Raw genomic sequence first — 57671 nt, forward strand, 5'->3', positions numbered from 1 at the left:
AGATCTACCTGGAATCCATAGCCCACAGATTCCACTTGGTCCAGGTTGAGCTGTTCAAGCGTGCCGCGTCGGAACGCGCGGTAGCCACCCGTGACATCCTTGATCCGCAGGCCCAGCATCAACCGGGCGTAGGTACTGCCAACCCGGGAAATGGCCTGGCGGTAGAGCGGCCAGTTCACGACCTTCCCACCCGGGACCCAACGGGATCCCATGGCAAGGTCTGCACCGTTGTCGATTGCTTCCAGAAGGGACGGAAGCTGTTCAGGCTGATGTGATCCATCAGCGTCCATTTCCACTAGGACGTCGTAGCCGGCATCCAGACCCCACCGGAACCCGGCAATATACGCTGCCCCAAGCCCTGCCTTGCCCTGCCTGTGCAGCACATGGACCTGTGCGTCCTCTGCTGCAATGCTGTCGGCCAGGGACCCTGTTCCGTCGGGACTATTGTCATCAACAACCAGGACATCCGACTCGGGCACGGCTGCACGGAGGCGTCCCAGGGTGATGGGAAGTGATTCCAGCTCGTTGTACGTCGGAATGATGGTGAGGACGCGCACTGAAGGCCTTTCCTGGGGGAATGTGAACACGGCACCGAACAGCTCTTGGGAGCAAGAGAATCAGGCGCAAGTTCCAATGATAGCGGCCGAACAGTGGACTTTGCTGTCAACCCGACCGGTGGTGGGCAACCAATGAAGCTACTCAGCAGCAGCTCGGAGTTGTGGCTGGGCGAAGAGTTCGACGCCGTCGCGCACGGTCTGGAGGCAGATGGGGTCGGCACCGGTATCCAAAGCGGGCAGCAGCGGCGTGCGGGCGCGCGGATCAGTGCTCCATGACTGCACTCTGCCATCGGAGACCTGCACCATGAGTTCCTCGACTTCCCAGACCGCGAAACTTGCTGGGGCACCCGGCACAAGCTGCCCAGCCATGGGATCGCTGTAGCGCGCTGCGCGCCAGCCAGCCCGGGTGTGTCCAAGGAACGCCGCCCGTGCCGAGATCTGTTCGTTGGGGGTCCGGTGCTCTATGCAGGCCCGCACACTTGACCAGGGACGCAGCGCCGTCACGGGACTGTCACTACCAAAGGCAATGGGTACGCCGGCTGCATAGAACGAGGCGAACGGGTTGGTCCCGGAGTGCCGTTCTCCGAGTCGCTGGTAATACATTCCCTCGGGTCCGGCCCAGGCTGCATCAAAACCAGGCTGGGCACTGACAGTGACGGCGTAGTGCGCAAGCTGCGCCACGGCTGCAGCGTCAGCCATTTCGACATGCTCAAACCGGTGACCGGCGGCACGGAGACGGTTCTCTCCAACCTCCGTGGCGGCAAGGCTGAGTGCCGAGAGGGCAACGTCCAGTCCGGCGTCCCCGATGATGTGGAATCCGCCCTGGATGCCCAGCAGTGAGCAGGCAACCAGATGCGCGGCGACTTCATCAACTCCAAGGTAAAGCGAACCCCGCTCCCCTGGTGCGTCTGCGTAATCTGCCCGGAGGGCAGCTGTCCGGGAACCTAGTGACCCATCGATATTGAGGTCTCCAGCAAGGCCCCGCACATCAACTCCCAGATCCGACAGGATCGAGGCCGCATGTTCCTTGTCGCGTGCCAGCGCACCCCAGTAGGGCAGTACTTCCGGCAGCGGCAACACCCCGGCAGCCCAACTGGCTGCCACCCGCAGGTCCGCAACTCCACCAATGTGTGGGGCACCCATTTCTGCGACCGCAACGTAGCCATTCGCCGCAGCGTGCTGCAGTGCCGTCCGCTGAAATCCAGCGATAGCTTCCTCCGGGAGCTTGCGTGCCGTGGTGCGCGCCTGCTCGTGGGCGGCCCTGCGGACTACCGCATGCTCACCGTCGACAGCCAACCCCGCGGCAGAGCGCAAGGCCGGAGAAATCAGGGCCGAGTGAACGTCAACCCGGGAGAGATATACCGGACGGCCTCCTGCTGCCCGGTGCAGCTCGTCGCTTGTGGGAAGGCTGGATTCCGCCCATGCTGACTCGTCCCACCCATGCCCCAGGAGGGTTCCGCTACCCTTCCGTGCCGCCATTGAAACAGCATCAAGCAGCTCCGTTGCCGACCGGACGGCATCGAGCTGCAGCGACTCCAGGGCAATACCCGTCTCACTCAGATGAACGTGCGAATCAACAAAACCGGGTGCCACCAGTGCTCCCTGGAGGTCAATTACTTCCATGGAGCTGTCGGTGATGGAAGTAGCTGCCTGCTCGGAACCCACCCACGCCACGACGCCACAGTCCACAAGCATGGCGGAGGCGAAGGGATCAGCTGCCGAATAGACAGATCCATTGCGGTACATCACCACCCCACGGTTCTGCTGGGACGCAGCTGGCTCGGTTGGAAACTGCGGTATTGCTGTGGTCAAAGCGTGACTCCTGAATCGATCAACAGATGACCATCATCCGTTGGAGAGTGGTACGGGCACGGGCATGAAACAGGCCCTGGAACATGGTGGTATCGGGCGTCAGGCCACGGATGAGTAGGCCACGACACCCCGACGGATGCTCCCAATGGCTTCCCGGAAGATCCGGGCCACTCGTGGATCGAGGCCAGGAATTTTCGCCAGCTGATCAAGCAGGTCTATAACTTGCTTGACCCACCGGACAAAATCGCCAGCTGCCAGGTCCGTTCCCTGGAGGACCTCCTGAAGGTGCCGTCCCTTCGCCCACTTGTACAGTGGCCAGACAAGGCCAACGTCGGGTTCCCCCGTGAGCGGGAGCTTATGAGCCTCTTCTGCGTCTTCGAGCGCAGACCATTCCTGGACAAGAGTGTCAACCGAGGATTCAAGGGAAATGCTGGGCATCTTGGGGCGCAGCCCCCGTTCTTCGCGTTTTGCCTGGTAGACCAGGGTCGAGGCGAAAGCGGCTACCTCGACCGCGTCGAGGTCATCAAAGGAACCCAGCCGGAGCACCTGGGAAATCAGCAGGTCCTTCTCACCGTAGATTCTGCGAAGCCTGTGCCCGTCTCGGCTCATGGAAAGCCCACCGTTGGGAACTTTCTCCAGATATCCGTAGCTGGTGAGAAGCTCACAGACCCTGTCGAACGTTTTGGCAATAGTATTCGTCCGGCCCTGGATCTGGCGGACCAGTCCGTCAGTGTCCCGGCGTAACTTCCACCAGCGTTCGGCCCAACGGGCGTGGTCCTCACGTTCGCTGCAGCCGTGGCAGGGATGGGACCGCAGCGCACGCCGCAGCTCAGTGATGCGTCGTTCCTGGTCCGGAGCGGCAGTACTCAGCCCAAAGTCGTCGTTACGCCTGTTGATATTCGCCGGGAGCGGGCGCTCTTCGCGCAGCGCATTCCGAGCTGCCGAGGCGAGGTCGCGCCGGGACTTGGGCACCTTGGAGTTGAAAGCCTTTGGAATCCGGATTCTGGCGACGGGTTCCAGTGGCCCGGCAAGGTCCTCTGCACCAATTCTGCGCAGCTGGTTGTCTAGGGTCAATACGGCGGGCCTGGGCTCGCGTCCGTGGTGGTCAGCATTCAGGACCACTGCCGGTCCTGGAGCACGTCCGCCGGGGACCTGGACTACATCTCCTGGCATAAGCCGGGCAAGGGAGTCATCCACCAGCGACTTACGTGCCCTGGAGGTTGTTCGGGATGCTGCCTTTTCGGCGTCGGAGAGTTCGCGCCGGAGCCGGGAGTATTCGGTGAAGTCGCCCAGATGGCACGTCATGGACTCGGCATAGCCAGCCAGCGCCTCCTCCCGGCTCTTGACCTGCCGTGCCAGCCCAACCACAGAACGGTCTGCTTGAAACTGTGCAAACGAGGATTCAAGGATCTGCCGGGCCCGGGGCCTGCCGAACTGGGCCAAGAGGTTAATGCTCATGTTGTAGGTGGGGCGGAAGCTGGAATTCAGGGGATATGTGCGGCGCGAAGCAAGGCCGGCGACTGCTGCCGGATCGGTCCCGGGTTGCCAGAGGACCAGGGCATGACCTTCGACGTCGATTCCCCGCCGCCCGGCCCTCCCCGTAAGTTGGGTGTATTCCCCCGCTGTAATGTCCACGTGGGCTTCCCCATTGAACTTGTCCAGCTTTTCCAGCACCACGGATCGGGCCGGCATATTGACGCCCAGCGCCAACGTCTCCGTGGCAAAAACCGCACGGACCAGGCCATCTACAAAGAGCTTCTCAACCACTTCCTTGAACGTGGGAAGCATCCCGGCGTGGTGGGCCGCAAAGCCGCGCATCAGGCCGTCGCGCCACGTCCAGAATCCCAGGACCTCAAGATCATCAGGTGGGATGTCTTGGCCAGCTTCGTCCACCCGCTGCGCAATGATGCGCTGTTCGTTCTCAGTGGTCAGCCATAGTCCGGAGGAGACGCACTGCGCCACGGCCGCATCGCAGCCCGCACGGGAAAAGATGAAGGTAATGGCTGGTAGCAGGTCTTGTTGGTCCAGGCTGGCAATGACCTGGGGACGAGAGGCCTTCCGGACGGGGGCACGCTGCTGCGATGTCGCTGGCTTGTCATCGCGCTGACGCTGGTGACGACGCTCGCTCCTACCGCTTTGGCCAAAACGGGTCCGGCTCTTGAGTTGGCTTTCCGAGCGGGCCATGGTCAACAGCTCAGGGTTCACGTCAAAGCCCCGGCGTTCAACAACGGCGGCGGGAGTGTCGCCGTCGCCCGTTGGAGCAATCTCATCAAAGGTGACGTCCCCCGCAAAGAGGTCCACTATCTGCCGTCCCACCATGACGTGCTGCCACAGGGGTACCGGCCGGTGTTCTGAAACGATGACTGCAGTGTCACCGCGGACAGTGTCCAACCAGGCGCCGAATTCCTCAGCGTTGGACACTGTCGCGCTCAGCGATACCACCTGGACCTCGCTGGGGAGGTGAATGATGACTTCCTCCCACACTGCACCGCGGAATCTGTCCGCGAGGTAGTGGACCTCATCCATGACCACAAATCCGAGTTCACTGAGGGTCTCAGAGTCGGCATACAGCATGTTGCGCAGGACCTCGGTGGTCATTACCACCACTGGCGCACCCGAGTTGATGTTGGTGTCCCCCGTGAGAAGCCCGACATTCTCCGGACCATACTTCTGTGCCAATTCAGAATATTTCTGGTTACTCAACGCCTTGATGGGGGTTGTGTAAAAAGCCTTCATTCCACGTTGGAGGGCAACGTAGATGGCGAACTCGCCGACGATTGTCTTTCCAGCACCCGTGGGAGCCGCCACAAGCACTCCCCTGCCGGACTGGAGGGCACGGCAGGACCTCAGCTGGAAATCATCGAGCTCAAAATCCAGGGTCCGCATGAATCCACCCAAGTCGCTGGCAGCATCTGCCCTCCGTTCCGCGTCTGCGCTGTAGCGTTCGGCGGGCGAGAGGGAGTCGGCGGACCAGGGTCCGGAAGTAGTGGACATGGTTCAAGCCTAATGCGCTGCGGCTAGAGTTTTTTCAGGTCAGAACTTGGCGTGGCGATATTCGCTGAGGCCTCGGTCTCCACCGCTTGCTTGGCGGCCCGGCGGTCCCGACGCTTGTCATTGATGATGCACAACCAGATGGCCGAGAAAAACAGGATCAGCAGCGGCGCCGCCAGCAGGAACATGGACAGGGCGTCGGTCCCTGGCGCAGCCAGCGCAGCCAGGACAAACACTAGGAAAATGATGATTCGCCAGGCCTTGAGGAACGTCCGCCCCCGGACGATCCCCGCCATGTTGATGCCCACCAGCAGGACCGGAACCAGGAAAGAGATGCCCAGGATCAGGAACATCTGCGTCACGAACGTCAGGTAGTCCGTGGCATTGATGTTGTTGGCGCCGGTACTGGGAGTGAACTGCAACAGAGCCCGTACGACAGTCGGGAAGACCAGCCACCCGACGTAGATTCCGGCAAGGAAGAGCGGAACTCCAGCACCCATGTAGCCCAGCGTGTACTTGCGTTCCTTCCCCGTGAGTCCGGGGGTGATAAAAGCCCACACCTGGTAGATCCAGACGGGACTGGAGATTACGAGGCCAATTTGAATGGCGATCTGGATCTTGAAGGCGAAGGGGTCCGCAATTGTGGCAAAGTTCAGGACCGCCGTGCGCCCGGTCTCCTCCGCAATGGTGATCAGCGGCTGGGAGAGGTTGTACACCACGGGATCGTAGAGGAACCAGCCCGCGATTCCGGCCAGCACCACGGCAATCGCCGATTTGATCAGTCGGTTCCTGAGCTCCTTGAAATGATCCCACAGCGCCATTCGCCCTTCCGGGTTGGCTTTGCGGCCCTTCGCCTGTGCCACGCTCGGTTACGCGCGGGTGGAGGGGGGAACGTCCGTGCCGTCGGCACCACCGTTGGACGGAGTACGGGGATGGTTGACAACCTTTCCCTCCACCGGACCTTCCGGACCAGCGGCGGCCGCGTCGTCGCGGTCGTCTTTTCCGTCGTTCTTCATTTCCTTGACCTCGGATTTGATGATCCGCATGGACTGACCCAGGCTGCGCGCCATGGCGGGAAGTTTGGGGGCAGCAAAGAGCAGCAGTGCAACCACAATGATAATGACGATGGGCCAGGGGCCATCAAACAGTCGTCCCACGGGGAGTCCTTCCTTCAATTACTTTGACGTTGTTCTACAAACCTATATCGCTCAGGGACTGGAGTTGGTTCCTGTCCCTCCTGCGTGCAACGCGTCGGTCTCGACGTGCTGCCTGTCGTTCAGCCTTAGCGGACTGGTAGTCCTGAAGGCTTTGCACCCGGGAAGCAAAAATCGCTTCCCCAGGCACGGGTTCGCCCGCCTGACGCCGGGTCACGGCTGTGCCCTCCAGGCCCTGTTCATCCGAGAATGTCCCCAGGCGTTCACCGGCTTCCGCCAAATCCTTCATGGTGGCCATGAACTGTCGAAACAGCCGGATACCAAGAAGGGCATAGAAAGAGAGGGAAAGCGCTATCAGCGCAATCCAGATCAGAATCCAGGACCACCACGGCATGTTCGAAAGTCTATCCCGCGTAAAGGTCGATGGCCGCCTCGAGCCAGGCAAGGGACTGCTCGCGAATATCCTCCGGCTCCAGAATCCGAGCGAGTCCGCCATGCTGGGCAACAAACATGGCAGGCCACCCGGCATAGCCAAAGTGGATCTCTGCGAGCACGCCGCCGCCGTCGAGTTCAGTGCGATTCTGCGCGTAGTAGTCCTCAGCCAGCGCCCTACCCCGCTCCGTGAGTTCTACCAGGACCACATCATCGGTGGCGCTGGGCGTAAAGAGCTGGAGGGGTACCCCAGGGTCCTCAGCGACATGTGTTGCAGCCTTCCCGGTCCTTCGCAGTTCGGTCATCCTGTCTAGCCGAAAATTGCGGCGTCCTTCAGCGGAGTGGCACCAGGCCTCCACATACCAGGTGCTGTCTTGCGAAAATAGCCTGAGCGGATCGATGAACCGTTCCGTGCTGGCATCTCGGTGCGCAGAAAAGTATGAGATGCGGACCTGTTCACCATCAGCCAGGGCGGCCTGGAGGGTGTTCAGGGCAGCCATCTCCACGGGCGCTACCGCGGGCGCGGACAGGGTTCCATCCCGGAGTCCAGCATCGCCGGCTGCGGCAGTGAGCTTCAGCAGGAGCGCGTCGAGTGTTTGTTGTTCTGCAACAGCAGGCATTCCGTCCAGGATCCGTACCCCAGCCAGCAACGCCGTTGCTTCCTCGGCCGTGAAGCGAATGGGCCTGGTGAGATCCAGGTCTTGGGTAATGAAAACGTGGTCATCTTCCCACTGAATGTCGAAGAGGTCATCAGGATAGCCTTCCGGCAGGCCCGTACAGATGAGGATGCGGAGGTCAGTTTCGAGTTGCACGCGACTGACACCGAAACGCTGGGCCACCTCCGTAATGTGCAGGCCCTGGTTATGGACCAGGAACGGCACCAACTCCAACATGCGTCGAAGTTGATCCTCTGCGCCATGTGCCTGGCCAGCTGAGGAGCCAGCGGAGGTTATCGCTTGTGACGGTCCCGGAGCTGCGGAAAATTCCGCCGCCCTGCGAAGCCGTTGGAGGACTGCGTCGCGGAGTTCCCGAGGCGCCTCCACGCGAACCTGTGGGCCATAGGAAGCCAGCTCTTCAGCCAGGACGTCTATGTCGCTGAAGGGCACGGCTACCCTGTCAGAGAGCAACCCAGCCTGGCCGACGTCGTCGATCTCCTTTGCATCGGGTTGCGGGTCTTTCGCATCACGCGCGCGCCTGCGGAGTTGCTGCAGGGTGCCGGGCCGCATCCCAAGGATTGCTTCCTGCTGGGGCAACTCGGGGAAGGCTGCCAGGGCAACGCTGATGTTGAAGTCCGACGGCGGGTCGAAGGTTCCCGTTGCCAAGAGATTGACTCCGGTGGTCAGCCGGGACAACCTGAAGAAACGCAGATCCTGGCGGTCACGGTCAAACCCCGCAAGGTACCAGTGGCCAAATCTGCTGCCCACACCCCACGGCTCAACGGTCCTGGTTTTTTCGTGTCCGGAACCTTGCGCTGCGTAGCCAAAGCTGACTGGCCGTCGCAGGTGCATGGCCCTGACAAGTTCGTCGAAAGACTGGCCGGCAGGTTTGATTCTTGGTTGCAGCAGCGCGCCGGAAGCCTGTTCGGTCATTGCTGCGGATGCTTGGACCTTGCGGACAGCTCCAGCCGCTGCGGGTCCGAGCGAAGCACGTTCCCATACCTGGGCCGAAAGCCGCAGCACGGCCCACTCTTCTGGTGTCAGGTGCAGATCAGGAAGTGTGTTGGAATTCTTTCCGATCCGGTACCTGGTGGTGGCCGGATCATCGTGGTGCCACCCACGGTCGGTGACTGTCTCGACATCGAAGCCAAAATGGCGCAGCTCATTTTTGTCCCGCTCGAACATCCGGCCAAAGGTGGCCTCATTGGCCGAGCTCTGCCGGTAAACACTGTGACGAAGCTCGTTCCGGCGCAGCCCGGTCTGGGTGTTCAGAAGCGCCATGAGCAGGTTCAGGAGGCGTTCGGTTCTGGAGGCAGACACGTTGATACGTTACTCAAATCCTGGGTAAAAGCAGAAAGCGCGGCCCCAAGCAGGTAAATTACTGCTCCGGACCGCGCCATGAGGATACTGCCTAGGCGGAACGCAGTCCCACCAGGTCAACAACAAAAATCAATGATTCGTTGGGGCCAATGGCCCCACCGGCACCGCGAGAGCCGTAGGCCATCTCCGACGGGATTTCTAGGCGGCGACGACCGCCCACCTTCATGCCCAGGAGGCCCTGGTCCCATCCCTGGATAACCTGGCCCACTCCGGCCCGGAAATCAAGGGGTGCGCCGCGGCCCCACGACGCATCAAATTCCTCGCCAGTTGACCAGGCCACACCAACGTAGTGCGCCGAGACAGTATCGCCTGCCTTGACCTCTGCGCCTTCGCCCTCGACGATATCGATGATGGCGAGTTCGGTGGGTACCGGGCCTTCAGGGAAATCGATTTCCGGCTTCTGGCGGTCAAAATCTCGCTGACCAAATGACATGGATACTCCTAAAGGTAGATCTGCTGGGAGAGGGTGAGGGTGGATCAGAATTACTTGGCACCCAGGATATCGACGACAAACACAAGGTCGCCCTTGGCATCACCCTGACCAGCTTCACCGTATGCCAGGTCCTGGGGAATCACCAAGAGGACACGGGAGCCCACGGTCTTCCCCACGAGGCCCTGTCCCCAGCCCTTGATGACCTGGTCCAGACCGAAAGTGGCAACTTTTCCGCGGTCATAACTTGAATCGAACTTGGTTCCACCCGCCAGGGTCACCCCTACGTAGTTCACGGTGAGCGTATTGGACGCTTCGACAACTGCGCCCTTGCCCGTAATGAGGTCCTGGGAGATGAGCTCTGTAGGAGCGGCGACGCCATCGACGTTGATTTCGGGGACGCCGTCAGCGTTTTCGGTGACGGTAGGGAGACCGGCAGGGGGCGTCACAACATCACCCTCAGGCTTTTCCAAAGCAGGCGTGGCATCTGCGGTGCCAAGAAGCTTGATGACCAGAAGCTGTGTCGGCGAGGCGGTGCCGCCCTCGGTGGTTGCGGGCTGGCCGGGGACGGCAAACGCGAAGTAGGAACCGACCTTGGAACCGACCAGGGCGTTGTAGATGGCTGGATTCCCGGTCTTCAGATCCTCGTCAAGCTCCAGGGCCTCTGAACCCTTGGGGAAGGTGTCTTCAAGGGTGCTGCCGTCCGTACCGTTGACGGCAAGGATGGAAATCTGGGTGACCTGCGTTTCCTTAACGACATCGCCGTCACCTTCCTGAACCATCTTGATGGTTGGCTCAGTGACATCGAGGGGCTTGTCGAACTCAAGCCCAGGTGCCGTGGAATCCCCGTTATCGGTGAGTTTCAGCGAATCCAGCTTCGAAGTATCACCAGCTGACACGCTGCTGGGCTCGGGATTGGATCCACCGTTCCCCCCACAGGCAGTGAGGAGGAGAAGTGCGGGTAGGAGAATGGCAAGAAGTCGGCGCACGTAAAAATACTTTCGTCGGGGCTCGGGGAGACCGAGGCGGGGCCCATTGGGCACATGTTGCTGCCAACAGTCCCCTCCATCTTAACCCTGCAAGCTGGGAGTCAGCCCATAGAAGCCAGTAGCGCGTCCACCCGTTCATCATGGTTTTCAAATGGGTCCTTGCACAGAATGGTCTGGTGTGCCCTGTCATTGAGTTTCAGATGAACCCAGTCAACTGTGTAGTCCCTGCCGAGTTCCTGGGCGCGACGGACGAAGTCACCGCGAAGTTTTGCCCTGGTGGTCTGCGGAGGTGAATCCACTGCGGCCTTGATGTCTGTCTCTTCGACCAGTTGACGGACTGCCCCGCGGGCCTGCAGGAGATAGAAGATCCCACGACTGCGGGAAATATCATGGTAGGTCAGGTCAATCTGGGCTATGCGCGGCGCGTCGAGGCCCAGCCCGTGCCGTGACATGTAACTGTCCATGACCTTCTTCTTGATGGCCCAGTCAACTTCTGTATCAATGCTGCCGGTATCCCCTGATTCGATGGCGTCCAGGGTCCTCTCCCACAGATCCAGGATGAGCGGAACGTGGGGCGTGTGGGCGCCGTTTTCTGCGACAAAGGCAGTGACCTTGGCAAGGTACTCCCGCTGGATCTCAAGGGCTGTGAGCTGCCGACCATTTGCCAGGCGCACTAGAGCCTTGCCGCTGAGGTCGTGGGAGATCTCCCGGATGCTGCGGATCGGATTTTCCATCCGCATGTCCCGCATGATGACCCCTGCTTCAATCATGCGCAAAATGAGGTCAACTGTCCCAGTCTTGAGAAGCGACGTTGTCTCGGACATGTTGGAGTCTCCCACGATAACGTGGAGACGTCGGTAGAACTCTGCGTCCGCGTGTGGCTCATCGCGGGTGTTGATGATAGGCCGCGAACGCGTCGTGGCAGAAGATACACCCTCCCAGATGTGGTCCGCCCGCTGGGAAAATGCAAAGGTGGCTCCCTGCGGTGTCTTGAGGATCTTTCCCGCACCGCAGATCAGTTGCCGGGTCACCAGGAATGGGATAAGGATTTCTGCCAAACGGGAGAACTCGCCCCGCCGGGGAATCAGATAGTTTTCGTGGCTGCCATAGGAGTTGCCGGCCGAATCCGTATTGTTCTTGAAGAGGTAGACATTGCCGTTAAATCCCTCGGCTGCAAGTCGTGACTGAGCCTCCTGGACGAGGTCTCCCAGAATCAACTCTCCCGCCTTGTCATGGGCAATGAGCTGGTGCAGGTCATCACATTCGGCTGTTGCATATTCCGGGTGGGAACCGACGTCGAGATACAGGCGTGAACCATTGGTGAGGAAGACATTCGAGGACCGCCCCCAGCTCACCACTTTGCGGAACAGGTAGCGAGCTACCTCCTCAGGTGCGAGCGGCCGTCCCTCGTGGCTTGAGTACGAGATTCCAAACTCTGTCTCAATGCCAAAAATCCTCTTGTCCATCAGACCTCCCCGGTCAGTAGTGCCACGAGTTCTCCATCGTCCAGACGGCGGAAAGCGCGACGCGTGCCAGCGTCGCGATGCACGGATCTTTGCAGAACGGCGGCTTCGAGTGCCTCGGCGGGAAGAGCCGGAGCGCCCGCAGGCGTCAGCCCCGCGGCAGCGAGGCGGACGGCCGCGGACATGGTCATGCCGGCGTTCCACCCATCGGTCATTACGGCAGCAACATTTTCCGCGAGCCCGCCCATGACAATGAAGTGGTGCTCATCTGCAATGGACCCATCAAAGGTAAGCCTGTACAGGTGGTCCTGGGCCTGGGTAGTTCCCACCTCAACAACCGCCAATTCAACTTCAAACGGTTTCTGTTCGGCGGTAAAGACCACGCCGAGGCTCTGTGCGTAAACACTCGCCAGTCCCCTGGCTGTCACGTCTTCGCGATCGTAGGAGTAGCCACGGACATCGGCGTACCGGATGCCTGCCTGCCGGAGGCTCTCGAATTCGTTGTATTTCCCGACTGCAGCGAAGGCTATGCGATCGTAGATCTCGCCGATCTTGTGCAGTGACGGCGATGGATTTTCGGCCACCAGGGCTATGCCATCGGCACAGCTGATCACCACAACCGATCGACCGCGGGCAATACCCTTCCGGGCAAAGTCTGCGCGGTCCTTCATCAGCTGCTCGGGCGAAACATAAAACTGCTGGGTCATCTCATGCCTCCCTGCTGGCGATACTGCGGGATGCAATCAGGGCGGATGCCACTGGCCCGAGCTCAGCCTCGGAAATACGACGTACACCGTCGTGGGTAACGGAGTAGACAACGGGCCAGATCTGGCGAACGGCGTCAGGACCGCCAGTGGCGGAGTCGTCGTCCGCCGCATCGTAGAGCGCTTCAATGGAAACGGCGACGGCCTCGGCCTCGGAAAGTCCGGGACGCCAGATCTTTTTGAGTGCTCCGCGGGCAAACACCGAGCCGGAACCGACAGTATGGTGCTCCTGCTCCTCGTAGCGCCCGCCTGTGACGTCATAGGAGAAAAGCCTGCCAGCTCCAAGTACCGTATCGAAGCCTGCGAACAGCGGAACCACAGCAAGTCCTTGGAGCGCCATCGGTAAGTTGCCCCGGATCATCGCGCCCAGGCGGTTCGCTTTGCCGTCCAGGCTGAGGCGGGTGCCCTCGATCTTTTCGTAGTGCTCCAACTCAACCTGGAACAGACGCGTCAGGTCCAGGGCAATGCCGGCCGTTCCTGCGATTCCGAGGACGGAGTAGTGGTCTGCTGGGAAGACCTTTTCGATATGCCTGCTGGCAATGACGTTGCCCATGGTGGCACGCCTGTCCCCCGCCATCAGGACACCACCGGAAAAAATCAGCGCAACAATGGTGGTTGCATGCGGCGCCTGCACAACGGGAAGGGGAATCCGCGAATCCTGGACAACCAGCCCGCCATCGCCGAACGGAAGAAGTTCGGGACGGTCACGTCGAAGGTGCTCTACGAACGACGACGTCGCGTTGGCGGCTATTCGATCTAGCGACCTGTCCTGCACGGGTGTACTCCTCTTTCTCGGTAACGCCGGCACCACGCGGGGTCCCGCAGAAGCCTATTGACCGCCCTTTTGGACAAAGGCGCGAACAAATTCCTCAGCGTTTGACTCCAGCACGCCATCAATTTCGTCAAGGAGGTCGTCAACGCCTGCCGTGGCGGCGGACGCCTGGGCTTCCGGGACAGTAGGCGGCGCCTCGGGGAGATCCTCGTCCACCTGGTTCTGGTGCGACTGGGGTTGCTGCTGTTCTTGACCGGCCATGATGACTCCTTCTCATTGACCCCCGTTGTCCAGGGATCGGCTCATGTGTTCATAGTGTCACGATGACGGCTCTCACACGCGCTGTTCGTTGCGGAAGCAGCTCACTTTCCGAGGAGTTCAGCCAGGAAAGGTTCCGTCTCCGTGTGCCTGGCGAACAAATCGCCGAGAAGGGCCTCGGTTCCGCGCAGTGGCTCCCGCGTGGGCACCCGCTGGAGCCTACTGTGACCGGGTACATCGAAGATTACCGAGTCCCAACTCGCACCCACCACGTCTTTCCCAAACCGGCTGATGCTTCTTCCCCGGAAAAATGCACGCGTATCGACAGGCGGTTCCAGGACTGCCCGAGAAATAGCCGCAGGATCCACAATGCGTCGCATCCGGTCCCTGGCCAACATCCGGTGGTACAGACCCTTCTCGGGCCGGATATCGGACCATTGCAGATCCACCAGGCCCAGCCGTGCGTCGTCCCACGCAAGGCCGTCCCGTTGCCTGTAGCCTTCCAGCAGCGAAAGTTTGGCAAGCCATTCAACCGATGAGGAAGCCGTGTCCCTGCTGCTTTCCAATGCCGTAAGAGTGGCGGCCCACTGCTCCAGGACGGCGTGGGTATGTCCGTCGCCGTGGAGCGGATCGGCAACGCCTGTCTCCCAAGCAAGTTCTGATGCTGCGCGATGGTACATCCACTGGATATCGAGCGCACTGACACGGCGACCATCGATCAGCCGGAGAGTCCCGCTGAGTTCGGTGTCGTGGCTGACGGCCTGCAGCGTCGCAACCGGCTCATGGACTTCAAGAACCGGCGCACGTCCCGCCTCAATCAGGCTCAGGACCATTGCCGTTGTCCCGAATTTGAGATAGTTGGCAGTCTCACTGAGATTGGCATCCCCGATGATTACGTGCAGGCGGCGATACTTCTCGGCTGTGGCATGGGGTTCATCCCGGGTGTTGATAATGGGGCGCCGGATGGTTGTCTCCAGGCCAACCTCGGCCTCAAAAAAATCGGCACGCTGGCTGATTTGGTAACCGGGCGTCGAATTGTCCTGCCCCCGCCCCACGCGTCCCGCACCACACATAATCTGACGAGTGACAAAAAACGGCGTCAATCCAGCGACGATGTTACTGAAAGGCACAGAGCGTGGCATGAGGTAATTCTCGTGGGAGCCATAGGAGACGGATTTGTTGTCCGTATTGTTCTTGTACAAATTGATGGGCGGCAGTTCTGGATCCTCGGCCAGCCGCCGAACGCACGCCAGCGCCACAAGATCTCCTGCTGCATCCCACGTCAGCGCGTCGCGCGGATTGGTCACCTCGGGACTGGAATATTCGGGATGTGCGTGGTCGACGTATAGCCGTGCACCGTTACCGAGAACCATGTTCATCAACATGGATCCAGACTCGTCCTGCCCGTCAAGCTCAAGATCCGGCCTGCCGTACGCCAGCGCTACTGCCTCCGCATCGAGCACGGGGGGCTGGTCAGTGAGTTGGCTGGGGTGGGCTGAATCGCGATTCTGGCTCCAGCCGCGGGCATCATGCAGTGGCTCTTCATCCGTGTAGTCCCACCGTGCCTCAGCACCGCCCGCTGCCCGCTGTCGAGTCACATGGGCATAGGCCTGGACCACCCTCGCTGACATCATGGTGGCGTTCGCACCGGGTGCCGACGGCGCGTGGATCCCATATTCTGTCTCGGCTCCCATGACCCGCATGGCACCGCCCACCGGGAGTTCCGGCGTCGTACCTCCCCCTACCCCCGCTGTCACAGGTACTGGCCGGTGTTGGGAGCAGTCTCGATGGCCTTGCCTGGTTCCTGCCCAGCCTTACCCTGCACGATAGTGCGGATGTAGGTGATACGTTCACCCTTTTTCCCGGAGATCCTGGCCCAATCGTCGGGGTTGGTGGTGTTGGGCATGTCTTCGTGCTCACGGAATTCGTCCACCACGGCACGCAGGAGGTGTTCAATACGCAAACCACGCTGCTGAAGTGTCAGGAGATCCTTGATGGCGTATTTCTTCGCCCTGTCCACCACGTTCTGGACAACGGCACCCGAGCTGAAGTCCTTGAAATAGAGCATCTCTGTATCACCGTTGGCGTAGGTGACCTCAAGGTACTCATTGGCCTTGTCCGTGGAATACATGGCCTCCACGGTCCGCTGGATCATGGCGCCCACTGTCGCGGTTACGTCTCCGTCATACTCGGCCAGGTCGCTCTCGTGGAATGGCAGGTCCTTGGTGACATACTTCTTGAAAATCTCAGCTGCTGCTTCCGCGTCCGGACGCTGGATTTTGACCTTCACGTCCAGGCGGCCGGGCCGGAGAATCGCAGGATCGATCATGTCCTCGCGGTTCGAGGCGCCAATGACAATGACATTGTCCAGACGCTCAACGCCGTCAATTTCGCTGAGGAGCTGGGGAACAATGGTGGTTTCGACGTCGGATGAGATTCCGGTGCCTCGCGTGCGGAACAGCGAGTCCATCTCGTCGAAAAAGACGACGACAGGGCTGCCATCAGACGCCTTTTCCCTGGCCCTGGCAAAAATCAGCCGAATATGGCGCTCCGTCTCGCCGACGTACTTGTCCAGCAGCTCAGGACCCTTGATGTTCAGGAAGTAGCTCTTCAGGTCAACGTTGCCAGCCCGTTCCGCTGCCCGCGCTGCCAGCGAGTTCGCTACCGCCTTGGCAATCAGTGTTTTTCCGCAGCCCGGCGGGCCATAGAGCAGGATGCCCTTGGGCGCCTTGAGCCCGTGTTCGCGGTAAAGGTCCGGGTGCAGGAACGGCAGTTCAACGGCATCTCGAATCTGTTCGATCTGGGGGCCTAGTCCACCGATATCCTCATACGTGATGTCCGGGACTTCCTCCAGCACCAGGTTTTCCACCTCTGAGCGGGGAACCTTTTCCAGCGCATGACCTGTCCGGGAGTCCATGGAGAGGGCGTCACCGACACGCAGGCGTTCCGAGCGTAGTGCTCCACTGAGGCGGATGACCCGCTCGTCATCCGTGCGTCCCACCACCAGCACGCGGTCGGTCCCCATCAGTTCCTTGATGGTCACGAGTTCGCCTGCCCGTTCATATCCCAGACCGGCAACAATCAGCAGCGCCTCGTTCAGGAGCACTTCCTGCCCAGGTGCCAGCTGGTTGATGTTGACCAGGGGACTGATCCCAACACGCATCTTTCGGCCGGCATTGAAGATGTCGGCTGTTTCCTCGGCCACGGCCTGGCCGCTGCCCCCAGCAGGAGGCTGCACCCTGGGATTGACCTGGAGGACGGTTCCAAAGCTGTAGGGCGGCTGGCCCTCCTGATCCAAGGCATTTTTAAGTCGCGTGATCTCGGCTTTGGCCGTCTCCAGCATGGACACCAGCTTGGTGTTGTTCTGGGATGCAGCGGCAAGTTGCCGGTCAACATTCCGGAGCTTGTCCCGGAGGATATTCATCTGCCGGTCTGCCACTGTGAGCTCGCCGGACGTTCCCCGATCAGCGGGTGTCTGTGCGGGTTCCGTGTTGGGGTTATCCATGCTGCCTCAGCCCTTTCCTGCGCTTCTTATAAGACCTTAGCCACACCCTGACAACGCTGCCGGGCCATCCTAGGATATGGACTGATCTGTTTCTACTGCTTCATCTCTAACGTTCGTGCCAGCGATTGCGTCCCTTGCGGCGCGGCGCAGCTTTTTGTCTGACACAGCCCGTTCACCCACGGCTCCCGGGGTCCAGGCATTAACGTCCTCTTCCTTGAAGTCGGTCTTTGAGGGCCGTCGCTTCAGCGAAATGCCCGTCACCCCGTCCGCCAACCGGCGGGTTACCAGCAGGAAACCCGTGTGGGCAACCATCCGATGATCCGGACGGACTGCGAGTCCTTCAAGATGCCAGCCACGAACCATCGATTCCCAGGCATCAGGATCGGTGAAGCGACCGTCAGCCCGGATGGCCTCAGCGGTGCGCGAGAGCTGCGTGACAGTCGCAACGTAGTTGATCCACACTCCGCCCGGAGCCAGCACCGTGGCTACTGCATCCAGGCATTCCCACGGTGCAAGCATGTCAAGGACCACGCGGTCCACGGACCCTGGTTCTTCACTGCGGACCACTTCGTCCTGGAAATCACCGAGTGAAATTTTCCAGGCCGGGTGAGGACCACCGAAAATAGTTTCCACATTGCCCCGGGCAATATCAGCAAACTCCTCACGACGTTCGAAGGAATGCAGGTAGCCGTTGTCCCCCACTGCGCGCAGCAGGGAGATCGACAGTGCTCCAGAGCCTACACCGGCCTCCACCACACGGGCCCCAGGGAAGATATCGGCCATGGTCACAATCTGTCCGGCATCCTTCGGATAGACCACCGCGGCGCCGCGCGGCATCGACAGGACAAAGTCAGAAAGCAACGGACGAAGTGTCTGGTACTGCTGGCCCACGTTATTCACCACCACAGAGCCGTCGGGTTGACCGATGATTTCGTCGTGGTTGAGGAATCCGCGGTGTGTGTGGAACGCCCCGCCACGCTCTAGCGTCACCGTGTTCATCCGACCACGCTCATCAGTGAGCTGGACGCGTTCGCCTTCGCGGAAAGGACCGCGACGCCGGGCAGCCCCAACAGCCTGCCCTGAGCCGGCTGCCGTGCCGGTGGGCGTTTCTGCGCCGGCTGGGGTGTCGATCTCGCGGTTCATCAAAATGTCCTCACTGTGTCAATCCTGCTGTGTCGATCCTGCGGTCCGGGCGAGCCCGCGGACCATTGTCCGCTGGGCACCGACCGGCACGTAACTCTACCGGTTCGGGGTTCTGCCGGCTGCACGTGAGCGTATCCGCTTGCCTGTGATCGCACCGAGCACGTCATCCTGAAGGAGGAGCCCGGTGACTTCTCCTGCACTGTCGACCACGGCATACTCTGTTCCTTCAATGCCGGAGAGAAAAGTGATCAATTCCTCGCCCTGGGACCACCCTGGCACGTACGCTCCCTTGCCCAACGGCCGGCTGACAGCTGTGATGGGAGTCGTGTCGGCCATGGCCGGCGGAACTGCGTTGATCGCTGCGGCGTCAACAACGCCCTGCGGACGGCCGTCGGCACCACACACAACCGTTTCCGACCTTCCGTTGCCGGACGCTGCCAAGACGTGCGCCACCGTGGACCACGCGGGGAGCCCAATGGCGGAACGCGACAGGGAATCAGCGCGGACGAGGGGAAGGCGCTGGCGCATAGCTCCCTGGGCAATGGCGCCAGAAGCACCCAACCATAGGAACGAGCCGACCAAAAGGGTAATCAACAGAAGGCTAAGGTCCGGCGCGTTGCCGCTGATGACGGGCAAAGCGATGAACCAGACCCCAAGACCGACCACGATGATGCGTCCAGCCCAGCCTGCGGCAACTGTACCTTTGGCCTGGCTGCCGGTGATCTTCCAGACAATGGACTCCACAATCCGGCCGCCGTCCAGGGGCAGGCCCGGCAGTACGTTGAAAATACCGATCAGCAGGTTCGCCCACATGAAGATATTGGTCAGAAGCTCTGCGACGCTGGGTAGCGAAGCGGACATCAGGACCAGCCAGGCACCCAAGGCCAACACAATATTGGTGGCGGGACCCGCAAGTGCCACAACCACGGAACGTCCGGGGGTAGCTGTGAAATTTTCGAACTGGGTGTGTCCGCCCCACAGATTCAGGACAATCTTTTCGGTAGGCCACCCGAAAACACGTGCGCTCAGGGCGTGGGCAAGTTCGTGAACCAGAACCGAGATGAGCAGGAGCACAGCGTAGGCGAAGGCTATCGTGTAAGCGGCTGATCCCAGAGCAGGATTGTTTCCCTGCAAAACGGGCCCGTACACCACAACCGTGAATGCGGCAATGATGAACCAGGACCAGGCAAGGGTGACGGGAACGCCGAAGATCTTTCCCAGGGGAATGCCTTCACGCCGGGTGCCAGCCTCAGCCACGCTGAACCCCTGGGGACGACTCCGTGCGGGACGGTCCGGCTTCACGTCCAGATTCGGCTGCGGGCCCGCCCGCCTCGGGCAGTGCCGAGGAGTGACGCTGCGCTGCCAACGCCTCAAGGTCTGCGACTGTCCGCCCAGCAAGGGTGTCCCACATGGCGTGTCGGGAATCTTCTGGCAGCGCGATGATGTGTGGAACAGCTACTGTGACAACCCCGGATGCTACGGCCGCGGCGACGCCGGGTACCGAATCCTCGATGGCGACACAGTGGTGGAGCGTCAGGGCCGGATCGGTCCGTTGCAGGGTAGCCACGGCCGAATGGTAGGCCTCAGGGTGTGGTTTCCCCTGCGTTACCTGGTTACCGGTGACCAGGAATTCAAAGTACGGTGCGGGGAGAGCGGCCACAACTTCCCGGGCCAGCGGCTCTTCCGACATGGTGACAAGGGCACAACGGATCCCCGCTGAGTGCAACTGGTCCAGGAGTTCGCGGGCCCCGGGACGCCATGGCACGTTCTCCCGGACGCGAGCAACCACGGTGTCCGTCAGGGTGTCGATGATCTCCCGGACAGAGAGCGCAACACCGGCCTCCTGAAGGATTCCGGCGGAGAAGACCAACGACTGTCCTACCAGCTGGAGGGCCTGGCTGTGGGACCAGGTTCCGCCGTGGGCCTCTACCAACGCCCGTTCGGCGGCAATCCAGTAGGGCTCGGTGTCCACGATGGTGCCGTCCATGTCCCAGAGGACCGCACGAAGAAATGTACCGGAAAACGCGGAGTCCGCGGCAGGCAGATGCATGAGGCCAGTCTACGGCTGGACCCTGGTCCCTTCCGTTCCGATACGCCCATGGCGTAGCCGCGGAAGCCGCTCCCCCGCGGCCCTCCGGGAAACGCGGTGAGCGAGGGTGCGGAGGTAGCCGCTGTGACGCACCCAGGCAGGTCTTCGACGTAGGCTGAGGGGATGAACAGCTTCGACGCAGACACCACACCAGGCGCCACGCCCGAACCTGAGAAGCTTCTGCTCCCGGTTCCAGAGGGTAAGCGCATCACCGTGATGCTCGCAGCGTTTGAGGGATGGAATGACGCAGGCGAAGCAGCAAGCGATGCGCTGCGCTACCTCAGCAAATTATGGGACGGTAAGAAGGTCGCATCGATTGATGCAGACGAATACTACGATTTCCAGTTCACCCGGCCATCTGTCCGCCGGACATCCTCCGGTGCCAGAAAGATCAAGTGGCCCGCAACACGAATCCACAAGGCGTCGGCACCAAACACCAACGTCGATGTGATTTTCGTCCAAGGAGCAGAGCCTTCCTACAAATGGCGTGCCTACACAGCTGAGCTCCTCCTCCAGGCCGAAAGACTCAACGTCGATTACGTGGTGCTAGTGGGCGCCCTGCTGGCCGACGTGCCGCACACTCGACCCATCCCCGTCAGTACCACGTCTGATGACGCCCAGGTTCGGGAACGCATGAACCTTGAGGCTTCCCAGTACGAGGGCCCCGTGGGTATTGTCGGCGTCCTCGGCGAGGTTGCCCTGCTGGCGGGCCTCCCGACCATTTCCCTATGGGCAGCAGTCCCGCACTACGTCGCACAGGCGCCTTCTCCCAAGGCCCAGCTGGCACTGCTTAATAAGATCGAAGAACTCCTGCAGGCTCCCATGGAAAACCATGAGCTCACCGAAGAGGCCGATGCCTGGGAGCGCGGTGTTGATGAGCTGTCGACCGAAGATCCCGAAATAGCCGCCTACGTCCGGCAGCTCGAGGAGGCAAAGGACACCGTGGACCTTCCTGAGGCCAGTGGTGAGTCAATCGCCCGTGAGTTTGAGCGCTATCTCAAACGTCGCGGCAAGGACAAGAACTAGCGTCGTTGCCGGCGCTGGCTCCTGCCCCACGCCCCTAGGCCGGGATGAGCTCAATGCCTAGCAGCGCGTCCAGTGCTTGAGCTATCTGCGCGGCCTGCGCCGCATCAGGTATCGAGCCTGGGGAAACTCCAGCAGCCCATGCGTCCACTGCAGCAACAGCAGTAGGTGCATCAAGATCGTTGGCCAGCGCCTCCCTGATGGCCTGGACCACCGGAGCCGCTGAGCCTGCCCCGGTGCGGCCAAGTGCTGTTCGCCAGTTTTCGAGCCGCTCATTGGCAGCACGGAATCCTTCGTCAGTCCAGGACCATTCCGTGCGGTAGTGATGAGCAATGATGGCCAAGCGGATCGCTGCAGGGTCTTCGCCAGCAGCTCGCAGCCGGGACACCAACACCAGGTTGCCCTTGGACTTGCTCATCTTTTCGCCGTCCAGTCCCACCATCCCCGTGTGCGCATAGTGCTGGGCCAAGGGAACCCCTGTCAGGGAATATGCATGCCCTGCACCCATCTCATGGTGCGGGAACACCAGGTCAGACCCTCCGCCCTGGACGGTCATTGGCGAAGCAAGGTACTTCTGGGCGATGACTGTGCACTCGATGTGCCAGCCTGGACGGCCGTCACCAAGCGAGTCGCCATCCCAGCGGGGTTCTCCGTCACGCGCCACGCGCCACAGGAGAGGATCAAGGGGCTGTCGCTTTCCTGCCCGTCCGGGGTCGCCGCCCCGTTCGGCAAAGAACTCCAGCATGGCCGGTTCAGTCAGGCGCGACACAGAGCCAAGTGTCCACCCGCCGTCGTCGGCCGACATTTTTCCTGCCGCGTCGACGTCGTAGTACACATCACCGTCAGGTTCTCCATCCACGCCCGACACGCGGTAGGCCACACCGTCGGCTATCAACTTCTGGACGGCCGGAACAATGTCAGGAATGCTCTCGACTGCTCCAACATAATGATCCGGCGCCAGGACGTTCAGGGCCTCCATGTCTTTGTGGAAGAGCTCAATCTGACTGGCTGCAAGGTCCCGCCAGTCAACGCCGGTGGCCGTGGCCCGCTCCAGCAGGGGATCATCTACATCCGTGACGTTCTGTACGTAGGAGACAGTTTCACCAGCGTCGCGCCAGGCTCGGTTCAGCAGGTCAAAGGCCACGTACGTGGCCGCATGACCCATGTGGGTGGCGTCATACGGTGTGATACCGCACACGTAGAGCGATTTGGCCCCAGAAATATCGAGGACCTGTTCACCGCCCAAGGTGGTATCGAAGAGGTGTACGGCCGGCATGGAGCCGGACAGGGCAGGAACGGGGCGGGACATCCAGGGTTTCACAGGACAAGCCTAGTGCTAGGCGCTGATGACACCGAACCCGAGCAGCACGTACAGGGCAAGTCCGAGAAGTATCCGGTACCAGACAAAGAGGCGGTAGCTGTTGGTGGACACAAACTTCAGGAACCAGCCAATGATGATGTACCCGACCACAAATGCAATCACTGTTGCCAATGCCGTCTCAGGCAATCCGTAGGGACCTGTCAGGCCATCTGCTGACACCACTTTGTAGAGCTGGTAGAGGCCACTGCCAAACACTGCAGGAATGGCCAGCAGGAAGGAATACCTGGCCGCCGCTTCACGGGTGTATCCCATTAGCAGTCCTGCCGTGATGGTGCCACCTGATCGGGAGACCCCAGGAATAAGTGCCAGGGCCTGGGCCAGGCCATAGAAGATGCCGTGGCGGTACGTGAGCCTACTCAGGTCCCGTTCCTGCTTGCCGTAGGCATCCGCCACAGCGAGAATCAGGCCAAAGACGATCAGCATGGTCGCCACGATCCACATGCTCCGGAAGACGGTTTCAATTTGGTCCTGGAAGACCAGGCCCAGGGCAATAATGGGGATGCTTCCCAGGATCACGAGCCACCCCATGCGGGCATCTGGGTCCTGCTTGGATACCTTGCCCCGCAAGGAACCAAACCAGGCTTTGACAATGCGCACAATGTCCCGCCAAAAATAGACCACGACGGCGGTCTCCGTCCCCAGTTGCGTGATAGCTGTAAACGCCGCGCCGGGATCAGAGGCGTTGGGCAAAAACTGCCCAACAATGCGCAGATGGGCGCTCGAGGAGATGGGGAGAAACTCAGTCAGCCCCTGGACAAGGCCCAAGAAGGCCACTTCAAACCAGTTCACGGTAAAGACCATACGTCATGCACCCTGTGAATTCCCCGTAAGCTGACCTGCATGCAGCAGCGTTATGTCGGGAACAGCGGGTTCCGTGTATCCACCCTTTCACTCGGAACAATGACCTGGTCCCGCGGCACGGATGACCACGAGGCCGCAGCCCAGCTAAAGTCCTTTGTTTCTGCCGGTGGAACCCTGTTGGACACGGCGGCAGGGTATGCGGACGGCGCTGCGGAAGCACTTCTTGGCTCGTTCCTGGGTGACCTCGTCTCGCGCACGGAAGTCTCCGTTTCCTCAAAGGCGGGGCTTACCCTTACGAAGGGTCGGCGGAGGGTGGATACCTCGCGGCACGCCATGCTGAACAGCCTTGACGCCAGCCTGGCCCGGCTCCGAACGGACTATGTCGATATCTGGTTCGCCGAAGGCTGGGACCCCAATGTCCCCCTCGATGAGACACTGTCCGCTCTCGACCTGGCGCTAAGCACTGGCCGGGCCCGTTATGTGGGCATCTCAAACTTCACTGGCTGGCAGGCTGCGAAGGCAGCGGCGGTGGCCGGATTCCCGCTGGTGGCACACCAGAGTGAATACTCGCTGCTCCGCCGCCAGCCCGAAGCAGAAATCATTCCGGCCGTGGAGGATGCCGGCCTGGGGCTCATGGCCTGGGCTCCCCTGGGCCGCGGAGTGCTTACCGGCAAGTACCGCGGCCAGATACCGGCTGACTCCCGTGGTGCTCAGCAGTCACTGAGCGCCTACGTGGAGCCCTATCTCTCCGATGCCTCAACACGGATCGTGGAGGCGGTGGTGATGGCTGCCAAGGGATTGGGGCGGAGCACCAGCGACGTTGCCCTGAGTTGGCTCATGGCGCGCGACGGCGTCGCAACGGCAATTGTGGGGGCCAGGACCCAGGTTCAGCTCAAAGAGATTTTGGACGCCAGACTTTCGCCACTCCCCCTTGAGATCACGCACGCCCTCGACGACATCTCGGGCCTCGTGAATGGCTCCTAGCCCGGCTGCAACTGAGCTGATGATGGGCCACCTAGCTGACTAGCTGGCGTAATCGACTACGTCTCCACAACGTCAAACTCTTCACCACCGGGTGCGAAGTCGTCGTCGTCGTCCTCTTCTTCGAAGAGTTGCATGGGAGTGACCTCGTTGTACCTCTCGTAGAGGGCGTCGTCGTAGACTTCGAAAGCATCAGCCAATCGGAAGAATGCCGACTCAACAGCGGGGTCGCCGTCGCCCCTGCGCACCGATGCTGCTATAAGGTGTTCTTCCAAGGCAGATGTCAGGGATTCAAGCGCGACACGCGGATCGATGCTCATGGCACTACGCTAGCCGGTTACTGACCAGAATGGAGAGCAATGAAGGAACATTTTCTTAACAGCTCGGTCCACAGGGAACGCGATTATCTTCGTCATTACGAGTATCTCGTGATGACTGTCAGTCCCGACGACTCCTTGGGTGAGGCCCGGCGTCGACTGGTGGAACATTCGGAGTACGGCAAGTGGGAGCTGGAGCGAAGCGTCCTGTACATCGGAGGCGGGCGCCGTTTCTGGCTCCGGCGCAGGGTCACCCAGGTTCAGCGGACAGTCTGACTAACGGCCGGACAGCCCCGTTCAGTCAGGCAGCGGTCCCAACCAAGCATTCGCCACTGTTCCGTGGGCCGACTCGTCGTCGGAGGGATGGAACATCCCAGCCAGGACATCACGGTATAGCCGCTCAAGCTCCGATCCACGGAAGTAACTGGAACCGCCGCTGACCCTGATGGCCTGGTCAACAACCTTCCTCGCGGTCTCCGTTGCGTGGACCTTGAGCCCAACAAGTTTGGGGAACCACTGCTGGCCATAATCTGTCCCAGCGTCAACGTCGCGGGCCACATGGATGATGTGCGGGTACAGTGCATCCATCGACATCGCCGCATCAGCGATCCGCCAGCGGATGTCTGGATCCTGTGAGTAGTCCAGTCCCGTTCTCCGCGACTGCCGTTTCTTGACATTCAGTACAGCTAGATCCAGCGCTCGTTCTCCCAGTCCGGTGTAGACGCTGGCGATGAGCGTCTCGAAACACGCGAAGATCGCAAAGGTCAGGGGATCCGAATTCGGCCCTACCGGGAGCTTCCGGAAAATCCTGTCCGCCGGCACCACCGCTCCTTCCAGGATTGTCGTATGGGACTGACTGGCCCGCATCCCAAGGGTGTCCCAGTCGTCAACAATCCGGTACCCCGGCGTCTCCCGCGTGATGAAACCGTGCACGAGTTCACCAGCACCCGTCCGCCCGGATGCGTTCTTGCCGAAGATCCCCAGTCGCGTCCACGCAGGCGAGAGGCTTGTGAAGATCTTTATGCCGTTGAATGAGTAGGCCCCGCCCGCCATCGGCGTCGCCACGGTGCCGGAATCAAAAAGCACTGCATCGTTACCTGCTTCGGAGTTGCCAAAAGCGAAGACCTCCCCCGCGGCGGCTTCCGTCAGCACGAAGTCCAACGAGGTGTCCCCTCGCGCCACCAAGATACGGGCGACGCCGGTCCACACCAGGTGCATGGTGATGGCCAGTGCGGTAGCGGGGGCAGCTGTAGCAAGCCGCCGCTGGCAGAGGGCCACCTCCTCAAGGCTCAAACCGAATCCGCCCTCCCCTGCCGGCACGAAGGCCCTGAGATAACCGGCAGCAACAAGATCTGCCAGATCCTCGTGAAAGAACCGGTTATCGGTGTCGTACCCCGCGGCACGGGATCTGATACGTGCGAGCAGGACATCGGGAAGGATTTCCTCTGGCGACATGGTGGCGTCCCTGATGGTGCTGGTCAGTAGTTTGTGAGGAGAGTGTCCAACACGCGTGCACCAAATTTGAGCGAGTCGGCCGGTACCCGTTCGTCGACTCCGTGGAACATACCCGTGAAGTCCAGCTCGTCGGGCAACTGGAGCGGTGCAAACCCGTATCCGGTAATACCCAACCGGCTCAGGGACTTGTTGTCCGTTCCCCCGGAGAGGGTGTACGGGAGCACTGTGGCACCCGGATCCTGGGTGTGCAGGGCATCGATCATGGAATCCACGAGGTTGCCAGCGAACGGAACTTCAAGGGAGACATCACTGTGGATGGTGCTGACCTCAACACCTTGTCCCGCGAGATCCCGGACAATCTCCAGGACCTGCTCTGCCTGGCCCGGGAGGGTGCGGCAATCGATCAATGCCTCGGCTGACTCCGGGATCACATTGTGCTTGTAGCCGCCCTTGAGCAGCGTGGGATTGGTGGTGTTCTGCAGTGTCGCTCCGACAAATCGCGCCACGGTGCCCAATTCCCTGAGCAGGACCTCTGGATTGTCGGCGTCGAACTCAACGCCCGTGAGTTCCGTCACGCCGTCAAGGAATTGCCGGGTCGTGGGTGTGAGCTCGATTGGCCACTGGTATTGCCCAATCCGGGTGACAGCGCCCGCCAACCGCGTCACGGCGTTGTCCGTATTGATCTGCGAGCCGTGGCCCGCCCTGCCATGTGCAAGCAGTCGCAGCCAGGAAATACCCTTTTCAGCTGTCTGCAGGAGGTATGTTCGCTGCCCACCAATCGTTGCCGAAAAACCACCAACCTCGGAAATCGCCTCCGTGGCACCCTCAAAGAGTTCTGGACGGTGATCGACTGCGTACCGGGCTCCGTACGTTCCGCCAGCTTCTTCGTCGGCAAAGAAAGCGAAAATCAGGTCACGCTTGGGCTTGCGTCCCGTGCGGGCGAACCGACGCATGACGGAGAGGATCATGGCGTCCATGTCCTTCATGTCGACTGCTCCACGGCCCCAGATCAGCCCGTCCTTGAGCTCGGCGCCAAACGGGTCAACCGACCACTGTTCCTTCAGTGCTGGCACAACGTCCAGATGGCCGTGGACAACAAGTGCACTGGCCGTGGGGTCTTCCCCGGCGATACGTGTCACAACATTAGCCCGGCCGGGAGCCGATTCGAAGATTTCCGCTTCGAGGCCGACTTCAGTGATCAGCCCTGCGGTGTATTCTGCTGCGGCACGCTCACCGGGGCCTGATCCATCGCCGAAGTTTGAGGTGTCGATCCGGATAAGCTCCTGGCAGATACGAACAACTTCGTCTTCGGGCCGGATGTCAGTCATGTGAGACTCCTGATTCAAGGGGAAATGTGTCCTGGACCTCGTGTATTGATCCTTGCCCTCAGCCTACCCACTGACCCCGATTGTTTGTTTCGGGAAAGTTCGTGTTAGAGTTTTTCTCGCTGCTTCGAAGAAATGCGAAACGCTTTACGGCAGGATCGCTCTTCGGAACACCACCTGCGCGGGTGGCGGAATGGCAGACGCGCTAGCTTGAGGTGCTAGTCTTCGAAAGAGGGTGGGGGTTCAAGTCCCCCTCCGCGCACAGTCGGAAAAACCCCGGGAAATCAATGATTTCCCGGGGTTTTTCCCGTTAAGTCCGAACCATGCAGCCGGGTGCGCTCCCTGCATTCGCGATGATTCGCTACAAGACCCAGGCGAACCTATCCCCATGATCAGTCATGCTCTTCTGCGGTGATAGCGTTTCGGCTATGCACCTGAAGGCTTACCAGCGAAGCCCGCGTCCGGAACGCCGGAGAAATAAACCCAGCACACGAATTATTGAAAGTGCCGGAAGTATCGCGGCACTTTTCGGAACACTGCTGGGCGCCCTCGGCAGGGTCCTGAGGTTCCTCCTTCCCCGGCATCCTGCCCAGTGGATTGTCCTGGGATTCGCACTGGCAATCATCCTGGGAACTGGAACACTGATGCTTCCTGTCGCCAAAGCAGGGCCTGGTGGCGCAACGCTCCTGGAGGCCCTGTTCACTGCAACATCGGCAGTGTGCGTCACAGGGCTGATCACAGTGGATACGCCAGTGTTCTGGAGTGGTTTTGGGAAAGCCGCAATTCTGGTCCTGATCCAAATTGGTGGTTTCGGCGTCATGTCCTTCGGCTCGCTCCTGGGTGTACTGACGGCACGGAGGCTGGGCCTCAGGTCAAGGATGCTCGCGGCTGCCGAAACAAAAAGTACTGGCTTCGGCGACGTTCGGCGTGTCCTCCTGGGCGTCTTCCGGATTACAGTGATCGTCGAAGCTGCCCTGGCACTGATCCTGATGCTCCGTTTCATGGTGGGCTACGGCTACCAGCCAATGGAGGCGCTTTGGTACGGCATCTTCCATTCCGTATCGTCCTTCAACAACGCAGGCTTTGCTTTGTATACGGACAACCTCATGGGCTTTGTGAGCGATCCATGGATCTGCCTACCGATCGCAGCTGCAGTTATTATTGGCGGCCTGGGCTTTCCTGTGCTCTTTGAACTGGGCCGGCAGTACCGGCGACCCATTCACTGGAGCATGAACACCAAGCTCGTGCTCTATGGCAGCCTGGTGCTGCTGGTGGGCGGAACCGTTTTCATCTCCGCCGCGGAGTGGAACAATCCCGCGACCCTGGGCGGTTTACCGCCGCAGGATCGGATCCTCGGAGGATTCTTCCAGTCCGTCATTACCCGCACAGCCGGTTTCAACAGTCTTGATATCGCTCAAATGCACCCAGTCTCCTGGATGGGAATGGACATTCTGATGTTCATTGGTGGCGGTCCGGCAGGAACGGCCGGTGGCCTGAAAATCACTACTTTTGCGGTGTTGTTTTTTATTCTCTCCACAGAGCTCCGCGGGGGCACTGCCGTCAATATCTTCGGCAAGCGCCTTTCCAGGGCAGTCCATCGCCAAGCCATTACCGTGGTGCTCTTGGCCATTGCCCTTGTTGTGACATCCACCATGTACCTCATGATCATCACCGATTTTGGCCAGGAAAAGATCATTTTTGAAGTGATCTCCGCCTTTGCCACAGTGGGCCTGTCCACGGGCATTACGGCAGGGCTCCCCCCTGCGGGCCAGGTGGTCCTGATCCTGCTCATGTTCATTGGCCGGCTCGGCCCGGTAACACTTGGCACAGCATTGGCTGTCCACAGCCGCCCCATCATGTACGAATACCCGAAAGAGAGGCCGCTCATTGGCTAAGGAAGTCTTTGCCCGCAAATCCGGACGCAGCGCCCAGGCCACTTCGGTTGCCGTCATCGGGCTGGGCCGCTTCGGCGGTTCCCTCGCCCTTGAACTCGAAGCCCAGGGCACAGAGGTTCTCGGTATCGACGTCGATGAGGATACGGTCCAGTCATACAACGGCCGGCTCACCCACGTGGTGCGCGCCGACTCAACACGGGAAGAAGTGCTGCGCCAACTTTCCGTGCATGAATTCGACCGCGCAGTGGTGGGCATCGGCTCTGACCTTGAAGCGAGCATCCTCACGACGTCCCGACTGCTGACCTTCAAGAAACCCCAGGTGTGGGCGAAAGCCATCAGCGAACCGCACGCTGAAATCCTGGGACAACTGGGCGTGAAACACGTCATCCGGCCAGAGCATGACATGGGCAAGCGTGTGGCGCACCTTGTCCGCGGTTCAATCCTGGACTATGTCGAATTTGAGAGCGACTTCGTGATGATCCGCACCAGGCCTCCAGTCCAGGCACAGAACCGACCCTTGGGCGTTCTTGGTCTTCGGGACACCTATGGCATCACCATTGTTGCCTTCAAGAGGGCCGGCGGCTCCTGGCAGCACACCACGGCCCAAACGGTGCTCTATGAAGACGACCAGATCATTGTTCAGGGCCCCAAAAAGCAGGCAGAGAGCTTCACCCCGTGATCGTCGCAGGCGATCAGGGAACACCGGCAACGGAGCGGAACTGACGCGCCGCAACGACCCACTGAATATGTCGTGGCGTGACCTTTGCATAGAATCGAGCCACAACCACTGTGTGAGGAAAAGATGAAAAAAACTGCCACGATCCTGTTCGCGTCCACCCTCGTTCTCGGGGCCTCTGCCTGCGCCGCTACAACCCAGCTCTCAACGGCGGAGACGTGCGAGCGGGTCCAGGTAGTCCTTGCCAACCCTGCCAATAGCATTGGTAAAACGGGCATGACACAGCTTGCCAATCAGCTCCGCCCCATCCACGAAGCGGCCTCTGATGAGCTCAAGCCCGCCCTCGAGACGATTATCGAGTACACCGATGCGCAGGCAATGGAAGAGCCCGACGCCGATCGCCTTGCCGACATGCAGTCCTCGTACCAGGACGCCAGTGCAGCTTTTAATGCCTCGTGCGGATCGGGTTCCTGAGCGACGGCCCGTCCAGCGTCCTGCCAGCAGCAGCGGGGATAGTGGCTGCTGTGGATGACCTAGCGACCCAGCCATGGCTGGACCGCCTTTCTGGCGCCTTTGCACACGATGCACCGCCCGACGTCGGGGGTCCAGTGATCTGGGCAGTCCTCCTGGCCACGGTCATCCTGTGTGTTCCCCGTCGGACGTGGCGGTACTTTGGGCTTTTCACCACAGTGGTCCATGAACTTGGACACGCCTTTGCCGCCCTCATCAGCGGTCAGCGCCTGCGCAGCATCGTCCTCCGGCTCGACCACTCAGGGACTACGACCTCCGTGAGCCGGGGCGGCTGGCGTCCCGTCTGGTCGGGCTTCTGGGGCTACCCTGCACCAGGGGTGGTAGGCGCAGCCCTGGTGACGAGCGGATTCGCAGGATGGGGTTCTGCGGCACTGGGCGTTGGCGCACTCGTCGCTGCGGCATCCCTGGTGTTCATAAGGAATGGCGCCGGTGTCCTGATCACGGTGGTCTGCGCCGGGACTGGTGCGGCAATTGTCCTGGTGGCTCCTGCAGGCGCGACCGGTTACGTGGCCCTCGTCCTGGGCCTTGCGCTCCTGGTGGGATCGATACGCGCGTTCTTGGGCCTGGTGTCCGTCCACACCAGGCATCGGGAGCGGCTGCCAACCTCCGATGCCCATCTGCTCGCAGTGGCGACACACCTGCCGGCCGCCGTGTGGCTACTGCTCTTTGCCTGCACCATCGGGGCCTCTTCCCTTGTCGCCTGGCTCCAGCTCCAACCAATCCTGGTTCCGGGCGTCTAGGCTTGGTGCATGGAACAGACAACCCCCCAGCAACCGACAGGCAACCAGAGTGGCTCAGCGGGCAGCGAGCCGAGTCACAGTACCTTGGGCGCATATGTCACGGGTGGAGCAGAGTTCACGCGTGACACCAACTACATTGAAGACCGCATCACCCGCGATGGACGGGTGGGCGACGATGGCCAACCTGGATGGAAGGCCGAGCCAGGGCGCTATCGCCTGATAGCCGCAAGGGCCTGCCCATGGGCCAACAGGACTGTGATTGTGCGCCGGCTGCTCGGCCTCGAAGACGCCATTTCCCTGGGACAGCCTGGACCAACCCACGACTCCCGTTCCTGGACCTTCGACCTGGACCCGGGCGGCGTGGATCCGGTCCTAGGCATGGAGCGTATCCAGGACGCGTACTTCCGGCGATTCCCGGACTACCCCCGTGGCATCACAGTGCCGGCCATGGTGGAGATTGCCACGGGGAAAGTTGTCACCAACAACTTCCCGCAGATCACCCTGGACTTCTCCAGCGAGTGGAAGGAATTTCAGCGAGAGGGTGCTCCCGACCTGTATCCAGAACACCTCCGCGAGGAAATCGACACTGTGAACAAGCGCGTCTTCACGGAAGTCAATAACGGCGTGTATCGCTGTGGGTTCGCTGGTTCCCAAGACGCCTACGATGCTGCCTACGATCGATTGTTCACCGCCCTTGACTGGCTGGAGGAACGGCTCACCCACCAGCGTTTCCTGGTGGGTGACACCATCACCGAGGCCGATGTGCGTCTCTTCACCACATTGGCCAGGTTTGACGCCGTCTACCACGGCCATTTCAAGTGCAATCGGACCAAACTGAGCGAGATGCCGGCGCTTTGGGGTTATGCCAGGGATCTGTTCCAGACTCCTGGGTTTGGTGACACTACTGACTTTGTCCAGATCAAGAAGCACTACTACATCGTCCATAAGGACATCAATCCCACCGGGATTGTCCCCAAGGGCCCGGACCTCAGCGGCTGGCTCACAGAGCACGGTCGGGAATCCCTGGGTGGACGTCCCTTTGGGGACGGTACTCCCCCTGGCCCCGTGCACTCTGGTGAAGAAGTGACGGCTGGTCACGGAGCAACCGCCTAGGCGCCTTCGCACCTATGCTGGGTCCATGACTGCACAGCACGATACCCCGGTTTCCCGCACCACAACTGCCCTTGACGACACCGCAGGCCCGGCCTTCGCCGCTGTAGGAAAGCTTTTCCAGTCATTCCGTCGTGCTGACCCCAGCTACGGTGCGCAGGTCAGCGTCTACTTCCGGGGGAAGGAAGTCGTAAGCATCGCAGAGGGCAACGGAGTGTCTGCGGAGTCGATCACTGGCGCATATTCGTGTTCCAAGGGAATCGCCGCCATGGTGATGGCCCTCCTTGTCCAGGAGGGCCATCTCGACCTTGACCGAACCGTCTCATCATATTGGCCAGAGTTTGGCTGCCATGGCAAGGAAGGCATCCTGGTCAGGGAAGCGCTCTCACACCGGGCCGGACTGCTCGGTGTCCCTGGTGGAATACCAATCGCTGACTTCCACACGGCCAAGGCAGCTGCTGCACTGGCTGCTGCCCGTCCACTGTGGCGTCCTGGCTCCACCTTTGGGTACCACGCACTGACCATCGGAATCCTGATGGAGGAGCTCTGCCGCCGGGTCACCGGTTCCAGTCTTCAGGACCTGTACAACCAGCGCTTGCGGGTACCTTACGGCATTGATTTTTTCCTAGGGCTGCCCGCGGCCGAAGAGCCACGCTACAGGAAGGTGGTCTATGAGGTCCCGCCGGCAGATTCCTGGCTTGATGCCCTGAGCTTTGACGGCCTCAACTCCAACGCCCCCCACAGTACGGTCATGGAACTTCCCAACCTCCGCGAAGTCCGGGCCCATGGAATGAGCGCAGCCGGCGGAGTTGGCTCGGCAGGAGGACTAGCGAGGGCCTACGCCGCTGTCTCAACGGGAGTGGATGGTGGCGAACCTGCCCTGAGTCAGTGCACCATTACCGCCATGTCAGAGGAACAGGTATGGGGGCTGGACAGGACATCCGGTCTCGACAACGCCTTTGGCGTGGTGTTCATGAAGCCCCACCCGTCCCGGAATTTTGGCAGCCACCTGGCGTTCGGCCACGAGGGTGCCAACGCCGCACTCGGCTTCGCTGACCCGGCGTATGGGCTGGCCTTTGGCTATATACCAGCGCGGGCCGAGGACGGGCGGACTGCTGGACGGGCACACCAGCTCGCGGCTGCGGCCCGGCAGGCGGCGGCAAGCCTGCACCCCGGTGCAGGCCGGGTTGCTCGGAAAATAAAGTAAGCATACTGTTGAAATGGTGTCTTCAACTCCGCATAACTCGTCCGTTCCACGAGCGTCGGCTTCGCTTGTCCGCAGGCTCCTCGCAGCAGCCTCAACAAACCTCACCGCAACAGTGGCAGCTGCCCGGCTGCAGTTGGCGGCAAAAGCCGCCATTGCTGCGGGTATCGCATTTCTCATCGCACCGCTCATGCCGGGTGTTGCTGCGGAGTATCCCTACTACGCACCGCTGGGCGCACTCGTGGCCATGTACCACAACGTGGCAGGCTCGTTGCGGCAGGGCATTCAGGCCCTGGTGGGCCTGGCGCTGGGTATTCTCTTGGCAACTCTTCTTTCCAACGTCACAGACCCTTCACCGTTGGCTGTAGCGGCGGTCATGGGACTGGGCGTGCTCCTTGCTGGCATTCCAGGACTGGGCTCGTCTCAGGACTGGGTTCCCACAGCGGCACTGCTGGTGCTGCTGGTGGGCGGAAGCGACCCGGACGGCTTTTCTTTCGGCTATCTGGTCCAGATGGCCGTGGGTGTGGTGGTAGGCGTGGCAGTAAATATGCTCATCTTTCCACCGCTGCGCTTTAACGCTGCCCTCAAAAGCCTGGCAAAGCTGCGACTCGCGTTGTCGCAGCAACTTAGCGACATGGGAACCGCCCTGGCCGAAGAGTGGCCTCCCGAGCACGAGGAATGGTCCCGCCGGTCGGATGAGCTTGCCGACGCCACGCGCACCGTCCGGCACCTGATGAAGGAGGCAGAGGAGAGTAAGAGGGCCAACCTCCGCTCAAAATTCCACCCCAGGAATCTGAACCGGGACTACGAAGTTGCCCGGGATCTGGAACGGCTTACCTTCTATCTTCAGGACATGACAGAGGTTCTCTCCGACCTGATCTGGAGTGACGAGGGCACGGTCCTGCAACAGCCCCCCGATTGGCGCAACCTCTCTGAGGCCCTCCGATCAACGTCTCGCCTGCTTGCTGCAACGCCTGGTGAAAATTCCGACTCCGCACAGGAACTTTTTGATACCGCTCGCGACTCCCTGCACCGAATTGGCCACGACAAAGCGGCGGACGGTGGAGTTGGGGTTACCGATTCACTCCGCCTCAGTCTCTACCGCATCCTTCGGGTTCTGGACCCTACCCGGTCTACTGCAGGGCCGAAACCGTCCCGCTGAAATGACGACGCCCAGACCGGGCGTTCCAGGCGACGTAGGCGGATTCCTGCCATGCCCCGAAATCCCCACCTGTGGTGCTGATGTCCAAGGCGACGCGGGCAGGCAGGAACACCGGGGCTTCAAAAGAAACATCCCAGCGGAAGTGCTCGCCGCGCGGAACTCCTACTTCAGCGAGGGCGCGTGAAGCCAGATACATTCCATGCGCAATGGAGGTCCGCATACCCAGGGCCTTCGCAGAAAGTGCGCTGAGGTGGATCGGGTTGAAGTCACCTGAGACGGCAGCGTACGCCCTGCCCGTCTCAACACCTAACTGCCAGAGCGCAGTAGGATCCGGTGCCGCGAAATCAGGACGGGTACCGTTACCGACGCTCTCGCGCTTGTCGATACCCGGCAGGAAGACCCCCTTGGCCAGGTAGGTGGAAACCCCCTGCCAGGCTGCCACGGTGGTTCCCGCTACCCTGATCTCGGCGATCACATCCACCTGTGTACCTACGCGGTGGCTGCGCAGGTTTTCCACCCGGGCGGAGATGTCTACCTGCTGGTCAAACAAGATAGTGGCCCGCTGCTCAATACGGTTGGCCAAGTGGATCATGCCGAGCAGCGGCAAGGGAAAATCGTCGCGATTGAGGACGCTCATGGCAACTGGAAAGGCCATCGCGTGGAGGAAGCCTGCGGGTAGTTCGTCGCTGGCGGTCTCCCCCAGCAGGTGCTGGAATGCTGTGAGCGTTGCAACGTCCGTCCGGACACCACGCACCTCGTGGCTCACCAGCGGAAGGCTCAGGCGCGGGGGTCCTCCCGTGAGGCGTCGACGGGCAGCTTCGCCCGCAGCATTGAGGTACAGCTTCGACAGCGATGGAACCTCAGCCAGGATGACGCTTCCCGTGGTGCTCATGCTCCCACCATATTTTGGCCGCACACACGCAGGACGTCGCCAGTGATTCCCGCTGCCGCATCACTGGCAAGGAATGCGATGGCTTCTGCGACATCTCCGGGCGTCCCGCCCTGTTGCAAGGAGTTCAGCCGGCGGGCCACCTCACGGGTCGCAAACGGAATCCTGGCCGTCATTTCGGTTTCGATGAAGCCTGGTGCCACAGCGTTAATGGACCCGCCCCATGGCGCCAGAAGCGGCGCAGTCGCCTGGACCATGCCGATGACGCCGCCCTTGGACGCTGCGTAGTTGGTCTGACCGCGGTTGCCAGCAATGCCGCTGGTGGACGCCAGGGAGATAATCCTGGGGCCATCCCGGAAGTGCTCCGAGTCCAGGAGCGCTCTGTTGATTCTCAGCTGGGCTTCACAATTGATGGAAATCACCGAGTTCCAGCGCTGCTGGTCCATGTTGGCCAGGAGCTTGTCGCGCGTGATGCCAGCATTATGCACCACAATATCCAGCCTGCCATGGCGGTCAATGGCGTGCTCGATGATGCGTTGGCCAGCGTCGGGGCTGGTCACATCAAGCTGTAGGGCTGTCCCGCCAATGCTGTTTACGACGGCGGCAAGCTGCTGACCAGCGGCCGTCACGTCCACAGCCACAACAGTTGCGCCATCGCGGTACAGCGTGCGGGCAATTGCCGCCCCAATGCCTCGCGCAGCTCCCGTAACAACAGCGACCTTACCCTCCAGGGGGCGGTCGTGGTTGAGGGTGGGGCTGCCGGCGTCGGACGTCACGGTCAAGAACTGGCCGTCCACAAAGGCCGAGCGTCCCGACAGGAAAAAGCGGAGGGCGGCCAGTGCGGAGGTGCTGGTGGTCAGTGTCTGGGGTGCCAGTAGCACGCCGTTGGCTGTGGCGCCGCCACGGAGCTCCTTGGCCAGCGAGCGCACCAGGCCGTCAACTCCCTGGCGGGCTGCAGCCTGGGCAGGATCCGCCGCGTCGGCCGCTGTCCGGGACACACTCAGGACCCTGGCGTTGGGCATGAGGTCACGTAGCGATGACCCGACACCGAGGACAGGTACCTCTAGGTCGGCTGGCGTCCTGAGTTCGTCCAAGACCAGGATGATGGCACCGAGTTTTTCCTTGGGCACCGCGTGCCGACGAATGTCCAGGTCCCAGCTCAGGAGTTCAGTGGCCAGTGCGTCTGCTCCGGCTCCGGAACCTGTGACCAGCACGGGGCCGGTCAGGAGTGGCTGTCCGGGGCTGTAGCGGCGCAGGTTAGCTGGTTGTGGCAGGCCCAGCTGACGGGCGATTTTCCGGCCAGGTCCAGTGCTGATGAAGGAGCTGTATGGATCACTCACGGCTGCCCCCTACGCTGCTTCGAGAAGAGCTACGACACCCTGGCCGCCAGCGGCGCAGACTGAGATCAGGCCACGCGCGGGGCGGCCGTCAACGCTGCCCTTCTGGTGCAGCATCTTGGCCAATGTAGCCACAATACGTCCTCCGGTGGCGGCAAAGGGGTGCCCGGCGGCGAGGGATGAACCACAACTATTGAGCTTGGACCTATCCACCGTGCCGAATGCCCCGGAAAGCCCCAGCCTGTCCTGGCCAAATTCTGGGTCCTCCCAGGCTGCAAGGGTGGACAGGACAGTGCCGGCGAATGCCTCGTGGATCTCGAAGAAATCAATGTCCGCCAACGTCAGGCCGTTTCTGGCAAGAAGCCGTGGCACGGCGAACGCAGGTGCCATCAGCAGTCCGTCCTTTCCATGGACGAAGTCGACAGCTGCGGCCTCGCCATCAACGACGGACGCGAGGACGGGAAGGTCGTGTTCCCGGGCCCAGTCCTCGGAGGACAGCAGGACTGTTGACGCGCCATCGGTCAGCGGCGTTGAGTTACCGGCCGTCATGGTCGCCGCCGACCCAAGATTCTTTCCGAAAACAGGCTTGAGTGCAGCCAGTTTTTCCATCGAGGTGTCTGCCCGGAGGTTTGAGTCCTTGGCGAGTCCGCGGTAGGGCGTGAGTAGATCGTCAAAGAAGCCATCAGCATAGGCTGCGGCCAGATTGTGGTGGCTCTTCAGTGCCAGGTCGTCCTGGGCTTCGCGCGTGATGTTCCACTGCGCCGTGGTCAGGGCCTGGTGCTCACCCATGGACAGTCCGGTCCGAGGCTCGCCGGTATCCGGTGCATCCGGGGAGAGGTCCTTGGGCCGGAGGCGGCTAAGGATCTGCAGGCGCTTCTGCAGTGTTTTTGCCCTGTTGAGTTCAAGAAGGACTGTACGCAGTCCCTCACTGACTGCAATCGGGGCATCGGAGGCCGAGTCCACTCCCCCAGCGATACCAGAGTCGATCTGGCCCAGGCGAATCTTGTTGGACAAGCCAAGAACTGTTTCCAGGCCTGTTGCACATGCCTGCTGAAGGTCGTAGGCGGGGGTTTCGGCAGATAGGGCTGAGCCTAGGACGGCTTCCCTGGTGAGGTTGAAATCGCGGGAGTGCTTGAGGACAGCGCCCGCCGCCACTTCACCGATGCGTTCGTTCTGCAATCCGAAGCGCGCAATCAGGCCGTCAAGGGCCGCCGTCAACATGTCCTGGTTGGACGACTTGGCATAGGCACCACCGGAGCGCGCAAAAGGAATCCGGTTTCCACCGACAATAACTGCCCTCCGCAGCCCAGCGCCGGATACCTCCGGTCCCCCCGCCTGGTCTGGGCGCGCACCAGCCGGGTTGCCTGGGGTACTGGATACCGGGCCGTGGCCGGTTGGTTCCTGGGTGCTGTGGGCGGACAGTCCTGCAGCGGACACGTGGATCTCCTCATGCTGGGAATCAAGTTATCGATACCCAGCGTACCTGATACGCTGGGTATCGTGAACGAGACGAGGGATAGAGCAGCACCTACCGCACCAGCTGGCACGGCACCCCTGGACAGCCCTGACGGCAGATCAACGCGCTGGGATACCCACCGCGAGGAACGACGTCGTGAGTTGATCAAAGCAGCACGGGGTGCGGTGCATGCTTTGGGGAGCGATGCGTCCATGGAAGACATCGCCGCATCCTGTGCCACGTCGAAGTCCGTCTTCTACAGGTACTTCGGGGACAAGGCTGGGCTGCAGCAAGCCGTGGGAGAAGTTGTCCTGCTCCAGATGCAGCGCAAGATCGCAGACGCCGCGCAGGCCGCCCAGACACCCCGCCAGGGCATTCATGCAATGGTGTCCGCCTACCTGCAGATGGCCCAAACCAGCCCCCGGGTCTACACCTTTGTTACCGCAGCGGGAGATTCCCCGTATCCGGCAGGCAGCCAGAACCGGGACCAGGGGAAAAAAGCCGACACGTCAGCCAGCCCAACGGCACTGGGGCATTTTTTCGATGAAATCTGCGCCATGATTGCCGGACCAATGCGTGCACTGCTAGCTGGCACACCGCACGGTGATTCGGTGCTTAGCTACTGGCCCACGGCAGCAATTGGCATGGTGCGCAATGCCGGTGAGCTCTGGCTGAGCGCCGCCCCGTCTGCGACCAAACCCGATCACGAGGCCATGGCCCGGCAGATCACCGCTTGGCTCTGTTTGGGCGTTGCTCCCGATCTTGACACCTCCGCCAGCTCAAAAGACAATCCCACCAAAGTCCAGAACCAATGAAGGGCAGTGACATGACGCAAGTTTCCAGCCAGAGGAACCCTGCCGAGACAAAGCCGGGCCGTACCCGCGGCACCAAGGGCACCACCACCTCAAGTGAGCGCGGCCGGAAACCAGTGTCGGCTGCCCATTCGGTGCCCACGCCCACCGTGGACGTCGCAGCACTCGGCGAACAGCTGCTGGGAAAGTGGGCTGACGTGCGCCGCCAGGCGCGTGCCCTTGCCGCCAAGCCCGAGCTGCACAAGATTGAGGGCCAGACACATACCGAACACCGCCAGCGCACGTTTGAGCAGCTCAACTTCCTGGTGGAAAACAATGCGGTGCATAGGGCCTTCCCGGCTTCCCTGGGCGGCAACGATGACCATGGGGGCAACATCGCGGGGTTTGAGGAACTCGTCACAGCGGACCCCTCCCTGCAGATCAAAGCCGGTGTCCAGTGGGGCCTGTTCGGCTCTGCGGTAATGCACCTGGGAACGGCCGAGCACCATAAAAAGTGGCTGCCGGGCATTATGAATATGGATATTCCCGGCTGCTTTGCCATGACCGAGACGGGGCATGGATCGGATGTCGCCAGCATTGCCACCACAGCTACATACCACCCCGATACCGAAGAGTTTGTCCTGCACACCCCCTTCCGGGCGGCCTGGAAGGACTATATTGGCAACGCGGCAATTGATGGCCTCGGCGCGGTTGTTTTCGCCCAGCTGGTTACCCGGGACGTGAACCATGGCGTCCATGCCTTCTACGTTGATCTCCGCGATCCACAGACGAAGGAATTCATGCCGGGCATCGGCGGCGAGGATGACGGCGTCAAAGGCGGCCTAAACGGTATTGACAACGGGCGGTTGCACTTCAGTCACGTAAGGATTCCCCGCACCGACCTTCTGGACCGGTACGGCAGCGTTGCCGCGGATGGAACATATGACTCCCCCATTGCAAGTCCTGGGCGGCGGTTCTTCACCATGCTCGGAACCCTTGTCCAGGGCAGGGTTTCCTTGGACGGAGCGGCAGTAGCGGCTGCGAAGATTTCCCTCAAGGCCGCCATCCAGTACTCCACGGAGCGTCGGCAGTTTAATGCATCATCAGCCATTGAGGAAGAGGTACTGCTGGACTACCAGCGGCATCAACGTCGGCTCTTTACCCGCCTGGCCACCACGTACGCGGCAAGTTTTGCACACGAAAAACTACTGACGAAGTTTGACGATGTCTTTTCCGGTGCGCACGACACGGATGCAGACCGACAGGATCTGGAAACCCTGGCCGCAGCTTTTAAGCCGCTGAGTACGTGGCACGCCCTGGACACACTCCAGGAATGCCGCGAAGCCTGCGGCGGTGCCGGGTTCCTGATCGAGAACCGGTTCGCTTCCCTCCGCGCGGACCTCGATGTGTATGTCACGTTTGAAGGCGACAACACAGTACTGCTGCAGTTGGTGGCCAAACGGCTCCTTGCCGACTATGCCAAGGAATTCCGCGGCGTGGACGTGGGAGTTCTGGCCCGGTACGTTGTGGGCCAGGCTGCAGGCGCCGCTGTCCACCGAACCGGCCTGCGGCAGGTAGCGCAGTTTGTTGCTGACACCGGTAGCGTCCAGAAGGCAGCGCTGGCCCTCCGCGACGAGGACGGCCAGCGCGCCCTCCTGACCGACAGGGTACAGACAATGGTGGCTGATGTTGGCGGCGCACTGCGCGGGGTCAACAAAATGTCCAAGGAGCAGGGCGCTGCACTGTTCAACCAGCACCAGAACGAACTTATCGACGCTGCCCGGGCCCATGCCGAACTTCTGCAGTGGGAAGCCTTCACCGAAGCACTGCCTGCCGTTGCTGATGACGGAACACGCCAGGTACTGACCTGGCTACGGGACCTCTTTGGCCTCTCCCTTATCGAAAAGAACCTTTCCTGGTACCTCATGAACGGACGCCTTTCGATGCAGCGGGCACGCACAGTTGGCGACTACATCAATCGGCTGCTGGTCCGGATCCGGCCGCACGCACTGGACCTGGTGGATGCCTTTGGCTATTCGCCGGAGCACGTTCGCTCCGCCGTTGCTACAGGTGCCGAAAAGATGCGCCAGGATGAAGCACACGAGTACTTCCGCTCCATGCGTGCCCGCGGTGACGCTCCCATCGACGAAAAGGTCCTTCTGGCCAGGAAAGCTGCGGCCGCAACCGGAAAGTAGGACTGATCGGAGAAGGGTGGCGCGGGCCAGTGCGCTGCAGCCACCCACTGATGACGGCGGCACCCAAAGCTGGGTGCCGCCGTCGTCAGCGATTACGAGTGGGCCCTGCTAGTGGGGTTGCACCGTCGGTCCCGCCGACAGGATGCGATCCCGTTCACAGCACCGAGCGGTATACCTCAAGGGTGGTTTCCGTAATGGATTCCCAGGAGAAATGCTCTTCAGCGCGGCGGCGACCTGCCTGCCCCATACGGCGGGCACGCTCCGGATCCTTCACGACCTCGGTGAGCGCCGCCGCGAACTCCGTAACAAACTTCTCGGGGTCCAGTGGCGTCCCGGTGCCGTCGGTGACCTGGTCAATCTCCACGAGCAGCCCGGTCTCGTTGTGCTGGACAACCTCAGGAATACCGCCCGTTGCACTGGCTACGACAGCAGCTCCGCACGCCATGGCTTCGAGGTTCACAATGCCCAGCGGTTCATAGATCGATGGGCAGGCAAACGCTGTCGCGTGGCTGAGTACCTGGATGAGCTCGTTGCGGGGCAGCATTCGCTCGATCAGGATGACGCCATCGCGCTGCTGCTGGAGCTCTTCGATCAGGCGGGCCGTCTCAGCGGCCAGCTCCGGAGTGTCAGCGGCCCCAAGGCAGAGCACCAGCTGGACGTCGGCTGGCAGCTTGGCAGCGGCACGCAGGAGGTAGGGAACGCCCTTCTGCCTCGTGTTGCGGCCAACAAACACCACGCTAGGCTTGGCAGGGTCAATTCCCAGGGCCCGCACGGCGTCGCTGTCCTCGTCACGTTTCCACAGTTCAACGTCAATGCCGTTGTGAACCACCCTGACCTTGGCTGGGTCGACATTCGGGTAGCTGCGCAGGATATCCTGGCGCATGCCTTCCGAGACGGCGATGATGGCCGCTGCAGCCTCATAGGCAGTTTTCTCCACCCAGGAGGACACTGCATAGCCGCCACCGAGCTGCTCCGCTTTCCACGGTCTGAGGGGTTCCAGGCTGTGGGCGCTGAGAACATGGGGGATTCCATGCAGGAGAGCTGCCAGATGTCCGGCCATGTTGGCGTACCAGGTGTGGGAGTGCACCAGGTCCGCCCCCGCTACATCCGGAACAATCCGCAGATCCACCCCCAGCGTCTGCACAGCAGGATTGGAATCGGCAAGATCACCCGGAACCTGGTAAGACGCCACTGTCGCGCCGTGGTAGTCACTCTCACGTGGCGCACCGAAGGCACGAACATGCAGGTCAACGTGCTTACTAAGCACCCTGCTCAGTTCAGCAACGTGCACACCGGCGCCTCCGTAGATCTCAGGCGGGAACTCTTTAGTCACAATATCTATTCGCACGCTTCCCAAGGTAGTCGTTAGCGCAGAACTGTTCTAGTGTGAACAAACCGGGCTGACCGGAAGATCTTTTTAAAGGCATGACGAAGAAGTACGGGAGTGACCACAATGGTGTCGAAGAAGGTCCTGGCAATTGTCCTCGCTGGTGGCGAGGGAAATCGGCTCATGCCACTGACCGCAGACCGGGCTAAGCCCGGTGTCCCCTTTGCCGGAAGTTACAGGCTTATCGACTTTGCGCTGTCGAACCTTGTCAACTCCCGGTACCTGCAGATTGTTGTACTGACGCAGTACAAGTCACACAGCCTCGACCGGCACATTTCCGAGACCTGGCGCATGTCCACCCAGCTCGGGAACTATGTTGCCTCTGTTCCGGCCCAGCAGCGTGTGGGCAAGAGCTGGTTCCTCGGGAGTGCCAATGCGATTTACCAGTCCCTCAACCTGATCCATGACGCGAATCCAGATATTGTCGTGGTGGTGGGCGCCGACCACGTTTACCGCATGGACTTCGCCCAGATGGTGGAGCAGCACATTGCCAGTGGAGCCAAGGCAACGGTGGCGGCTGTTCGTCAGCCGCTGCATATGGCAGACCAGTTCGGCGTGATCGAGGTAGATCCCCATGATCCCCAAAAGATTGCTGCCTTTGTGGAAAAGCCGTCCTCTACGCCAGCACTCGCCGCGGATCCCACAGCGTTCCTGGCGTCCATGGGGAACTACGTTTTTGATGCCGACGCCCTGGTCGAGGCGTTGCACGCCGATGCCGAACGCCTGGACACCAAGCACGATATGGGTGGGGACATCATCCCCTCGTTCGTGAACCTGGGCCAGGCCGGCGTGTACGACTTCACCCTCAATGACATCCCAGGTTCAACGGAGCGGGACAGGACCTACTGGCGCGATGTCGGCACCATCGACTCCTTCTACGATGCCCATATGGATCTGATCTCTCCGCTTCCGGTGTTCAACCTGTACAACTCCGAATGGCCGATCTACACGCGGCAGAGTATCTCCCCACCGGCGAAGTTTGTGCGAGGCGACCAGAACACCGTGGGCATGGCACTGGATTCTATTGTCTCCAGCGGCGTTGTTGTCTCCGGTGGCGTGGTGGAGGGCTCCGTGCTGTCCCATGATGTCTACATCGGCATGGCAAGCCGGGTCATCGATTCGGTCCTGATGGACAAGGTGAACATTGGCGCCGGTGCCGTCATCAAGCGCGCCATCCTGGACAAGAACGTCAAGGTTCCAGCGGGGGCCACCATTGGCCTGGACCACGACCTTGACAGGGCCCGCGGCTTCAAGGTCACGGACTCCGGCATTACGGTCCTCTCCAAGGGACAGCACGTACCCGAACCCGACGACGCTGAACGTGCACTCGCCGCCGCGAACCTGCACCTGGTACCGGACTCGGTGCGCACGGCAACGGAAGGTTACCCGGACATCCGCGACTCCGTGGAGTCAGTCTCCGCCAGCCACGCAGACGCAGCTGCCAAGGCCTAGCCCCCCGATGGCCGCCGCAGGTGCTGACCGGCCCGCATGGGCCGGTCAACACCTGCCTGCCTGGAGCGTCGTTGCTGCCAGGTAAGAAAACAAACAGCAGACCTGTAAAATCATGTCAATGAGCTCTGCTGATCTCACGCCTGAAGAAATCCAGGCGTGCCTGAAAGTCCTGAACACCATCCACGTCTATGACGAGGAAGATCCCGACTACGTCGCCATCCGGCGCGCCACGGGAAAAATGTTCAAGGCTGTCAAACGACACCGCCGGGTCACCAAGCGGGACCTCATCGCGGAAGCTGACCGCGCAGTAATCGCCCAGACCGCGACAGCTGCTCCTGATCGCATTGACGACGAAACCCGCGGCAACAAACTGGAGACATCCGCCACGGGCGAGATCGCAGGGCACCTGCTTCGTTCCCGGCCCTGCTACATCTGCAAGAAGCACTACACCCAGGTTGATGCCTTCTACCATCAGCTGTGCCCCGACTGTGCGGCGTTCAGCCACTCCAAGCGAGACGCCCGGACCGATCTCACCGGGCGGCGTGCGCTCCTGACGGGTGGGCGGGCCAAGATTGGCATGTATATCGCTCTTCGACTGCTGCGCGACGGCGCGCATACCACCATCACCACACGCTTTCCTAAAGACGCAGCCCGGCGTTTTGCCGCCATGGAAGACAGTTCTGATTGGCTGCATCGCCTACGGATTGTGGGCATCGACCTTCGCGACCCATCCCAGGTGATGGCGCTGACCGACTCCCTCAACAAAGCCGGCGCGCTCGACATCATCATCAACAATGCTGCCCAGACCGTCCGGCGGTCGGGCTCCGCCTACCAGCCCCTCGTCGAGGCAGAAGACGAAGAGCTTCCTGCCGCACTTGACGTTGCCAACGGTGGCCCGGAACTGGTGACCTTCGGACACGCCCATGACAAGCATCCCCTGGCGCTGGCAAGTTCTGTCATGGACCACCCGGTCCTGGCGGGCGACGCCGTGACATCCCTGGCGCTGTCCACCGGATCGGCGTCACTCGAGCGGATCGCGGCCGGGACAGCAATCGATGCCGGTGGCCTGGTCCCGGATCTCGCGGGTATCAATAGTTGGACGCAGGTTGTGGATGAGGTCGATCCCCTGGAGATGCTTGAGGTTCAGCTATGCAACGTTACGGCGCCGTTCCTGCTGGTCAGCCGGCTCCGTGACGCCATGAAGCGGTCTTCAGCCGCGCGCAAGTACATTGTCAACGTGTCAGCAATGGAGGGCCAGTTCTCGCGCGCATACAAGGGCCCCGGCCACCCACACACCAATATGGCCAAAGCAGCCCTGAATATGATGACCAGGACCAGCGCGCAGGAGATGCTAGATTCCGACGGGATCCTGATGACAGCCGTTGATACCGGCTGGATTACTGACGAGCGCCCACACTTCACGAAGGTCAGACTGATGGAAGAAGGTTTCCATGCGCCACTTGACCTGGTCGATGGCGCAGCCAGGGTCTACGATCCCATTGTGATGGGTGAACAGGGCGAGGACCAGTTCGGCGTCTTCCTCAAGGACTACCGGCCCAGTCCCTGGTAGGGACCGGGCCGGTAGTCCTGGCCGGTTTTTCGCGGCGTGCAGGCATCGCCTCCTGCCCGCGTCATGCCAAGCGGGTAATTTCCACCGTGACGGACAAATCCGAGCCGCCGCCACCGGAGAGGATTCCCTTCAGGGGCGGCACATCACGATAGTCCCGGCCCCTTGCCACGGTGATGTGGAAGTCCCCCGCCGGTTTGTGGTTGGTGGGGTCCCAGCTGCGCCAGTCGCCGTCCCAGAATTCAAGCCAGGCGTGGGACTGGCCAGCGACGCTTTCACCAATGGCAGCGGATGACCGCGGATGCAGATATCCGGAGACATAGCGTGCGGGGATACCACAGCTTCGCAGCGCCCCGATGGCCAGGTGGGCTAGGTCCTGGCAGACACCCTGGCGTTGTCCCCACGCTTCTTCGGCATTTGTTGTGACGGCGGTGGAGCCCGACATGTAGGTCATCTCACCGCGCATCCACTCAAAAACAGCCATTGCAGCGTCATGCGGGTTCTTTCCGGCAACCACGCCCGGGATCAGTGCCAAAACTTCCTCGCCCGGCCCCGTCAACTGCGACTGCGGAACCCAGTCGCTGAAACGGTCTGTCACCTCATCAGAGGTCATCACGTCCCAGCCAACGATGTCAGCTTCCGCGGGGGTCCGTTCAGACCTGTGCACCTCAACAGTGATACTGGAAATCACTTCCAGGTGATCGTGCGGCATCTGCATATCGAAGGCGGTGACCCGGGTTCCCCAGTAGTCGCGGTAGGTGCTCACGGCTGCCTGGGTGGGCGAGACTTTCACCGCCGATTCGAGGACCACCTGCTGGGCATCAGAGAGTGGCGTCATCCGGGCCTCGTTATAGGACAGGGTGACCCGCCGGTTGTACTTGTATGCCGTGCGGTGGGCAATACTGAGCCTGCTCATGAAACTTCTCCCACCCAGGCAAGTTCATCTGCCTGATTGAAGTACTTACGGGAAATGGCGTCGGAGGCCTCGGAGACCGCCTTCTGGACCCGTTCCATGTGTTCCGGGAGCTCAGACATGAGGTCGTCGGTGCGGTGGAACTCCAGGAAGGTCCGCGCCTGGCCAACAATGCGACGGGCATCGTTGATGAAACCCACACGCTGCGCCGACGGGTCGAGTTTGGCCAGCGCCTCGTCGGCATCGCGCAGCGCGTAGACGATCGAGCGGGGGAAAAGCCTGTCCAGCAGCAGGAACTCAGCCGCATGCTGGTCTCCGAACGCTGCACGTCGGGTGCGCAGGAACGACTCGTAGGCCCCCGCACAGCGAAGCATGTTGACCCAGGACATTCCCGCACTGAGGACATCACGCGTGCTCAGCATCCGGGCTGTCATATCGGCACGCTCCAGGGAGCGCCCCAACATCAGGAACAGCCAGCTTTCGTCATGGCTGACAGTGGTGTCTGCAAGGCCGCTGACCATGGCAGTGCGCTCCAGGACCCAATTGCAGTACCTGTACGTCCCCACCACGTCCTTGCGGTGCTGGTTAAGGCCGTAATACGTGGTGTTGAGGCTTTCCCACAGACCAGAGGACACTGTCTCGCGGGCACGGCGTGCATTTTCCCGGGCCGCACCAAGCGAGCCTGCAATAGACGTGGCGCTCGTCTTGTCATATGCCAGGGCGTGGAGCAATTCCGGCAGGCCAAAGTCCTCGCTGTCGGACCGACCACCCATGACGGCCAGGAGCTCTTGGGCGACGCTTCGCCGCTCATCCATGGGCAGGTGGTTCAGGCGTTCGAGGTGGACGTCAAGGATCCGGGCAGTACCGTCGGCGCGTTCAACATAACGGCCAATCCAGAACAGGGACTCAGCAATACGGCTAAGCATTCGTGGCTACCTCCTGGGAGTCCAGCGTGGGTGGATGAATGGGCGGCAACGGCGTTGTCACTGCTGCTGCTCGGACGCTCGATCGCGCCAGTTGCTTTCGACCGGCCAGACCGAGACACGGTCGCGGACAGTGATGGATTGCCTAGGCACGCGCTCCACGGGTACCTGCGGTGAATCCGCCAGGACCCACGTATCCTTTGAGCCGCCGCCCTGGCTGGAGTTCACAATGAGCGACCCTTCCTTCAGTGCCACCCGGGTCAGGCCGCCGGGGAGCACCCAGACGTCGTCGCCGTCGTTCACGGCAAAGGGCCGCAGGTCAACGTGTCGGGGACCAAATTTGTCGCCGCTGAGCGTAGGGACTGTGGAGAGCTGCAGGACTGGTTGGGCTATCCATCCCCGCGGATCGGCGATGACGCGGCTACGCAGGGCTGCCAGTTCATCCCGGGTTGCGTCCGGGCCAATCACCAGGCCCTTGCCACCGGAACCGTCAACGGGCTTGACCACCAACTCCGCGAGGTTGTCCAGGACGTACTCGCGCGCGTCCTTCTCTTCCAGCCGGAACGTATCCACATTCGCGATGACTGGTTCTTCGCTGAGGTAGTACCTGATCAGGTCAGGAACATAGCTGTAGACGAGTTTGTCGTCTGCCACACCGTTGCCCACTGCGTTCGCAATGGTGACTCCCCCGGCACGGGCCGCATTGACCAGCCCAGGGCAGCCCAGCATCGAATCGGAACGGAACTGCAGCGGGTCCAGGAACTCGTCGTCAATGCGCTTGTAGATGACGTCCACGCGCTGCTCACCGGCCGTGGTGCGCATGTAAACCCGGTTGCCGCGGCAGATCAGGTCGCGGCCCTCAACGAGTTCAACGCCCATAAGGCCCGCTAGGAGGGTGTGCTCGAAGTAGGCACTGTTAAAAACACCTGGGGTCAGCACCACGACCACCGGATCGTCCACGCCTGACGGTGCAGTTTTGCGCAGGGCTGACAGGAGCCGTCGCGGATATTCCTCGACGGGCCGGATCAGTTGTTGTCCGAAAGCCTCAGGCAGGCCCTTTGCCATGGCGCGACGATTTTCAAGCACGTAGCTGACGCCGGAAGGAACCCGCACGTTGTCCTCAAGGACCCTGAACGTACCTGCTGCGTCGCGGACCACGTCAATCCCGGAAATGTGCACCCGTACCCCGCCTGCGGGTTCAAAACCCTGCACCGCACGGTGGAAGTGTGCGCTGGTAGTCACCAGGCTGCGCGGGATGACACCGTCCGCCACCACAGTCATTTTGTCGTACACATCGGCCAGGAACGCCTCCAGTGCACGCACGCGCTGGGCAACGCCGCGCTCAAGGACGTCCCACTCATCTGCGGGAATGACACGCGGCACAATATCTAGCGGGAACGGACGTTCTTCACCGGCAAAATCGAACGTTACGCCGCGGTCCAGGAATGTCCTGGCCATGGAGTCGGCACGGGCGCTGACATCGGCGAGCGAAAGTTCGGCAAGAGTATCGGCAACCTGTGTATACGACTGCCTGACGCTTTGCCCCGGGGCGAACATCTCGTCATAGGCTCCCGATTTACCTGCGGCAGCGGAGTAATCCTCGAATAGGTCTGACATGTAAACCAGACAACCATCTTTTTGTTTCAAATTCATTACCATCTAGCTCTGGGGCGTGTTGCTCCTCCGGCCCCAGTTGGGTATTCCGGCTCCGGATACTGCACAGTTGGGAGGTGCCCGCCAAGAATTTCCGCTCTCTCCTGCCCGGACTCAGCGCCGCCGCCGTTGCCGTTGCTCTGGCGTTCAGCCTGCACGCACTGTTCCCTGCGCTGCCGGCTATGACTGCAGCTGTAGGCCTTGGTCTGTTGGCAGCCAACATTCCGCCGGCGGCAGGACTGGTGGGTGGCATCGGACGGCCCGGGCTCAACGTCGCCGGCAAAACGCTGATGCGCGCCGGCATCGTGGTTCTTGGCCTGAAAGTCAGTGTGGTGGACGTCCTTGACCTGGGATGGGTTGCGTTGCTCCTGATCCTCACCGTGGTGCTGTTGGGCTTTGCAGGAACGTACGCCATCTGCAGACTGTTCCGATTGCCGGAGCCCGTCTCCCTGTTGATAGCCACGGGATTTTCCATCTGCGGAGCCTCTGCCATTGGCGCCATGGCTGCAGTACGCAGGATCCGGCACGCGGATACTGTCCTGCCCGTTGCGATGGTCACGCTCTGTGGAACGCTAGCGATCGGGGTACTTCCGCTGTTGATGCAGCCACTGGGCCTCACGCCCGAACTCTTTGGCGCCTGGACGGGGGCGTCGGTCCACGACGTCGGGCAGGTGGTGGCTACGGCACAGACTGCTGGGGCTGCGGCCCTGTCACTAGCGGTGATCGTCAAGCTCAGCCGGGTGATTCTCCTGGCGCCAGTCGTAGCCCTGGCTGGCCTGCATCAGCGGTGGAGTCTTAACCGCGTGGGAGCCGCTGGCAGCGCACGTGCCAACGGTGGCTCTGATGCGGCCAAGCAACCGCCCCTTGTCCCCTTGTTCATTGTGGGTTTCCTGCTCATGGTGGCAGTACGGTCCACTGGATGGTTGCCAGAGTCCGTGCTGGCTGCTGGCGCCATCCTGCAGGACATCCTGCTGGGTGCGGCCCTCTTTGGCCTTGGCTCGGCAGTAAGGGTCCGGGAGTTGCTGGGTACCGGTCCCCGCGCACTTTATGCTGCACTCGTGTCCTGGCTGCTCATGGCTGGCCTGGGCCTCGGAGCTGCCCACCTGATGCTCGCCTGAGGCCGTGATTAGATAGCTGGGTGTCAAACCAGAATCTGGGGCGCGATGAAGCCGCCCACCGCTCCGCCCTGATCACCACCCACAGCTACGACGTTTCCCTTGACGTCCGGCACGCCACTGACCCCGAGGTGGCGGGCTATCCCAGCCGCAGCGTCATCTCTTTCGCAGCGTCAGAGCCCGGCGCATCAACGTTCGTGGACTTCATTGGTGGGGATGTCCACAGCATCTTCCTCAACGGCAAAAGCATCTCCGTCGCGGACGCCGTTGATGGTTCACGGATCCGCCTCGATAACCTTCAGGAAGAAAACCAGGTCACTGTCACCGGGACCGCACTCTACAGCCGCTCGGGCGAAGGCATGCACCGATTCGTCGATCCAGCTGATGGCCAGTGCTACCTGTACACGCAGTATGAGCCAGCTGACGCCCGACGAGTCTTTGCCAACTTCGAACAGCCCGACCTCAAGGCCGAGTTCACTTTCCATGTGATGGCACCATCAGGCTGGCATGTAGCCTCGAACGGCACCGAAGTGGCAAGGACTGTCCTGACAAGTGATCCCGCCACCAGCCGCTGGGACTTCGCCCCCACCCTGTCGATGTCCACCTATATCACCACTGTTCTAGCCGGACCCTATTTCAGGGCCGTGGATCACTGGAGCAGAACGGCCCCGGACGGTACGCAGCTGGAGGTCCCGCTAGCTCTTTACTGTAGGGCTTCGCTGTCCGAATCATTTGATCCGGAGACCCTTTTTTCCCTCACCAAGCAGGGACTCGAATTCTTCAACACCCTCTTTGATTTCCCCTACCCGTGGGGAAAATACGATCAGGCCTTTGTTCCCGAATACAACCTTGGCGCCATGGAAAACCCGGGCCTCGTCACTTTCACCGAGGCATATGTCTTCACCTCGCGGGCAACTGACTCCCAGTACCAGGCACGTGCCAACACCCTGCTGCACGAAATGGCCCACATGTGGTTCGGGGACCTCGTCACCATGGCGTGGTGGGATGATTTGTGGCTCAAAGAATCATTTGCCGATTTCATGGGTACTTTGGGCGTGGACAGCGCCACCGACTGGGACACGGCCTGGGTCAACTTTGCCAACAAGCGCAAGGCGTGGGCCTACGTCCAGGACCAGCTGCCCACCACGCATCCCATCGTTGCGGACATCCCGGACCTGGAGGCTGCCAAGCAGAACTTCGACGGCATCACCTACGCCAAAGGTGCCTCTGTCCTCAAGCAGCTGGTGGCGTACGTGGGATTCGAGGCCTTCGTTGCTGGCTCCCGTCAGTACTTCCGCGACCACGCCTATTCCAACACCACACTGAAGGATCTGCTCCGGGCACTTAGCGCCTCGTCTGGCCGGGACCTCGATGACTGGGCCGCTTCCTGGCTGCAGACCTCCGGGATCTCGACCCTGTACCTGACCACAGCAGTGGACGACGGCGGCCGGTACAGTTCCGCCGTCGTCCACCAGGACGCGACTGACCCAGTCACCGGCCACGCTGCACACCGGCCGCACCGTGTACGCATTGGGCTGTACAGGCGGGCGGACGACGGTGCATTGACTCGCACTGAGAGTCTCGAAATTGACGTGAGCGGTGACGCCACGGACGTACCTGCACTGGTGGGAATGAAACAGGCAGACCTCCTGCTGCTCAACGATGAGGACCTGACCTACGCCAAGGTCCGGCTCGATCCCCGATCAGATGCCACGGTGCGCTCGGCGCTGGGGTCACTGACCGATCCCATGGCCCGGGCGCTGTCCTGGACTGCACTGTGGAACTCCGCAAGGGATGCGGTAACTCCCGCCCCCCTCTACGTCGATGCCGTGTGCCGTTTTGCTCCCTCGGAGGACGGCGTGGGCGTCCTGCTGAATATCCTCGAGAACGCCTCCACCGCCGTCGAGCACTACACCAGTGCCGCCCACCGCGATGCCTTGCGGGCAAAACTGCTGACCAGCGCTACAGAACAACTCGCCATAGCCAATCCAGGGTCTGATGCACAGCTTGCCTGGGCACGGCTCCTTGGCCCGCTGAGCCGCACAGAGACATCTTCCCTGCCCTTGCTGCGGGGGTTGCTGGATGGCACGGCACCAACTCACGGATTGGTGGTGGACCAGGAGCTCCGCTGGAGTTTCTGGCACGCCCTTGCTGCCCACGGCCAGGCTACGACGGATGAGCTCAGCGCCGAACTGGCAGCCGACACAACGGCTTCCGGCCGTGCCGGGTACACCTCAGCTCTCGCAGCACGGCCCGATCCGGCGGTCAAGGCTGCTGCCTGGGATGCCGCCGTCCATTCAACGGATCTTTCCAACCAGTTGCTCAGCGCCACGATCGCGGGCTTCACCACTGCGCCGTCATCAATGCTTGCCGACTATGTTCCGGCGTACTTCGCCATGCTCGGTGGCGTCTGGTCGGACCGCAGTATCGAGATCGCCAGCCGCATTGTCCGCGGGCTGTTCCCCTCAGGACAGGACCTTGGCGAAGACAAGGCCGTTGACCAAGACCCTGTCCTCCTCGCCACGGATACCTGGCTTAGCGAGAACCATGCTGCCCCCCGGGCACTGCGGCGGATCATCATCGAACAGCGTGATCACCTGCGCCGTTCGTTAACAGCCCAGGCTGCCGACCGCGACAGCTGACAGCCGCAGGCGATTGGAGCTGGCGGCGCTACGGGACGCGGTAGAGCCATTCCTCGGTGCCGAACTTCTCCGCGACGCGGCGCGCGGCGTCGTCAAGCTCCTGCTGTGAGAGTTCGGTAGCCGTGGCCTCGTACCGTTCCGTGAAGACCTCCGCAATGGCCTCGATGATGGCCTCACGAGCCAATCCGGTCTGGCGCCGCAGCGGATCAACCCGCTTTTTGGCGCTGCGTGTCCCTTTGTCGGAAAGTTTTTCCTTGCCGATCCGCAGCACGTCAACCATTTTGTCGGCGTCGATGTCGTAGCTCATGGTGACGTGGTGCAACATTGCGCCATTGGCCAGGCGTTTTTGGGCAGCTCCGCCAATCTTTCCCTGGTCTGTTGCAATGTCATTGAGTGGAACATAGAACGCCTGGATGCCCAGCTTCTCCAAGGCCGCCATCACCCAGGCGTCCAGGAAAGCATAGGAGTCAGCGAAACTGAGGCCGTCCACGAGCGTCTGTGGCACGTAAATCGAGTACGTGATGCAGTTGCCGGCCTCCATGAACATGGCTCCCCCACCGCTGACCCGCCGCACGACACTGATTCCATTGGCGGCAACGCCGGCCGGATCAACCTCGTTCCGGACGGACTGAAAACTGCCAATCACCACTGACGGTTCTTCCCAGTCCCAGAAGCGCAGGGTGGGATTCCGGTTTCCACTGCCCACCTCTTCGGTGAGGACCTCGTCCAGGGCAACGTTGACGGCCGTAGGCAGGACCGTGGGCATGATGATGTCCCAGCTGTGATCGCTCCAGCTGGTGGCCTTGGACAGCGCGCGCCGGACGGTAATGGCGACGGCGGCTGCCGAGAAGCCGAAGAGCACGGCTTCCGGAGGCATGGCCGCCGTCACAGCATCCGCCAGTTGGCTGGCAGACGCCTCAGCAGGCATCCCGGTCAGTGCCGCGTTAATTAGTTCCAGGGCTTCGTCGGGATCAAGAAAAAAGTCGCCACTGACGGAGACATCCCGGAGTATTCCGTCACTGACATTCAGGTCAACCACAACGAGTTTTCCGCCAGGAACCTTGTACTCCCCATGCAGGGCGGGGATATCAGCAGCCGAGGGGCCGGATTCCTGGGTAACGGTGGGATGGAGGACTGCAGCATGCGGATCGAAGGTCATACTCCCATGGTCCCCGTAGTGGATTTTATCTCCAAATGAGAGAAGGCCCGCACCGTTTCCGGTGCGGGCCTTCTCTAAGGCTGGGCGAAGATGTTACTTCTTGCCGCCGAAGCCCTTGAAGCGTGCGTTGAAGCGCTCGACGCGTCCAGCGGAGTCCATGATGCGCTGCTTGCCCGTGTAGAACGGGTGCGACTCGGAGGAGATTTCGACGTCGATGACCGGGTAGGTGTTACCGTCTTCCCACTCGATGGTCTTCTTGGAACCAACGGTGGACTTGGTCAGGAACTTGGTGCCGGAAGCGAGGTCGTTGAAGACAACCGCTTGGTACTTCGGGTGGATATCAGACTTCATCATGGGGCCTTTGTTCGCGGCGCTGGATTTGGCCAGCTGCCAAGTATGAATGGAATGGCCTGCACCGCTGGAACAAATCCTCGCAGTGCTGTAGACCAGCTTTCAATACTAGCCCAAAAAGCTGCGGGACCCATACCGGCCCCGGCACCAGATCAGGTCCGGGGCCTGAGTTCCCAGAAGGCGACCGCCGAGGCCGCTGCCACATTGAGTGAATCCACGCCGGCCCGCATGGGTATCCTCACGGTGCAGTCCACTGCGGCAAGCGTTGCAGGACTCATCCCAGCCCCTTCGGTGCCAAGGACCAGTGCCAGGCGCTCCGGTTGGGATGCGGCCAGGACGTCAACGTCTACAGCGTCGTCTGTCAGTTCCAGTGCGGCGACAGTAAACCCACTGCTGCGCAGGACCTCCAGGTCCTGCGGCCACTGACCCAACCGCACCCACGGGACCTGGAATACGGTACCCATGCTGACACGGACGCTCCGACGGTACAGCGGATCGCCGCAGCGGGGAGAAATGAGGACAGCGTCGATGTCCAGTGCCGCTGCCGACCGGAAGATAGCCCCCACATTTGTGTGGTCCACAATGTCTTCCAGAACAGCCACACGCCTGGCACCGGACAGCAGGTCCGCAAGCGCCAACGGGGCAGGGCGGTGCATGGCAGCCATCGCCCCCCGGTGCAGATGGAACCCTGTGATCTCCTCGAGCAGCTGCGCGCTGCCAACATAGGCAGGAACATCCGGGAACTGATCGAAGACGTCCGCGAGATCATCAGCCCATTTCTCCGCAAGGAAAAAGGACCGCGGCTGGTGCCCAGCTGCCAGGGCACGGCGCAGGACGCGTGATGATTCTGCAATATACAGGCCTTCAGCCGGCTCGCGAAGCTTGCGGAGGTGAACGTCTGTCAGGTTGGTGTAATCGGAGACGCGCGGATCCGCTGCAGACTCCAAATAGTGGAAGGGCACTGGGCCATTATTTCAGGAGGTTTGCCACCATAAAGCCCAGTGCCACAAGGCCAAGGGCAAAAATAATGCCGCGAAGCAGCTTGGGTGAGAGCCTGCGGCCCACCCGCGAACCCACCAGCCCACCCACCGTGGAGCTGACGGCAATGAGCAGCACCACGAGCCAGTTGATGCGGTCAAAAGCGAAGATCAGATAGGACGTGGCTGCGACCAGATTAACGGCCAGCGTCAGGACGTTCTTCATGGCATTGGCGTTCTGGATATTTCCCGCCAAGAAAACCCCGAGGATACCCACCAACAGGATCCCCTGCGCTGCGACGAAGTAGCCGCCATAAACGCCTGCCAGGTAGATCAGCACCACGAGCAGGATACTACGGCTACGATCCTGGGCTGCCTGGCGCGGGGATTGGTTCCGGGTCTTTACCCAGGATTGCAGGCGCGGCTGGAAGAACACCATCAGCAGCGCCACGACCAGCAACACCGGCGCGACGTAGGCGAACACCTGCTCAGGAAGGTGCAGCAGCAGCCAGGCACCCGTCAGGCCACCCAAGACAGATGCCGGAAGAAGCCTCAGGAGCTGGCGCCCCCGGCCCTTGAGCTCCTTGCGATAGCCCCAGGCGGCAGCACCTGTTCCAGCAACAAGGCCCATAGCGTTGCTCATGGACGCTACAACGGGAGCGACCCCGAGTGCTATCAGGACCGGGAAGGTCACCAGCGTGCCGGAGCCCACCACCGCGTTGATAGTTCCGGCCCAGAGACCAGCAATAAAAACAAAGACACTACTGAGGAAATCCACTGCGGGAGGAGCAGGTCAGCGGCGGGCTGTGGCGGAATACCGTCCGGCGACGGAGCTGACCTCCAGGGGCAGCCCAAAAGCCTGGCTGAGCTTTTCTTCGGTGAGAACCGCCGTGATGGGACCGGCAGCCACGACTTCAGCGTCGCGGAGGAGCAGAGCGTGGGTGAACCCCGGCGGAACTTCTTCCAGGTGATGGGTCACCAAGACAATTGCCGGGGACTCGTCGTCGAGCGCCAGGGTGCTGAGGCGTTGGACCAGGTCCTCACGCCCCGCGAGATCCAGACCAGCGCCAGGCTCATCAAGGAGCAGCAGCTCAGGATCGGTCATCAGGGCACGGGCAATCTGCACCCGCTTGCGCTCTCCCTCGGACAGGGATGCGAAGGGCCGGTTGAGGAACGTTCCCATTCCCCAGTCGTTCAGAAGGGCGAAGGCCCGGCGCTCGTCGCTCTTCTCGTAGCCCTCGCGCCAGCGTCCCGTGACGCCGTAGGCGGCAGTGACGACCACGTTGAGAACCGTCTCGTGCTCCGGGATCTGCTGGGCCAAGGAAGCTGAGGAGAGGCCGATCCTGGGGCGAAGCTCAAAGACATCAACAGCTCCAAGGACCTCCTCCAGGATGCCCGCAACGCCGCTGGTCGGATGCAGACGTGCAGCGGCCACCTGCAGGAGCGTGGTCTTACCCGCGCCGTTGGGGCCGAGAACTACCCAGCGCTCACCCTCTTTAACCTGCCAGTTCACTTTGTCCAGCAGGGTTTTCGACCCACGGACAACGCTAACTGCGGCCATTTCCAGAACATCACTCATAGGAATAGACACTAGGACAAAACGGCAGTCGACTGATAACCCACCACTGTGAAAACGGACCAGACAGTGATCACGCAATGATTCCGGGCCATTGATCACTGCTGGCTAGGATTGACGCATGACAAGTTACGTAACCGTGGTGTGCACCGGACGGACAATTTCCGTGGGCCAGCAGCAAGAACTGATGAAGGTCATCCGGGGCGCCGGAGCCACCGTCGAAACGGAGGCGAGCACGGGTGATGACCGCTTCCAGGTGCGTACCATCGAAACAGTTGTCCCTGCCGGGTCC

52 protein-coding genes and 1 tRNA gene (2 of these 53 running past the window's edge) are annotated in these 57671 nt (G+C 61.3%); 18 read left to right on the top strand and 35 right to left on the bottom strand.

Annotated features, from left to right (window positions below):
- The 18 genes from QMG79_RS06270 to QMG79_RS06355 all read right to left on the bottom strand — a co-directional run.
- Window positions 1–557 carry the 5' portion of a polyprenol monophosphomannose synthase gene (locus tag QMG79_RS06270; RefSeq protein WP_283537722.1) on the bottom strand. It extends 172 nt beyond the left edge of the window, so only the first 557 of its 729 coding nucleotides appear in the window; the start codon lies at window positions 555–557; its stop codon lies off the left edge, out of view.
- Window positions 558–695: 138 nt separating this feature from the next.
- Entirely contained in the window at window positions 696–2303 is a 1608-nt protein-coding gene (locus QMG79_RS06275) for an amidohydrolase (protein ID WP_283538018.1), read from the bottom strand.
- A gap of 165 nt (window positions 2304–2468) precedes the next feature.
- A complete protein-coding gene (locus QMG79_RS06280; RefSeq protein WP_283537723.1) occupies window positions 2469–5363 on the bottom strand; it encodes a DEAD/DEAH box helicase in 2895 nt (964 codons plus the stop codon).
- Window positions 5364–5386: 23 nt separating this feature from the next.
- On the bottom strand, window positions 5387–6181 hold the full coding sequence (gene tatC, locus QMG79_RS06285; protein WP_283538019.1) for a twin-arginine translocase subunit TatC: 795 nt from the start codon (window positions 6179–6181) through the stop codon (window positions 5387–5389).
- Between the two features lie 48 nt (window positions 6182–6229).
- Entirely contained in the window at window positions 6230–6517 is a 288-nt protein-coding gene (tatA, locus tag QMG79_RS06290; RefSeq protein WP_283537724.1) for a Sec-independent protein translocase subunit TatA, read from the bottom strand.
- 34 nt (window positions 6518–6551) lie between these two features.
- Complete coding sequence (locus tag QMG79_RS06295) at window positions 6552–6908, bottom strand: hypothetical protein (protein WP_283537725.1); 357 nt, start codon at window positions 6906–6908, stop codon at window positions 6552–6554.
- A gap of 10 nt (window positions 6909–6918) precedes the next feature.
- Window positions 6919–8922: a helix-turn-helix transcriptional regulator gene (locus QMG79_RS06300; RefSeq protein WP_283537726.1), complete on the bottom strand. Its 2004-nt coding sequence runs from the start codon at window positions 8920–8922 to the stop codon at window positions 6919–6921.
- A 91-nt stretch (window positions 8923–9013) separates the two neighbouring features.
- Window positions 9014–9415 (bottom strand): FKBP-type peptidyl-prolyl cis-trans isomerase, encoded by a 402-nt coding sequence (locus tag QMG79_RS06305; protein ID WP_283537727.1) that lies wholly within the window; start codon window positions 9413–9415, stop codon window positions 9014–9016.
- Window positions 9416–9465: 50 nt separating this feature from the next.
- The gene (locus QMG79_RS06310) at window positions 9466–10401 is read right to left on the bottom strand and encodes an FKBP-type peptidyl-prolyl cis-trans isomerase (RefSeq protein WP_283537728.1); all 936 of its coding nucleotides are present in this window, start codon (window positions 10399–10401) and stop codon (window positions 9466–9468) included.
- Window positions 10402–10502: 101 nt separating this feature from the next.
- Window positions 10503–11867, bottom strand: coding sequence for a Pup--protein ligase (pafA, locus tag QMG79_RS06315; RefSeq protein ID WP_283537729.1), 1365 nt, complete (start codon window positions 11865–11867; stop codon window positions 10503–10505).
- The gene (gene prcA, locus QMG79_RS06320; RefSeq protein WP_283537730.1) at window positions 11867–12571 is read right to left on the bottom strand and encodes a proteasome subunit alpha; all 705 of its coding nucleotides are present in this window, start codon (window positions 12569–12571) and stop codon (window positions 11867–11869) included. Before prcA ends, pafA begins: the two co-directional genes overlap by 1 nt.
- Window position 12572: 1 nt before the next feature.
- A complete protein-coding gene (gene prcB / locus QMG79_RS06325) occupies window positions 12573–13403 on the bottom strand; it encodes a proteasome subunit beta (RefSeq protein WP_283537731.1) in 831 nt (276 codons plus the stop codon).
- Between the two features lie 54 nt (window positions 13404–13457).
- Window positions 13458–13661, bottom strand: a complete 204-nt coding sequence (locus QMG79_RS06330) for a ubiquitin-like protein Pup (RefSeq protein ID WP_283537732.1) — start codon at window positions 13659–13661, stop codon at window positions 13458–13460.
- A 101-nt stretch (window positions 13662–13762) separates the two neighbouring features.
- Window positions 13763–15361 (bottom strand): depupylase/deamidase Dop, encoded by a 1599-nt coding sequence (gene dop / locus QMG79_RS06335; RefSeq protein WP_283538020.1) that lies wholly within the window; start codon window positions 15359–15361, stop codon window positions 13763–13765.
- A 50-nt stretch (window positions 15362–15411) separates the two neighbouring features.
- Entirely contained in the window at window positions 15412–17163 is a 1752-nt protein-coding gene (arc, locus tag QMG79_RS06340) for a proteasome ATPase (protein WP_283537733.1), read from the bottom strand.
- Window positions 17164–17232: 69 nt separating this feature from the next.
- A complete protein-coding gene (locus QMG79_RS06345; protein ID WP_283537734.1) occupies window positions 17233–18306 on the bottom strand; it encodes a tRNA (adenine-N1)-methyltransferase in 1074 nt (357 codons plus the stop codon).
- Between the two features lie 96 nt (window positions 18307–18402).
- A complete protein-coding gene (locus QMG79_RS06350) occupies window positions 18403–19563 on the bottom strand; it encodes a site-2 protease family protein (RefSeq protein ID WP_283537735.1) in 1161 nt (386 codons plus the stop codon).
- Window positions 19556–20356 carry an HAD family hydrolase gene (locus tag QMG79_RS06355; RefSeq protein WP_349357252.1) on the bottom strand — a complete coding sequence of 267 codons (801 nt, stop codon included), beginning with the start codon at window positions 20354–20356 and terminating at the stop codon, window positions 19556–19558. The genes QMG79_RS06350 and QMG79_RS06355 overlap by 8 nt, the downstream gene beginning before the upstream one ends.
- A gap of 162 nt (window positions 20357–20518) precedes the next feature.
- Here QMG79_RS06355 and QMG79_RS06360 point away from each other — a divergent pair, with 162 nt between their 5' ends.
- Window positions 20519–21421 (top strand): PAC2 family protein, encoded by a 903-nt coding sequence (locus QMG79_RS06360; protein WP_283537736.1) that lies wholly within the window; start codon window positions 20519–20521, stop codon window positions 21419–21421.
- Window positions 21422–21455: 34 nt separating this feature from the next.
- Here QMG79_RS06360 and mshC read toward each other — a convergent pair whose 3' ends face one another.
- Window positions 21456–22739 carry a cysteine--1-D-myo-inosityl 2-amino-2-deoxy-alpha-D-glucopyranoside ligase gene (mshC, locus tag QMG79_RS06365; protein ID WP_283537737.1) on the bottom strand — a complete coding sequence of 428 codons (1284 nt, stop codon included), beginning with the start codon at window positions 22737–22739 and terminating at the stop codon, window positions 21456–21458.
- Window positions 22740–22754: 15 nt separating this feature from the next.
- Window positions 22755–23588 (bottom strand): undecaprenyl-diphosphate phosphatase, encoded by an 834-nt coding sequence (locus QMG79_RS06370; RefSeq protein WP_283537738.1) that lies wholly within the window; start codon window positions 23586–23588, stop codon window positions 22755–22757.
- Window positions 23589–23639: 51 nt separating this feature from the next.
- Between QMG79_RS06370 and QMG79_RS06375 the strand changes: the two genes are divergently transcribed.
- Window positions 23640–24584 carry an aldo/keto reductase gene (locus QMG79_RS06375; protein WP_283537739.1) on the top strand — a complete coding sequence of 315 codons (945 nt, stop codon included), beginning with the start codon at window positions 23640–23642 and terminating at the stop codon, window positions 24582–24584.
- 56 nt (window positions 24585–24640) lie between these two features.
- On the opposite strand, the gene QMG79_RS06380 is transcribed toward QMG79_RS06375, so the two are convergent.
- The gene (locus tag QMG79_RS06380) at window positions 24641–24901 is read right to left on the bottom strand and encodes a hypothetical protein (protein WP_283537740.1); all 261 of its coding nucleotides are present in this window, start codon (window positions 24899–24901) and stop codon (window positions 24641–24643) included.
- A 39-nt stretch (window positions 24902–24940) separates the two neighbouring features.
- Here QMG79_RS06380 and QMG79_RS06385 point away from each other — a divergent pair, with 39 nt between their 5' ends.
- Window positions 24941–25174, top strand: a complete 234-nt coding sequence (locus QMG79_RS06385; RefSeq protein WP_283537741.1) for a DUF5703 family protein — start codon at window positions 24941–24943, stop codon at window positions 25172–25174.
- Window positions 25175–25195: 21 nt separating this feature from the next.
- Here QMG79_RS06385 and QMG79_RS06390 read toward each other — a convergent pair whose 3' ends face one another.
- Window positions 25196–26353, bottom strand: a complete 1158-nt coding sequence (locus QMG79_RS06390) for an acyl-CoA dehydrogenase family protein (protein WP_283537742.1) — start codon at window positions 26351–26353, stop codon at window positions 25196–25198.
- A gap of 23 nt (window positions 26354–26376) precedes the next feature.
- Window positions 26377–27681: a M20/M25/M40 family metallo-hydrolase gene (locus QMG79_RS06395; RefSeq protein WP_283537743.1), complete on the bottom strand. Its 1305-nt coding sequence runs from the start codon at window positions 27679–27681 to the stop codon at window positions 26377–26379.
- A 176-nt stretch (window positions 27682–27857) separates the two neighbouring features.
- On the opposite strand from QMG79_RS06395, the gene QMG79_RS06400 reads away from it, so the two are divergent.
- The 8 genes from QMG79_RS06400 (at window position 27858) to QMG79_RS06435 (ending at window position 34996) form a co-directional block, all read left to right on the top strand.
- Window positions 27858–27940: transfer RNA gene (locus tag QMG79_RS06400), tRNA-Leu, on the top strand.
- 166 nt (window positions 27941–28106) lie between these two features.
- Window positions 28107–29573 (top strand): TrkH family potassium uptake protein, encoded by a 1467-nt coding sequence (locus tag QMG79_RS06405; protein WP_283537744.1) that lies wholly within the window; start codon window positions 28107–28109, stop codon window positions 29571–29573.
- Window positions 29566–30252 (top strand): potassium channel family protein, encoded by a 687-nt coding sequence (locus QMG79_RS06410; protein ID WP_283537745.1) that lies wholly within the window; start codon window positions 29566–29568, stop codon window positions 30250–30252. Before QMG79_RS06405 ends, QMG79_RS06410 begins: the two co-directional genes overlap by 8 nt.
- A gap of 123 nt (window positions 30253–30375) precedes the next feature.
- A complete protein-coding gene (locus QMG79_RS06415) occupies window positions 30376–30723 on the top strand; it encodes a hypothetical protein (protein WP_283537746.1) in 348 nt (115 codons plus the stop codon).
- The gene (locus QMG79_RS06420) at window positions 30705–31520 is read left to right on the top strand and encodes a M50 family metallopeptidase (protein WP_283537747.1); all 816 of its coding nucleotides are present in this window, start codon (window positions 30705–30707) and stop codon (window positions 31518–31520) included. The genes QMG79_RS06415 and QMG79_RS06420 overlap by 19 nt, the downstream gene beginning before the upstream one ends.
- Before the next feature lie 9 nt (window positions 31521–31529).
- Entirely contained in the window at window positions 31530–32633 is a 1104-nt protein-coding gene (locus tag QMG79_RS06425; protein ID WP_283537748.1) for a glutathione S-transferase family protein, read from the top strand.
- A gap of 25 nt (window positions 32634–32658) precedes the next feature.
- Window positions 32659–33837 carry a serine hydrolase domain-containing protein gene (locus QMG79_RS06430; protein ID WP_283537749.1) on the top strand — a complete coding sequence of 393 codons (1179 nt, stop codon included), beginning with the start codon at window positions 32659–32661 and terminating at the stop codon, window positions 33835–33837.
- Window positions 33838–33850: 13 nt separating this feature from the next.
- On the top strand, window positions 33851–34996 hold the full coding sequence (locus tag QMG79_RS06435) for an FUSC family protein (RefSeq protein ID WP_283537750.1): 1146 nt from the start codon (window positions 33851–33853) through the stop codon (window positions 34994–34996).
- On the opposite strand, the gene QMG79_RS06440 is transcribed toward QMG79_RS06435, so the two are convergent.
- From QMG79_RS06440 to QMG79_RS06450, 3 genes are read right to left on the bottom strand one after another with little or no spacing between them, the layout of a single operon-like run.
- Window positions 34968–35888: a MaoC family dehydratase gene (locus QMG79_RS06440; protein WP_283537751.1), complete on the bottom strand. Its 921-nt coding sequence runs from the start codon at window positions 35886–35888 to the stop codon at window positions 34968–34970. The genes QMG79_RS06435 and QMG79_RS06440 overlap by 29 nt on opposite strands.
- Window positions 35885–37225: a 3-oxoacyl-ACP reductase gene (locus QMG79_RS06445; protein WP_283537752.1), complete on the bottom strand. Its 1341-nt coding sequence runs from the start codon at window positions 37223–37225 to the stop codon at window positions 35885–35887. The genes QMG79_RS06440 and QMG79_RS06445 overlap by 4 nt, the downstream gene beginning before the upstream one ends.
- 9 nt (window positions 37226–37234) lie before the next feature.
- Window positions 37235–38527: an acetyl-CoA C-acetyltransferase gene (locus tag QMG79_RS06450; protein ID WP_283538022.1), complete on the bottom strand. Its 1293-nt coding sequence runs from the start codon at window positions 38525–38527 to the stop codon at window positions 37235–37237.
- Window positions 38528–38722: 195 nt separating this feature from the next.
- Between QMG79_RS06450 and QMG79_RS06455 the strand changes: the two genes are divergently transcribed.
- Together QMG79_RS06455 and QMG79_RS06460 are read left to right on the top strand one after the other, a co-directional pair.
- Complete coding sequence (locus QMG79_RS06455) at window positions 38723–39493, top strand: TetR/AcrR family transcriptional regulator (protein WP_283537753.1); 771 nt, start codon at window positions 38723–38725, stop codon at window positions 39491–39493.
- An 11-nt stretch (window positions 39494–39504) separates the two neighbouring features.
- Complete coding sequence (locus QMG79_RS06460; protein WP_283537754.1) at window positions 39505–41664, top strand: acyl-CoA dehydrogenase family protein; 2160 nt, start codon at window positions 39505–39507, stop codon at window positions 41662–41664.
- A 154-nt stretch (window positions 41665–41818) separates the two neighbouring features.
- Here QMG79_RS06460 and glgA read toward each other — a convergent pair whose 3' ends face one another.
- Window positions 41819–43012, bottom strand: coding sequence for a glycogen synthase (glgA, locus tag QMG79_RS06465; protein WP_283537755.1), 1194 nt, complete (start codon window positions 43010–43012; stop codon window positions 41819–41821).
- A 105-nt stretch (window positions 43013–43117) separates the two neighbouring features.
- Here glgA and glgC point away from each other — a divergent pair, with 105 nt between their 5' ends.
- Together glgC and QMG79_RS06475 are read left to right on the top strand one after the other, a co-directional pair.
- Window positions 43118–44503: a glucose-1-phosphate adenylyltransferase gene (gene glgC / locus QMG79_RS06470; protein ID WP_283538023.1), complete on the top strand. Its 1386-nt coding sequence runs from the start codon at window positions 43118–43120 to the stop codon at window positions 44501–44503.
- Between the two features lie 118 nt (window positions 44504–44621).
- Window positions 44622–46073, top strand: a complete 1452-nt coding sequence (locus QMG79_RS06475; RefSeq protein ID WP_283537756.1) for an SDR family NAD(P)-dependent oxidoreductase — start codon at window positions 44622–44624, stop codon at window positions 46071–46073.
- 61 nt (window positions 46074–46134) lie between these two features.
- Here the strand turns inward: QMG79_RS06475 and QMG79_RS06480 are convergent, their stop codons facing one another.
- From QMG79_RS06480 to QMG79_RS06490, 3 genes are read right to left on the bottom strand one after another with little or no spacing between them, the layout of a single operon-like run.
- Window positions 46135–46986, bottom strand: coding sequence for a transglutaminase family protein (locus tag QMG79_RS06480; protein ID WP_283537757.1), 852 nt, complete (start codon window positions 46984–46986; stop codon window positions 46135–46137).
- The gene (locus QMG79_RS06485) at window positions 46983–47909 is read right to left on the bottom strand and encodes an alpha-E domain-containing protein (protein WP_283537758.1); all 927 of its coding nucleotides are present in this window, start codon (window positions 47907–47909) and stop codon (window positions 46983–46985) included. Before QMG79_RS06485 ends, QMG79_RS06480 begins: the two co-directional genes overlap by 4 nt.
- A 57-nt stretch (window positions 47910–47966) precedes the next feature.
- On the bottom strand, window positions 47967–49523 hold the full coding sequence (locus tag QMG79_RS06490) for a circularly permuted type 2 ATP-grasp protein (protein ID WP_283537759.1): 1557 nt from the start codon (window positions 49521–49523) through the stop codon (window positions 47967–47969).
- Between the two features lie 113 nt (window positions 49524–49636).
- Here QMG79_RS06490 and QMG79_RS06495 point away from each other — a divergent pair, with 113 nt between their 5' ends.
- A complete protein-coding gene (locus tag QMG79_RS06495) occupies window positions 49637–50677 on the top strand; it encodes a YeiH family protein (RefSeq protein WP_502934705.1) in 1041 nt (346 codons plus the stop codon).
- A 20-nt stretch (window positions 50678–50697) separates the two neighbouring features.
- Window positions 50698–53316 (top strand): aminopeptidase N, encoded by a 2619-nt coding sequence (gene pepN, locus QMG79_RS06500; protein WP_283537760.1) that lies wholly within the window; start codon window positions 50698–50700, stop codon window positions 53314–53316.
- A 28-nt stretch (window positions 53317–53344) separates the two neighbouring features.
- On the opposite strand, the gene lplAB is transcribed toward pepN, so the two are convergent.
- From lplAB to QMG79_RS06525, 5 genes are all read right to left on the bottom strand, one after another.
- Complete coding sequence (gene lplAB, locus QMG79_RS06505) at window positions 53345–54475, bottom strand: lipoate-protein ligase LplAB (RefSeq protein ID WP_283537761.1); 1131 nt, start codon at window positions 54473–54475, stop codon at window positions 53345–53347.
- 93 nt (window positions 54476–54568) lie between these two features.
- Window positions 54569–54826: a type B 50S ribosomal protein L31 gene (locus tag QMG79_RS06510; protein ID WP_283538025.1), complete on the bottom strand. Its 258-nt coding sequence runs from the start codon at window positions 54824–54826 to the stop codon at window positions 54569–54571.
- Between the two features lie 152 nt (window positions 54827–54978).
- Window positions 54979–55788 carry a TrmH family RNA methyltransferase gene (locus tag QMG79_RS06515; RefSeq protein WP_283537762.1) on the bottom strand — a complete coding sequence of 270 codons (810 nt, stop codon included), beginning with the start codon at window positions 55786–55788 and terminating at the stop codon, window positions 54979–54981.
- Between the two features lie 7 nt (window positions 55789–55795).
- Window positions 55796–56581 (bottom strand): sulfite exporter TauE/SafE family protein, encoded by a 786-nt coding sequence (locus QMG79_RS06520; protein WP_283537763.1) that lies wholly within the window; start codon window positions 56579–56581, stop codon window positions 55796–55798.
- 15 nt (window positions 56582–56596) lie between these two features.
- Window positions 56597–57382 carry an ABC transporter ATP-binding protein gene (locus QMG79_RS06525; protein WP_283537764.1) on the bottom strand — a complete coding sequence of 262 codons (786 nt, stop codon included), beginning with the start codon at window positions 57380–57382 and terminating at the stop codon, window positions 56597–56599.
- Window positions 57383–57500: 118 nt separating this feature from the next.
- On the opposite strand from QMG79_RS06525, the gene serB reads away from it, so the two are divergent.
- Window positions 57501–57671, top strand: partial view of a phosphoserine phosphatase SerB gene (serB, locus tag QMG79_RS06530; protein ID WP_283537765.1) — the 5' end (the start) only. Its footprint extends 753 nt past the window's final position; 171 of the gene's 924 nt are visible here — the first part of the coding sequence; its start codon is at window positions 57501–57503; its stop codon lies beyond the right edge, outside the window.

Source organism: Pseudarthrobacter sp. PS3-L1 (assembly GCF_030063285.1).
Taxonomy (GTDB): Bacteria; Actinomycetota; Actinomycetes; order Actinomycetales; family Micrococcaceae; genus Arthrobacter.

Coding starts and splice junctions, on each gene's coding strand:
- QMG79_RS06275 (WP_283538018.1), bottom strand. CDS start 2,303: ATGTACCGCAATGGATCTGTCTATTCGGCAGCTGATCCCTTCGCCTCC.
- QMG79_RS06280 (WP_283537723.1), bottom strand. CDS start 5,363: ATGTCCACTACTTCCGGACCCTGGTCCGCCGACTCCCTCTCGCCCGCC.
- tatC (WP_283538019.1), bottom strand. CDS start 6,181: ATGGCGCTGTGGGATCATTTCAAGGAGCTCAGGAACCGACTGATCAAA.
- QMG79_RS06295 (WP_283537725.1), bottom strand. CDS start 6,908: ATGCCGTGGTGGTCCTGGATTCTGATCTGGATTGCGCTGATAGCGCTT.
- QMG79_RS06305 (WP_283537727.1), bottom strand. CDS start 9,415: ATGTCATTTGGTCAGCGAGATTTTGACCGCCAGAAGCCGGAAATCGAT.
- pafA (WP_283537729.1), bottom strand. CDS start 11,867: ATGGACAAGAGGATTTTTGGCATTGAGACAGAGTTTGGAATCTCGTAC.
- prcA (WP_283537730.1), bottom strand. CDS start 12,571: ATGACCCAGCAGTTTTATGTTTCGCCCGAGCAGCTGATGAAGGACCGC.
- QMG79_RS06330 (WP_283537732.1), bottom strand. CDS start 13,661: ATGGCCGGTCAAGAACAGCAGCAACCCCAGTCGCACCAGAACCAGGTG.
- dop (WP_283538020.1), bottom strand. CDS start 15,361: ATGCGGGTCATGGGAGCCGAGACAGAATATGGGATCCACGCGCCGTCG.
- arc (WP_283537733.1), bottom strand. CDS start 17,163: ATGGATAACCCCAACACGGAACCCGCACAGACACCCGCTGATCGGGGA.
- QMG79_RS06345 (WP_283537734.1), bottom strand. CDS start 18,306: ATGAACCGCGAGATCGACACCCCAGCCGGCGCAGAAACGCCCACCGGC.
- QMG79_RS06355 (WP_349357252.1), bottom strand. CDS start 20,356: ATGCATCTGCCTGCCGCGGACTCCGCGTTTTCCGGTACATTTCTTCGT.
- QMG79_RS06360 (WP_283537736.1), top strand. CDS start 20,519: ATGAACAGCTTCGACGCAGACACCACACCAGGCGCCACGCCCGAACCT.
- QMG79_RS06375 (WP_283537739.1), top strand. CDS start 23,640: ATGCAGCAGCGTTATGTCGGGAACAGCGGGTTCCGTGTATCCACCCTT.
- QMG79_RS06380 (WP_283537740.1), bottom strand. CDS start 24,901: ATGAGCATCGATCCGCGTGTCGCGCTTGAATCCCTGACATCTGCCTTG.
- QMG79_RS06385 (WP_283537741.1), top strand. CDS start 24,941: ATGAAGGAACATTTTCTTAACAGCTCGGTCCACAGGGAACGCGATTAT.
- QMG79_RS06390 (WP_283537742.1), bottom strand. CDS start 26,353: ATGTCGCCAGAGGAAATCCTTCCCGATGTCCTGCTCGCACGTATCAGA.
- QMG79_RS06395 (WP_283537743.1), bottom strand. CDS start 27,681: ATGACTGACATCCGGCCCGAAGACGAAGTTGTTCGTATCTGCCAGGAG.
- QMG79_RS06405 (WP_283537744.1), top strand. CDS start 28,107: ATGCACCTGAAGGCTTACCAGCGAAGCCCGCGTCCGGAACGCCGGAGA.
- QMG79_RS06415 (WP_283537746.1), top strand. CDS start 30,376: ATGAAAAAAACTGCCACGATCCTGTTCGCGTCCACCCTCGTTCTCGGG.
- QMG79_RS06425 (WP_283537748.1), top strand. CDS start 31,530: ATGGAACAGACAACCCCCCAGCAACCGACAGGCAACCAGAGTGGCTCA.
- QMG79_RS06430 (WP_283537749.1), top strand. CDS start 32,659: ATGACTGCACAGCACGATACCCCGGTTTCCCGCACCACAACTGCCCTT.
- QMG79_RS06435 (WP_283537750.1), top strand. CDS start 33,851: ATGGTGTCTTCAACTCCGCATAACTCGTCCGTTCCACGAGCGTCGGCT.
- QMG79_RS06440 (WP_283537751.1), bottom strand. CDS start 35,888: ATGAGCACCACGGGAAGCGTCATCCTGGCTGAGGTTCCATCGCTGTCG.
- QMG79_RS06460 (WP_283537754.1), top strand. CDS start 39,505: ATGACGCAAGTTTCCAGCCAGAGGAACCCTGCCGAGACAAAGCCGGGC.
- glgC (WP_283538023.1), top strand. CDS start 43,118: ATGGTGTCGAAGAAGGTCCTGGCAATTGTCCTCGCTGGTGGCGAGGGA.
- QMG79_RS06475 (WP_283537756.1), top strand. CDS start 44,622: ATGAGCTCTGCTGATCTCACGCCTGAAGAAATCCAGGCGTGCCTGAAA.
- QMG79_RS06480 (WP_283537757.1), bottom strand. CDS start 46,986: ATGAGCAGGCTCAGTATTGCCCACCGCACGGCATACAAGTACAACCGG.
- QMG79_RS06485 (WP_283537758.1), bottom strand. CDS start 47,909: ATGCTTAGCCGTATTGCTGAGTCCCTGTTCTGGATTGGCCGTTATGTT.
- QMG79_RS06490 (WP_283537759.1), bottom strand. CDS start 49,523: ATGTCAGACCTATTCGAGGATTACTCCGCTGCCGCAGGTAAATCGGGA.
- lplAB (WP_283537761.1), bottom strand. CDS start 54,475: ATGACCTTCGATCCGCATGCTGCAGTCCTCCATCCCACCGTTACCCAG.
- QMG79_RS06510 (WP_283538025.1), bottom strand. CDS start 54,826: ATGAAGTCTGATATCCACCCGAAGTACCAAGCGGTTGTCTTCAACGAC.
- QMG79_RS06525 (WP_283537764.1), bottom strand. CDS start 57,382: ATGAGTGATGTTCTGGAAATGGCCGCAGTTAGCGTTGTCCGTGGGTCG.